Below are 55,345 nucleotides of genomic sequence, written 5' to 3' on the forward strand. Positions count from 1 at the left end.
GCACCTGTTCCTTGCTTACATCCGTCATGACATCCTCTTCAGACCCCGCCGTGCGATCGCCGGCCCTGTCCGTAGATAGTGCACGCGAGGGCCGTCGCCAACGACTTTGTCTGTGACGGGAGGCTCAAGGCCTGCGGCAAAAATGGCGGCGTCAGGTAATGAGACCGCGGCGGATCGCCTTCACGACCGCCTGGGTGCGGTTGACCGCTTCCAGCTTGCGGGTGACCTGGTTGAGGTAGTGATTGACGGTGTGCTCCGACAATCCCAGGATCTCCGCGATCTCCAGGCTCGTCTTGCCGGCAGCGGTCCAGCTGAGGCACTGGACTTCACGCTCGGTCAGCACGATCTGGCCGGTCTTCCAGGCCGAGCCGATTTCCGCAAGCCGATTGAACAGGTGTACGGAGATCATCTGCAGCATCAGACGGTCTTCGCGCTTGAGCGCGAAATCGTCGCCGCCCCAGACGACGGCGCCCCGGTTGCCGAGCGCATCGTGCACCGGGAAAAAGTGGCCGACCAGCATGCCGTGATCGGTCATTATTTCGAGCAGGTCGCCGAATTCCGGATCCGCGCCCGCCTCGCCGAGCCAATCGCGCATGTCGTAGGAGAAGGGCACGGTGGTCAGCCGCAGCTTACGGATGCCGACGCTGTGGCGGACCATGCGCATGGCATCGTATTTGGCGAGAACTTCCTGGGGCCAGTTGCTGACGATGGAATAGGCCGAGAGCTTTTCCGCCTCGAAACCCGGCAGATTGAAGACGATGAAATATTTCAGACCATACTGTTCGCAGCGCCGGCGCATGTAGCGCACGATGTCGAACTGGGTCGCCAGCCCGGCAATCTCAGCAGCGTCGTCGTTTACCTGGTATTCCTCGCTGCTTTTTTCGTCAGCAGTCATTGGTGCCCCGCACTGTTCATTTCTCCCCTTGAGCATTTGGAGCGGGACCACGCGCATTCCAGACAGTCACAAGGTGTCTTCCCATCAGTTCAAAAGCCCGGCCCTGATCGCCTTGACGACGGCCTGGACCCGGTTGACCGCGTCGAGCTTGCGCGTCGCGCGGTTCAGGTAATGGTTCACGGTATATTCCGAGAGACCGAGGATTTCCGACATCTCCACGCTCGTCTTGCCGGCCGAGGCCCAGGACAGGCACTCGATCTCGCGGCGCGACAGCGACACGTTCTCGCGCCGGCGCGCCCGCAGTTCGAGAACCTGGGTGAACACGAGATTGGCGATGGCATTCAGCTCCGCCATCTCGTCGGGCCGCAGAGCCTCACGCGTGCCGCCGAAGGCGAGCGCGCCGCGCAGGCCGGCGGAATTGTGCGCCGGAAAATAGGCGCCGCGCGGCAGGCCATGGCCCTCGAACAGGCGCATGGCGATCTCCGACTTGCCATCCGCACGGCGGCGGTTGGTGCGTTCGGCATCGTAAGAGAAGGGGGTCGTGCTCTGCCGCAGATGCTCGATGACGGGACTGCCGAAAATGAGGCCCGCATTGTCGTAGGCCTGCAGCATGTCCTTCGGCCAGGACGTCATGAGAACATGCGAGGAGAAATTCGTCGGCGCTTCCGACGGCACGTTGATCAGGATGTAGCCGTTGAGGCCATGGCGATGCGCGATGGCCAGCAGAGTGTCGGCAATATCCGATTCCGATCCCATCGCCGACGGGCCAGAATCCCACCGCTGATGAAACTTCGCAGAATCCCTATGAAGTCGATCCGCCATAGTCACCTTCCCTCAGCACGCATGCGAAAGTGCGGCAGGACTGCCAACACGATACACTGCTTGCTTCAGGAACCCCCGTATCCCAATGCAAGTATTTCCGATGGATCGCGCCTCAAGCCGCGATGAGCGACGCAGCCCGTGGGCTTGTCGACAATGAAGCTAATGAGCCCCTCCGCTCACGTCCAGCGCGATTTTCTAATTTACCGTAAAATGCGGTGATAAGATGGGTTTTGTCCGGTTACGTACATCAGCGATCGCGTCAGCGTTGTGGACCAAGGCGCGCATCCAACTCATTCTTGATCCCACCGGCCGCCTGCCGCACCAGGGGTACCCAGGCCTCCAGCTTTTCCTGCTCCACGCGATAAGCCGGTCCCGTGACGGAAATGCCGGCGACCAGGGAGCGGGCGGCATCGCAGACCGGCGCGGCGACGCATCGGATGCCGGGCTCGTGCTCTTCCCGGTCGAAGGCAACGCCGCTGCGGCGCACCGCCTCCAGCTCGCCGAGCAGCGCCGCGCGGTCGACAAGCGTCTGCGGCGTGAAGCGGCGGAATTCGATGCCCGACAGAATCACCTCCAGCGCGGCATCATCAAGGGTGGAGAGCGCGGCCTTGCCGACCCCCGTGCAATAGACCGGCGAGGCATTGCCGATCTGCGAATTCATCCGCACCGCCTGACGGCTTTCCACCTTGTCGAGATAGATGATCTCGCGGCCACGCAGCACGCCGAGATGCACCGTCTCGCCCGTCTGCGCGTGCAGCGCCTCCAGAAAAGGGGCAGCCACGGCGCGGAACTCGTTGCGCGCCCAGCTCGCCGAGGCAAGTTTCAGGAGGCGCAGGCCCGGCAGATAGACGTGGTCGGCCCGAAGCTCCAGCAGGCCCTCCTGTACGAGATGGGTCAGCTGGCGGTGCAAGGTGCCGCGTGGCTGGCCGCTGACCGCGAGGATATCCGTGAACCGCATTGGACGCTCGGCAAGCGCCACGGCCTCCAGCACGGCCATCGTCTTGCCCAGCGTGCCGGTGCCGACCGTCTCGTCTTTCTGCTCCGTCGCCATCTGCGCCGCTCCGCTCAACTCTTGACAGGGCGGCAGCCTAGCGAAATAATTCCGAATAATCAAACTCAGTTCCAAATAATGGAACTAAATGGGAGGAGACGATGGCGAGCCGCTATCCGGACCTGGCGGGACAGGGCATTCTGATCACCGGCGGCGGTTCGGGAATCGGGGCGGCGCTGGTCGCGGCCTTTTGCGCCGAGGGCGCCCGCGTGGCCTTTCTCGACATCGCCGAAACCGAAAGCCGCGCCCTGGTTGCGCAACTGGCCGAAACGGCCGCCCACCGGCCTCATTTCATCAAGGCGGACCTGCGCGACATCGCGGCCCTGCGCGGCGCGATCGATGAGGCGATCTCCGTGCTCGGCGGCATCCGCGTTCTCGTCAACAATGCCGCGCGCGACGACCGGCAGGAACTGGACGCCATCGAGCCCGATGGCTGGGACGAGAGCCAGGCGGTAAACCTGCGCCACCAGTTCTTCGCCGCGCAGGCGGTCGTGCCGGCCATGCGCAGGGCCGGCGGCGGGGCGATCGTCAACTTCTCCTCCATCGCCTACCTGCTCAATATGGGAGAACTGCCCGCCTATGCCACGGCGAAGGCCGGCATCATCGGCCTGACGAAGTCGCTCGCCGGCAAGCTCGGGCCGGACAATATCCGCGTCAACGCCATCCTGCCCGGCATGGTGCTGACCGAACGGCAGAAGCGGCTCTGGGTCGACGAGGCCGATGCCGCCGCCGGCATCGCGCGGCAATGCCTGAAGCGCTCCCTCGTTGCCGAGGATATGGTGGGCCCCTGTCTCTTCCTGGCATCGGACGCATCCGCCGCCATCACCGCACAAACGCTCATTGCCGATGGAGGCATGCTCTGATGACCCAAACCGCTTCCCCCACCGACGCCGCCTATGTGGCCGTGGACTGGGGAACCTCCAGCTTTCGTCTCTGGCTCATCGGCCGTGACGAAACCGTCCTTGCCGAACGCCGCAGCGGCGAAGGCATGACGACCGCAGCCCGCACCGGCTTTGCCGCGGTTCTGCAAAGCCATCTCGCCGCCATTTCCGCGCCCGAGGACCTGCCCGTGCTGATCTGCGGCATGGCCGGCGCGAAGCAGGGATGGGTGGAGGCCGGCTATCTCGACACGCCGGCTGCCCTTTCCGCCATACCCGCCGCCGCCGTGCGGGTGCCCGGTGTCGCGGCGGATATCCGCATCCTGCCCGGCCTCGCCCAGCGCGACGCGACCGCACCCGACGTCATGCGCGGCGAGGAAACCCAGCTTCTCGGTGCCGCCGCCGAACTCGGCAACGGCGACCATCTCGTCTGCATGCCGGGCACCCACAGCAAATGGGTGCGGCTCTCGGCGGGCAAGGTGGAGGGCTTCTCGACCTTCATGACGGGCGAACTGTTCGACGCCATCGCGAAGAACACGATCCTCAGCCACGCGGTTGCCGATGCCGGCGCGATCGCTCCCGACAATGCCGCCTTCCGGGCGGCCGTCACGCGCATGGTCGCCAATCCGGCGCTGGCGACGAGCCAGATGTTTTCCGTGCGGGCGGGCTCGCTGATTGCGGGGCTTTCACCTGATGATGCCAAGGCGCGTCTGTCCGGCACGCTGATCGGCCTCGAGATCGCCGGCGCCCTGTCGCTGGCGGCGAAGGACACGCCCGTGACGCTTGTCGCGTCGGGCTCGCTCGGTATGCTCTACGAACAGGCGCTGGCCGCCGCCGGCCTCACGCCTACCGTCATCGATGCCGATACGGCGGTGCGTCACGGCCTTGCCGCCGGCGCAAAGGCCCTCTGGTCGCTCTAGTCATTAACGTCGCCGACCTCGTCGGCTGGAACGCTCGAAGAAAGTCGCAACAATGAGCCGCATCCCCTTCCCGCCGATGAAGTACCCGTTGATCGCCATCCTGCGCGGCCTGAAGCCGCACGAGACGGAGGATGTCGTCGGCACGCTGATCGAGGCCGGCTTCACGGCCATCGAAATCCCCCTGAACTCGCCGGAGCCGTTCAAGTCCATCGAGATCGCCGTGAAGATGGCGCCGGAGGGCTGCCTCATCGGGGCCGGCACCGTGCTGACCGTCGAGGACGTGAACCGTCTTGCCGATGTCGGCGGGCGCCTGATGGTGAGCCCAAACGTCGAGCCTGATGTCATTTCCACCGCCGCCGCCAAGGGCATGGTCACGATGCCGGGCGTCTTTACGCCCACCGAGGCGCTTGCCGCAGCACGGGCCGGCGCGACGGGCCTGAAATTCTTCCCGGCCAGCGCGCTCGGCCCGTCCGGCATCCAGGCGATCCGCGCCATCCTGCCGCCGGACCTGGAAATCGCCGCCGTGGGTGGTGTGTCGGATCAGAACTTCGGCGATTATGCCGCCATCGGCATCCGCAGCTTCGGCCTCGGCTCCAGTCTCTACAAGGTGGGCATGGACGGCGCCGCGGTGCGCACGCGCGCCAAGGCCACGCTCGACGCCTATGATGCCGTTTATGGAGGAAAACGATGACAGACACCCATGCATTTACCGGCCGCGTCCTGTGCGATGTCGACAGCGCGCTGGGCGAAGGCCCGACCTACGATCCGGCGACCGACACCGCCTTCTGGTTCGACATCATCGGGCAGAAGCTGCATGAGCTGCAGCTCGCCACCATGAAGAAGACCGTGCACGACCTGCCTTTCCTCGGCAGCGTGCTGGCCGTCATCGATGCCGAGCGGCAGCTCATCGCATCCGACAAGGGCCTCTTCATCCGCACGGTGGCCGATGGCAAGCTCAGCCCCTTCGCCAGGCTGGAAGACAAGCCGGGCAACCGCTCCAACGACGGACGCGTGCATCCGTCCGGCGCACTCTGGATCGGCACGATGGGGCGCAAGTCCGAAACGCATGCCGGCGCGATCTACCACGTCGCAGGCGAGCGGGTAACGAAGCTTTACTCCGATATCACCATTCCCAATGCCATCTGCTTTTCGCCGGATGGCAGCGTCGGTTATTTCACCGACACGGATGTGAACCACCTCATGCGCGTCACGCTCGATCCGGCCACCGGCCTGCCGACCGGCGCGCCGCAGGTGCTGAGCGACGAGTCGGCAACGCCCGGCGGCGTGGACGGTGCGGTCTGCGATGCCGACGGGCTGATCTGGAACGCGCGCTGGGGCGCCAATGCGGTGGACGTCTATACGCCCGACGGCACGAAGATCGCCCGCCACCTGGTGCCGGCCTCGCAGTCGAGCTGCCCCGCCTTCATCGGCGCAAAAGCCGACCGCCTGCTGGTGACATCGGCATGGCAGGGCATGGATAAAGCCGCCCGCGACAAGGATCCGCATGCCGGCCAGACCTTCGAGCTGGGCGTTACGGTGAACGGCCGTTTCGAGCCGCATTTCAAACTCTAGGGGCGATCCTGACCGTCGATATGAGGGAGCGGCTGCCCGGGACCTATTCGGGCAAGAGCCGCTCCTTTTGCATGGCGGACATCAAAAATGAGGCAAATTTTATCGGAACCAAACCCCGGGGTCACCGTTGTGTGTGCATCAGCCGGTGCGGAGGATACTTTGAGACCGCCGCGCCTTGATACCAACGAGACGAAAGGCAGGTTTATCATGAGCAAGAAACTTCTTACCTCCGTTGCCGCTGGTGCACTTTTCCTTGGCGCAGCCCTGGCTCCTGCGGCATATGCACAGGACACCAACCAGCCCGCAGCCGGCCAGACGATGGAACAGCAGCCCGGCATGACCAACGATGACGCCACGGGCACGACCCCCGGCGACACCGCTGCGACCCCCGGCGCAACGACTGACCAGAACACGGCCGAAACGCCGGCCACGACCCCGACCGAAGACACGGCCCAAGCTCCCGCCGCTGCCGGTGACGAGTATCTGACCGCCCAGTCGGACGAGCAGATCAGCGCCAACACCTATATCGGTCAGTCGGTCTACAACAGCGCCGATGAAAGCATCGGCAAGATCTCCGACCTGATCATGGAAAAGAGCGGCGGCATTGACGCTGCGGTGATCGGTGTCGGCGGCTTCCTGGGTATCGGCGAGAAGTGGGTTGCCGTGCCGTTCGAGAAGATCTCGATCACGCAGGTTCCGGATTCGGACGACGTCAAGCTGACCACGACCGAAACCGCCGAAAGCCTGCAGGCAGCGCCGGAATTCAAGACCAAGGCGCAGCAGGTCTCCGAGCGTCAGGCCAACCAGCCGGTCGACAATTCGACCACGTCGTCGACGACTTCGGGCACCCTGCCCTCCACGACGCAGCCGGCTGAATAAGCCTCAGGCTGAACGAAAGAAGCCCGGTGGCGAGCGCCACCGGGCTTTTTCGTGCACGGAAATGGCGGGCGTCAGCGGCGCAGGACCGGACGCACCTCTTCGTGGAAGAAACGGAAATAGGACGTGATCTGCGCAAGCGCGTTGGTCGACAGCTTGTACTGGATGCCGAGACGGCCGTTGGAATACCAGCGCACCGTGCCGCTGAGGCGACCAAGCTCCTCGCTCTCGACCGTCACGAGCTGCCCCGGCATGACCTGAAGGGGTTTTTCGATATCGAAGGCCATGCCGCTGGGCGAGAGATCGACGACACGCGCCCGCGTCGACTGGTGCATGATCTTCACCGTCGCGAAAAGCCGCACGCTGGAACGATTGCTTGCCCGGACGGGCATATCCTTGATCGTCGTCATTCAGCACACCCCCATCGTTGCCGACATAACGCAGGGTAGTGAGAAACACTTGCTGCCCCGCTAATGGACAGCGTTGAGATTTGGTAAACGCACCCTCAGGATGCGGCGCGGCCCTCGACGGTGACATAGCGATCGGCAAGGTAGCGCATGGTCGCCACCGCGTCCGCCGGCTTTCCGTAGAAATAGCCCTGCCCCATGCCGCAGCCGAGCGCCTTGAGCTTCAGCGCCTCGGAGAAGTCCTCGATGCCCTCGGCAACGACGGCCAGATCGAGCCCCTCGCACATGGTGACGATGGCCTTGATGATGTGCTCGGATGCCTTGTCGTTGGAAATACGCGAGACGAAGGCGCGGTCGATCTTCACCTTGTCGAAGGTGAAATCGCGCAGCCGCCCGAGGCTGGACTGGCCCGTGCCGAAATCGTCCAGCGAGATGCGCACGCCCGCCGCACGCAGCTCGCAGACGATCTTCTGGGCCGTGTCGGCATCCGTCATGACGGCGGTTTCGGTGATTTCCAGCTCCAGCCGGCGAGGATCCAGCCCCACGCGGTTGAGGATCGCCAGCGTGTTGAAGGCGGTCTTCGGATCCATCAGCTGGGCGGACGAGAGATTGAAGGAGAGGAAGAGTTCCTTCGGCCAGGAAAGCGCCGCTTCGGCAGCCTTGCGCAGCAGCGTGTCGGAGAGCGCATCGATGAAACCGCGCTCTTCGGCGAGCGGTACGAAGACGGCCGGCGAGACATAGCCGAGATCGGCATCGCACCAGCGCGCCAGGGCCTCGAAGCCGACCACCGTATCATCGCGCAGGCTGACGATCGGCTGGAAATGCACATCCACCTCGTTGGCGATGATGGCATTGCGCAGCGCCTGTTCGAGCTGCGTCGCCCGCTTCATTTCCTGGGCGATTTCCTGGGAATAGACGGTGATCTGGCCGCGGCCGCGTCGCTTGGAGCGATAAAGCGCGGTGTCCGCACTTTTCAGGAGTTCGGTGAAGTCCTCGCCGGCGAAGGGGTAGATCGCAAAGCCGAAGGAGGCCGACAGGCGCACGTTTCGGTCGCCCAGATCGAAGGGCGCCGACAGGACCTCGCGCAGCATCTGCCCGATCTTCTCCGCGCCCTTGCGTTCGAAGACGAGCGGCAGCACGAAGGCGAATTCGTCGCCGCCATGGCGCGTGACGGTGGCGCCATCCGGCACGCAGGCTTTCAGGCGATGGGCGACCTGGCAGAGGATCTCGTCGCCGGCGCGGGGGCCGAACAGATCGTTGATGGGCTTGAAGCCGTCGAGATTGGCGATGCCGATGGCGAAGGGCGCCGGGTCCTCCTCGCGCTCCTTGGCGATCTGGCGAACCTTGTCACGCAGTCGGTACAGATTGCCCAGCCCGGTCAGCGGGTCGGTATAGGCCATGGCATGGAGGTCAGTCTGGGAAACATCCAGCGCCGCGTGATCAGCAGACTTCATTAATGATTACCCGTACTTGCACTCGACCTCCGGAGACTGCTTCACGATGCGCCATGAGCGTTAACAAATGCATAGCGCGGCATCGTCAGTCCTGCCCACCAACCTCCCTAAATATGGGGGGTTGACCCTTCCTCTCCCGATCTAAGCGACGGATTTCTCCGCCCTTCGGTTCACATAGCGCCGGTAGATGGCCTCGATCATGTCGGGGCTTACCGGCTTGGTGATGTAATCGTCCATGCCGGCATCCATGCAGTTCTGCATGTCCACGTTCAGCGCCTGGGCGGTGACGGCAACGATGGGCGTACGCGTGCCCGTCAGCTTCTCCGCGTCGCGGATCTCCTTGGCGGCATCGATGCCGTTCATCAGCGGCATGGAAATATCCATCAGCACGAGGCGCGGCTGGTGCTTGCGCCACAGCATGACCGCCTCCTCCCCGTTCTCGGCGATGCGGTGCGAGACGCCCATGCCCTCGAGGATCTGCGAGAAGACGAACTGGTTGATCTGGTTGTCTTCCGCCACCAGCACCTCGACGTCACCCACCGCGCCGGGCAGCATCGTCGTGATGTCGGTTGCGATGTACCAGTCGTCGGCAAAGGTTGCCGGCGTGACGACGATCTCGCCGAGCGGCGAGGCGTCCTCCGACAGGAGTTCGTGGCTGTCGACAAGCGTCCGCATGAAATCCGGCCCGATATCGTCGGGCGTGATCAGGCGCGTTTCAATTCCGTAGTCATTGTCGGCGATGGCCTCGCGCGCCGGCAGGTTCCTGTCGATGACAATATAATCGAGGCTCAATCCGCCGGCAGCGGCGGCGGCGAGGAAGGCGTGGTGTTCCGCGACGCTACGGACGGCACAGCATTCCGCGCCACGCGCCTTGAGTGCTGCAACCAGAATATCCTCGATATGCGGATTGTCCGTGACGACAAGCACGCGCTTTCCGGCGATCGTCCGCAGTTCATCGGGGTCCAGCTGATCGAGCAGCAGCCGGTGTTCGGCCTCGCGAACGGGATCGAAGCAGTTCTGCGCCTCGATGAAGCCGCCGGCCACGCGCAGCACCGCGTCGGCCGACGCAAGATCGGCAACCTGATCGCGCGCATAGGCGGTGACGTCCTGCATGACGGTGACGATGACGTAATGTTCGGGTGCGCCGATGCGGTACTTGTGGGTGATGGTGTAGAGATCGGAACCGTCGGCGCGAATGATGTGCTCGGCCAGGCTGGTCGGTTCGCCGGTCTTCAGGACCGAGCGATCGCCCTGCTCGATCCGCTCGGCGGTTTCCGCATCGGCAAAGGCCCAGGAAGAGCGCCCGACGATGGTTTCGGCGCTCGCCCCATAGATCGCGCAGAAAGCCTTGTTCGCCGCGATGTAGGTCAGGTTGCGATCCTTGATCACGACCGGAGACGGCAGGGTTTCCAGGATATCCTCGGTCAGCGCGATGCGCTCGAGGTCAAGGCGCCATTGCTCATCCTGCTTCTTCTGCTCGGACACATCGACGAAGGTGCTGACATTGTAGCCGCTCGGCAGGCGGCGCTTGCGGAAATGAATCCATCGGTCGCGGCCGACGCGCTCGACGGCGTCGTGCTGCTCGCGCCAATGGGCGGAAATGCGGCTGGAGATCCATTCCTCGCGGTTGATCGCCTTGTGTCGTTGATCCGGCGTGATGCCATAGCGCATGCCGCTGTCGAAGATCGCGCCCAGCACATCGCGCAGGCGGGTTCCGGGGGTCAGCATTTCGACGGGAATGGGAAAGTAGCGAAGGGCCTGGCGGCTGGCGAAGACGAGGCAGTCGTTCTTGTCGTACACCATCACGGCCGCAGCGAGGATATCGCACGCGGCCTCGAACATTCCCAGCCGGATGTGCGCGTCTGACGGCGCTACATCATTCATATTGGCCACCCCTGCCTGTCTGGCATTCCCGCTAACATGCTGATCGGCGCTTCACGCGCTCTTGGACATGGGAATGACAGCGGCCAGCCGCGCTGAAATCGTCCGCCGGGCGACCGGCACGCTTGTGCTCATACAAGCCAAACAGCACGTTCGCAGCATTTTATTAAAGCCTGATTAAATCTCTTGGCCGCATCAGGCACGCACGAGCCGGGATAAGCCGCCGAGACCACTGGCGGGGGCCGCGCGAATCCGTGAAAATGGCGCCATGACCATCAGGCAGCTTTCCGAAACCCTCATCAACCAGATCGCGGCCGGCGAAGTGATCGAGCGCCCGGCCAGCGCCGCCAAGGAGCTGATCGAAAACGCGCTGGACGCGGGCGCGACGCGCATCGAGATCGCCACCGCGGGCGGCGGAAAGACGCTGCTGCGCGTCACCGACAATGGATGCGGCATGGCGCCCGGCGAGCTGGAACTGGCGATCCGCCGGCACTGCACCTCCAAGCTCGACACCGATCTGCTGGATATCCGCACCCTCGGCTTTCGAGGCGAGGCGCTGCCGTCCATCGGCTCGGTCGCGCGCCTTTCGCTGCTCAGCCGCACGGCGGAAGCCAGCGAAGGCGCCGAGATCAGCGTGACAGGCGGCAAGGTCGAGCCGGTGCGCCCGGCGGCGGCCAACCGCGGCACGGTGGTGGAGGTGCGCGACCTCTTCTTCGCCACGCCGGCGCGGCTGAAGTTCATGAAGAGCGAGAAGGCCGAAGCGTCAGCGATTTCCGACGTCGTGCGGCGCATGGCCATTGCCTTTCCGCATGTGCGCTTCGTGCTGTCCGGCTCCGACCGGACGACGCTCGAATTTCCCGCGACCGGGACCGATCGCCTTGCGCGCATCGCACAGGTGCTCGGCCGGGATTTCCGCGACAATGCCATCGAGATCGATGCGGAGCGGGAGAGCGTGCGGCTGACGGGCTTCGCCGGCCTGCCGACCTTCAATCGCGGCAATAGCCTCCATCAGTTCGCTTTCGTAAACGGCCGGCCCGTGCAGGACAAGCTTCTCTGGTCGGCGCTGCGGGCGGCCTATGCCGAAACCATTCCGCACGGGCGCTACCCGGTCGCGGTGCTGTCCATCGAGATCGATCCGGCGCTGGTGGACGTCAACGTGCATCCGGCCAAATCCGACGTGCGCTTCCGCGATCCGGGGCTGGTTCGCGGCCTCGTCATCGGCGCGATCCGCGAGGCGCTCGGACGCGAGGGCGACCGGGCGGCCACGACGGGCGCCAGCGGTCTGATGCGCGCCTTCCGGCCGGAAGCACGGCGCCCCGCTACGCCCTGGACGCCCGCCGCCTCGCCCTATCGCCCGTTCGAGCCGGCGGCATCGATGCCGCTTCGCGCCGCGCAGACCGGCTTTGCCGAATTCGCAACGCCATCGGCGCGCAGCGAGCCGGTTTTCACGGCGCAGCAGCCGGTGCCGGACGATGCACCGCCGCAGCATCACCCGCTCGGGGCGGCGCGCGCGCAGCTGCACGAGAACTATATCGTCGCGCAGACGCAGGACGGGCTTGTTATCGTCGACCAGCACGCGGCGCATGAACGGCTCGTCTTCGAGGCCATGCGCAACGCGCTGCATTCCCGCGCGGTGCCCGCGCAGGCGCTGCTCATCCCTGAAATCGTCGACCTGCCGGAAGACGATTGCGACCGGCTGGTCGCCCATGCCGGCGAGTTCGCCAAACTCGGGCTCGGCATCGAGCGCTTCGGGCCGGGCGCGATCGCGGTGCGCGAAACGCCTGCCATGCTCGGCGAGATGGACGCGACCGGCCTCATCCGCCAGCTGGCGGACGAGCTTGCCGAGTGGGACACGGCGAACGGCCTCAAGGCAAAGCTCGAATACCTCGCAGCGACCATGGCCTGCCACGGCTCGGTGCGCTCCGGGCGGCGCATGCGGCCCGAAGAGATGAACGCGCTGCTGCGGCAGATGGAAGCCACACCCGGCTCCGGCCAGTGCAATCACGGCCGCCCGACCTATATCGAACTGAAGCTGTCGGATATCGAGCGTCTGTTCGGGCGCAGCTGAACGGCGAAAGCGCTGGAAATTTGGCCCCCGCCGCGATATGCACCATGAAGCTTTCTTGACGTAATTCCGGATACGGACCGTTTGCCGAAGCGGAATTGCCAGCAGTGATACGGATACTGAAATCGATGATGAACCGTTTTGAAGGCCGCAACGGCAGTCGGGAAGCGAAGATCCGCTACCTCGACGGCGATTTCCAGATCCTGATGCCGGGTTCGCACGTCATCTGCGCGATGACCGGCGAAACGATCCCGCTCGAGGAACTGCGCTACTGGAGCGTCGCGCGGCAGGAGGCCTATATCAGCTGCGCGGCCTCGCTCGATGCCGAGAAGCGCGCGGGCGCGCTGCCGACGCAGAAGCGGTAGAGCATTTCCAGCAAAAGTGTGCCCGGTTTTGCGTCCGGACATGCGTAAAAACAAAGAATTAGAGCAGTGGAGGTGAACCTACGTTCACCGGAATTGCTCTAGGGTTTCACCCCGCCGGGGGTTGCAGCTTGCGCTGCCGCGCATTGGCGATCGCCGCGTCGATGATCGCGTCCGGGCCCTTCGGGTCATCGAACCGGATTTCCACCTCGATCACCCGGCTCTTTTCCTGCAATTCCTCAGACCGCCCGTGCCCGCCGCCGAGCCGCACGCTGTCCTTGGCCGTGGTGACGAGCCCGCAGCCCAGGTCTTCGGCCTGCTGTAGCAGCTCGGCCACCTCGTCCTCGCCGAGGAAATGGTGATCCGGGAAGGACCGCGTCATCTGGAGCTGCGCGCCGGTTTCCCGCACGGTCCGGAAGAACTTCTCGTTGTCGGCGATGCCGGACCAGGCCATGACGGCCTGCCCTGCGAGATCGCCGGCACCGACCGTCACCAGCGTCGCTGGATGGATGGCCTTGCCGGCGCGCGCGGCCTGGCGGATCAGCCTGTCGGCCGCCGCGCCGTCGCCGATCGCAAGCAGGGCGCTTGCCTGCCGCATCTGTTCACCGAGCGGCGCGCGCACCGGACCGCCCGGAACGAGATGACCGTTTCCGATGCCGCGACGGGTGTCGATGACGACAAGCGCGTAGTCGAAGACGAGCCGCGCGCTCTGGAAACCGTCATCCATGATGATGAGGTCGGCGCCCTCTTCCACGAGCTTCAACGCGCCCTTGATGCGCTTGCGGGAAATGACCGTCAGCGCCTCGCGGGCAAGCAGCAGCGGCTCGTCGCCGACGGCACGGGCGCGGTGGTGATGCGGATCGACCACGGTGGTGACATCGAGCGAACCGCCATAGCCGCGCGACAGGAAACCGGGTTTCAGGCCCCGCGCGCTGGCGGCGCGGGCAATGGCGATGGCCGTCGGCGTCTTGCCGGCACCGCCCACCGTGAAATTGCCGACGCAGATAACGGGGACGGGCACCTGCGCGCGGCGGCGGCTGCGCATGCGTCGCCCCGCAATCCACCCGTAGAGGTGCGAGATCGGCCAGAGCGCCCGGGCTCGCCAGTCGGGCTTCGTCCACCAGAACGGCGGCGCTTCACTTACCATTTCATCCCCCGCAGGCACCCCTGCCCGTTCGACGGCACAAGAAACGCGAGAACGGTGCGGAAATCAACCATCGTGCCAATGAGCGGGTGCGTCGCCGAGGCGGCGTTCACGCCACCGGACGCGCGGCGGCAGCGCCCGAGAAGAGCGGCACCAGTTCGGTGATGTCGTTGAGGCAATAGTCCGATGCCTCCGACAGGGATTGCCGCGAGCCCGTGCCGGTCAGCACCGCGACGGTGATACCGGCACCGGCGCTGCGCCCCATGTGGAGATCGTGGTTGTTGTCGCCGACCACGGCGACCTGATGCGGTTCCAGCCCCGTGGCGGCGCAGAAGCCCAGCACCATGCCCGGTTCCGGCTTGACGCCGTAGCCGCTGTCATAGCCCGCGACATAATGCAGGTAGCCGTCGAAGCCGAAGCGCTTGGCCGTCGCGCGGATGGAGGCCTCGTTGTCGGACGAGGCGACGCCCAGCCGATAGCCGCGCGCATGCATGGTGGCGAAGAAGGCGGCAAGATCGGTGACGGCAACGGCCAGCTGCGCCGAATTGGCGAAAAGCCCGTCGAAATGGGTGGTGAGCGTTTCCACCGTGAACGGCGCGCCGGCCGCCACGAAGCCCTCGGCGATTTCCACCGTATTGCCGGCCGCCAGCAGGCTGTCGGGCGTGACATAGCCGGTATCCGGGTCCATGCCGCCGGCGACGAGCAGCTTGCGGGCAAGGTCCTCATCGCCCTTGGCGGCGATGCGGCCAAGCTCGTAGTTCACGGGCACCCAGCTCTTGGCATAGTCGAGCAGCGTGCCGTCCTTGTCGAACAGGATACCGGAGATCGCGTCGGCCTTCGTCATGTCGCGTCCTTTCAGGAGGACTGGCGCGGGTGGAGCCGCGCCTTCACGGTGAGGGGATTGATATAGGGTTCGAGCCCCTTGACGGTGGCGCGCAGCGCGCCGCGCATTTCCTGCACCGTCTCCTGGCCCGCATCGATCATCTGCCGGCGCATCTCCTCGTTGTTGAGGAGATAATGCACGCCCTTGGCCAGCATCTCGACGTCGCGCACCATCTTGGCGCTGCCGTTTCGGGCGAGCTTCTGATAGGTCTCGCGGAAATTCTGGACGTTGCCGCCCGACAGGATCGCGCAGCCGAGCATGGCCGGCTCCAGCGGGTTCTGCCCGCCTTCGGCAAAGAGCGAACGCCCGACGAAGGCCACCTCCGTCATGCGCAGGTAGAGCCCCATCTCGCCGATCGTGTCGCCGAGGAAGATATCCGTCTCCGGCGTCAGCGGTTCGCCGGAGGTGCGCCTGACGACCTTGAGGCCACGCGCCGCCAGCATATCCGCGACGGCGTCGCTGCGCTCGGGATGGCGCGGCACGACGATGGTGAGCAGGCCGGGCGTGCGCTCCTTCAGGGCGCGGTGCACGTTGCCGGCGGCGGCCTCCTCGCCCTCGAAGGTCGAGATCGCCGCCCAGGTCCGGCGGCCGGTGATCTGGCCGAGATAGGTCGAAAGCGCCTCTGCATCGGCCGGCGGCGCATCGGTATCGACCTTGAGATTGCCGGAAACCGTCACCGGCAATGCGCCGAGTGCACTGAAGCGCTCCGCGTCCACATCCGACTGGGCGATGACCAGCGCGAAATTCTCGAACAGCGCCTCGGCGAAGGCCTGGCGGCGCTGCCAGCGCGGGAAGGAGCGATCGGAGATGCGGCCGTTCACCAGAACCTGCGGGATATGGCGCCGGCTCAGTTCCAGGATGGTCATCGGCCAGATTTCCGATTCCGCCATGATGGCGAGGTCGGGATGCCAATATTCGAGGAAGCGACTGACCGCCGGCTTCAGGTCGAGCGGCACATACTGGTGGATGACGTCAGATCCCAGCCGGTCGTGAACGACCTTCGCGGAGGTGACGGTGCCCGTGGTCAGCACCACCGCGATGCCGCGGCGGCGCACTTCCTTGATGAGCGGAATGATCGAATTGGTCTCGCCGACGCTTGCGGCGTGGAACCAGACCAGCGGGCCGGCCGGGCGCGGCACGCCCGCCACGCCGTAGCGCTCGCGGCGACGCGCGCGCTCTTCCTTGCCCTTGGCGGCGCGCACCGCCAGATACGGACCGATGACGGGGTAGAGCGCGACGCCTCCCCAGCGGTAGATCGAAAGCGTGAGGCGGGCGAGCCGGCTGCTCATCGGCAAGACACCTTCGTTCGGGCTTTCGGGCTATGGAGGATCATGAAGGGTCCGGTCTTTCTGTCCGGCGCGGTCAGGCCGCGCGGGACGGGGTCGGTGACGTCGGCTCAGCCTTTGCGCGGGTCCAGGAGACGGTGCATGTGCACGATGAAGTAGCGCATATGCGCATTGTCCACGGTCTGCTGGGCCTTGGATTTCCAGGCGACGAGCGCGCTCGCATAATCGGGGTAGATCCCGACGATATCGAGGCTGTCGAGGTCGCGGAACTGCAGGTCGTCGAGGGTCTTCAGTTCGCCGCCAAAAACGAGATGAAGGAGCTGTTTGGGTTCGGTCGTATCGGTCATGTCTTCTCTCTTTATTGTGCCGAATTCGGCTCACGGTTTGCGGTATTCCGCATGAAAGGTCAATGGTCGGAGAGGTCGCGTGCGGCCTCGACAAGCCCGGAAAGCCGGGACAACCCGGCGGCACACAGCGTCTCGTGGCTGACGGCCGGCCGGTTGTAGACCAGCGGCGCGCCGTCCAGCGACACGAGCGCCCCGCCGGCCTGCGCAAGGATGAGATCGGCGGCCGCCAGATCCCAGTCGTGCGCGTTGCGTTTGACCAGCGTCGCGTCGATGCGGCCATCCGCCACCATCGCGAGACGATAGGCAAGCGACGGCACATGGGCGATACGGCTCATGTCGCCGATCCGCCTCCGGTCTATGTCGCGCACCATGTCCTCGGGCGCCGCCACGCGCATCGCACGCGTGTCGTCCGGCCCGGTCACGGCAATGGGCGCGCCGTTCTTCAGCACGGGTCCGCCGGCCGATGCCGTGAACAGTTCATCGAGCGCGGGCGCGAAGAGAACGCCGGCAACCGGTCGTCCCTCATGCACGACGGCAGCGCTGACGCACCAGATGTCCTTGCCGCCGATAAAGGCGCGCGTGCCGTCGATGGGATCGATGACGAAGACGGTTTCGCAGCCGAGGCGCGCGGCATCGTCGTCGGTCTCCTCCGACAGCCAGCCGTAGTTGGGCCGGGCGCCGAGCAGCTCCGTCTTGAGGATATCGTTTGCCGCGAAATCGGCAACGCTCACCGGTGAGCGGCCGCCGTTCTTCCACCAGACTTCCGGCCCCTTGCGGAAGAATTCCAGCGCCTTGGCGCCGGCCAGCCGCGCGGCCCCCACGAGGAGGTCGAGATCGGCGGCCCAATCTCCGGCGGGAGGCATGGGGTCACGTTCCCGCAAGCGTCATGCCCTCTATGGCAAGCGTCGGCGCCGCCACGCCGAACGAGCGGTCGATGTCGTTTGCCGGCGTGATGCGCAAGAACATGTCGACGAGGTTGGAGGCGATCGTCACCTCGGAGACGGCAAAGGTCAGTTCGCCGTTTTCGATCCAGTAGCCGGAGGCGCCGCGGCTGTATTCGCCCGTCACCATGTTGACGCCCTGGCCGATGAGCTCGGTGATGTAGAAACCGTTGCCCACCGAGCGGATGAGGTCTTCCGGAGACATATCCCCCGGCTCCAGCGCGAGGTTGGTGGAGGCCGGGCTGACCGATGTGCCGCCGCGCACGCCGCGACCGTTCGTCTTCAGGCCGAGTTCGTTGGCCGTGGAAGTGGAGAGGAACCAGTGCTGCAGCACGCCGTCCTCGATCATCGCAAGGCGCTTGCCGGTGACGCCCTCGCCATCGAAGGGACGCGACGAGGGACCGCGCACGATGAGCGGGTCGTCGGTAACGGAAAGGCCCGCCCTCAGCACCTGCTTGCCCATGCGGTCGCGCAGGAAGCTCGTCTTGCGGGCGACGGAGGCGCCGTTGATCGCGCCGGCGATATGGCCGGCAATGCCGCGCGCCACGCGCGGATCGTAGACCACCGTCACGTTTTTCGCTGTCGGCACCTGTCGCGGGTTGAGGCGGCGCACGGCGCGGGCGGCGGCCTCGCGGCCGATCGCCTCGGCATCGCGCAGTTCTGCAAAATACAGCGCGGAATCGAAATCGTAGTCACGCTCCATCTTCGTGCCCTCGCCCGCGATGACGCTGACGGAACGGCCGAAGCGGCTGGCGCTGTAGGCGCCGGAAAAGCCATGGGAGGTGGCAAGCACCAGCCCGCCCATGCCGGCGGATGCGCCGCCGCCGCCGGAATTGGTGATGCCGGAAACGGCGAGCGCCGCGGCCTCGGCCGCAAGGGCGGCTTCGGTGAGCTGGTCGGCGGAGACCTCGGTCGGGTCGAAGAGATCGAGGTCCGGCCATTCCTTTGCAAGGTCACCTTCGGCGGCGAGCGACGCGAAGGGATCTTCCGGCGAGGCCTTGGCCATCGCCACGGCGCGCTCGGCGAGCACCTTCAGGTCGAAGCCCGGATTGGCCGAGACGCTGGCGACGCGTTTTCCGACGAAGACGCGCAGGGAGAAATCGTCGCTTTCGGAGGCCTCGGTGCCCTCGACCTTGCCGAGGCGCACGCTCACCGACGAGGACCGGCCACGGACGACGACGGCATCAGCCGCATCCGCCCCCGCTTGAATGGCGCGGTCGATAAGTTCACCGGCGCGCTCGAGAAGGCTTGCGGAATCGATTGTCTGTGACATGACTTGGCCTTTCTTTGATGCCCCATTTATTGTGCGCCGACACAGGCATCAAGGGAGGTCGTTCCTTTTTTGCCGTGCAGCCGCCACCCCGCAGAGAAAGCCTTCCGCATGCAATATACCCACAGCTCGTACAACGAGGTCCTGATGATGCTCGGCGGGGCGCTTCTTGCCGCGCCGATCTTCAAGCGGCTGGGGCTCGGCACCATTCTCGGCTATCTCGCGGCCGGCGTGGTGATCGGCCCGATCCTGCACCAGATCCGCGATGGCGAAGAGCTGCTGGGCGTCGCCGAACTCGGCGTGGTGTTCCTGCTTTTCCTGATCGGGCTGGAGCTGAAGCCCTCGCGCCTGTGGTCGATGCGCCACGACATATTCGGGCTCGGCATCGCGCAGGTGGTGGTGACCGGGCTCATTCTGGCGGGGCTCGTGCTGCTCTTCGGACTGGAGGAGTGGGACGGTGCGCTGATCATCGGTTTCGGCCTCGCGCTGTCCTCCACCGCGTTTGCCATGCAGATCCTCGATGAGCGGGGCGACACCAATACGCGCTACGGCCAGCGCGCCTTTTCGCTGCTTCTTTTGCAGGACCTTGCCATCGTGCCGCTCCTGGCGCTGATACCGCTGCTGGCCGAACAGGCGCCGGAGGACACGACAAGCGCCTTCCACGATTTCATGGTCGCGGTCGGGGCAATCGCCGCCCTGCTGGTCGCCGGCCGCTACCTGCTCAACCCGCTGTTCCAGATCATCGCGCGCACGGGCGCCCGAGAGGCCATGATCGCGGCGGCGCTGTTCGTGGTTCTCGCTGCCGCTATGCTGTTGCAGATGGCCGGGCTTTCCATGGCCATGGGCGCCTTCCTCGCCGGCGTGCTGCTTGCCGAGTCTTCCTATCGCCACGAGTTGCAAGCGGACGTGGAGCCCTTCCGCGGAATTCTGCTCGGCCTCTTCTTCATGGCGGTCGGCCTGTCCCTGCATCTCGACGTGATCTTCGCGAGCTGGCTGACGATCCTCATCGCGACACCCGCCGTCATGCTGGTGAAGGGCCTCGTCATCTACTGCCTCTGCCGCTTTACCGGCTCCGCGCACAACGATGCGGTGCGGATCGCGCTGGTGCTGCCGCAGGGCGGTGAATTCGGTTTCGTGCTCTTCACGGCGGCAGCCGCGGCCGGCATCTTCTCCGGCGGGCTCGCCTCGCTGCTGATCGCCGTCGTGACCATGTCTATGGCGCTGACGCCGATTGCCGCCGCCCTCTCCCGTTTCCTGCTGGTGGAGGATCCCGAAGAGGAGATGGAAGAGGATTTCGAGGGTGCCGGCGCCGACGTGCTGATGATCGGCTTTTCGCGCTTCGGCCAGATCGCCGCCCAGATCCTGCTGGCCGGCGGCCGCGAGGTGACGGTCATCGACCATTCGACGGACCGCGTGCGCCAGGCCGCGAATTTCGGGTTCCGCATCTATTTCGGCGACGGCACGCGCAAGGACGTGCTGCGTGCGGCCGGCATCGAACGGGCGAAGATCGTCGCCGTCTGCACGCACGGCAAGGCCACCACGGACCGCATCGTCGATCTCGTCCAGTCGGAGTACCCCAACGCGACCGTCTTCGTGCGCTCCTACGACCGCATTCACACGCTCTCGCTGCGTGCCCGCGGCGTGCAGCACGACGTGCGCGAAACATTCGAATCCGCGCTCGTCTTCGGCCGCGAGACGCTGGAGGAACTCGGCGTCGAGCCCGATGACGCGGTGGCCATCAGCGACGATATCCGCCGCCGCGACGAGGCGCGGCTGGAACTCCAGGCGGTGGAAGGACTGGCGGCGGGGCGGCATATGCTGCATTCCGCGCCGGTGAAGCCGGAACCGCTCGTCAGGCCGAAGAACCAGATGGCCGACGCCGACGAGGATGTCTGAGCCCTGCCGGCTCGCCGGCTTCAGCCCGTACGGGAGAGTTTTTCGTCGAGCGCGCGTCTGAGGACATCGCGGATACCCTCGGATGCCTTCAGCACCTCCGCCGCCTTGGCGAAATCCAGCACCCGGAAGCGGCCGACCTCCGGCTGGAGGAAGATGTCGGGCGCGCCCTTTTCAAGCTTCAGCGTGACGATGGACCGCATGGTCAGCTGCGTGGCGCCGTAGAGGCTGTCGATACTGTTGGGCAATTCGGCCGTGCCGGCCGGCGGCTGGCCGATGACGTCGACGCCGATGGTGATATCGGCCCGGCCGGCCAGATGATCGAACGGGATCGGGTTACACAGGCCGCCATCCATCATCACGCGGCCGTCGATGACGACAGGACGGAAGACGGCGGGCAAGGCGGCCGATGCGGCAAGGGCCGGGAACAGCGGGCCGCGCTCGCAGACGCATTCGCGCTGCGCGTAATAGTCCGACACGATGATCTTCATCGGGATATCGAGCGCTTCGAAGGTTTCCGGCACACGGTCGGGCAGGAAGGCCTTCAGCATGCGTTCCAGATTGAACTGCCCGAACTTGAAACCGCCGGAGACCATCTGCGAAAGCCCTGATGGCCGCAGGCTCCAGAGGCGGTTCATGATCTGGCCGGGTCTGCCGATGGTGGCCAGCGTATGCTCGCGGATCTCACGGCCCGTCATGCCCGAGGCCATGGCCGCTCCCATGATGGCGCCGATGGACGCGCCCGAGATCAGCACCGGGCGGATGCCGAACTCGTCGAGCACTTCGATGACGTGGATATGGGCGAGGCCGCGCGCGCCACCACCGCCAAGCGCGAGGGCGACGGTCGGGCCGGCGGGGCGTGGCGCGATCGGGGAAACGAGGGCATCGGTCATCGCTCAGGTCTCCACGGCCGGCACCGTTCAGCCGGGCCGGTAACGATAGAAGTGCATGCGCGTTTCGCCGAACGTCCTGACTTCGAGAAGCTCGAAGCCGTCGACGGCGGCGGGTTGAATATCGGCACGCTCCTCGAGGATCGCAAGGGCGCCCTCGACGAGCCAGCCGCCGCGGGCGGCGGCGTCGAGCGCGCGCTCGCCGAGACCCTTCGCATAGGGCGGGTCGGCAAAGAGGAAATCGAACGGTTCCATCGTGCCGATGCCGCCGAGCGACGTGGCGTCGCGGCGGAAGATCTTGGCGCGGCCGATCACGCCGAGCGATTCCGTGTTGGCGTGCAGCAGCCCCCTGCCCTCCACGCCCTGCTCGACAAAGAGCACGGCGCGCGCGCCGCGCGACAGCGCCTCGAAGCCGACGGCACCGGTGCCCGCGAAGAGATCGAGCACGCGCGTTCCGTCAAGGGCCTCGGGATAGGCGTGGGAGAGGATGTTGAACAGGCTTTCGCGCGTGCGGTCCGTCGTCGGACGGATATCGTCCGACGACGGCGTTGCAAGCGAACGGCCGCGAAATTCTCCGCCGACGATCCGCACGGCGGATTACTTGCCCTTGCCGCGCGGACGGCCGCCGCCGGCAGGACGGCCACCGCCGGGCTTGCCGCCACCGGGCTTTCCGCCAAAGGACTTGCCGCCGGGTTTGCCGCCGAACGACTTGCCGCCGTCGCGGCGCGGCGGACGGTCGGAGAACGCGCGTTCGCCCTCTGCCCGTGGCTTGCGGTCGCCAAAGGATCGTTCACCCCGGGCCGGACGGTCGCCGAAGGAACGCTCGCCCTGCGCACGCGGCTTGCGGTCGCCGAAATCGCGGGGTGCGCGGTCATCGCCGGCGCCGGAGCGCTTGCGTCCGAAACCGCCACGGCCGCCATCGTCGCGGCCACCGGCTTCCGGCTCGGAGGCGCGGATCCACTCGCCGTCCTCGTCGCGCGTCTTCAGGATGCGGGGCTTTTCCACACGATCGTCACCGGGACGGCCGCGGGCCGGACCCCTGCTATCGAAACCCTTGCGGTCCGGATCGAACTTCTTGGCCGAACGGGTCGGCGCGCCATCGGCCGTGCGGCCATAACGCTTGGTCTTGGGTGCACCTTCGGGACGCACGCGCGGCTCGCGCTTCACGCCTTCTGCCGACGCATCGGCCGTTTTCTCGGCGACGGGACGGGCGCCGGGCGCCATCCAGACATTGGACTTGCGGGCACGGTTCGCAGGCTCGCGCTTCGGCTTGCTTTCGAAGCGGTCGCCGTCGCGATCCCGGTCGCGATCACGGTCGCGCGAACCACCACGCGGCTTGTCACTGAACCGGTCGTCGCGCCTGGTGTCCAGCCGCGCGCGGGCCTGCTCGCGGCGATCGCCATCACGGCGGCCGGCGGGCTTCTCGCGACGCTCTGCCGGACGCTCGCTCCAGGCGGACGCCTCCTCGCGGGGCTTCACCGGCTTGGCGGCGGCATCCTCATCCGCCTTGTGGTCGAAGAGCGGCGCGTCGAAATTCGCTCCGGATTCCTCGATCAGGCGCGGGCCGAGCTGGTCGCGCAGCGTGCGGCCGCGGATTTCCTGGGCGTGGCCTTCCGGCAGTTCGCCGAGCTGGAAGGGGCCGTAGGAAATGCGGATGAGCCGGTTGACGTCGAGGCCGAGCGCGCCGAGCACATTCTTGACTTCGCGGTTCTTGCCTTCGCGCAGGCCGAGCGTCAGCCAGACATTGGAGCCCTGCGCCTTGTCGAGCGTCGCGTCGATCGAGCCGTAGAGCACGCCGTCGACGGCAATGCCTTCCTTCAGCTTGTCGAGATCGGCCTGCTCGATCTTGCCGTGGGCGCGCACGCGGTAGCGGCGCAGCCAGCCGGTCGTCGGCAGCTCCAGCATGCGGGCGAGGCCACCGTCATTGGTCAGCAGCAGCAGGCCTTCGGTGTTGATGTCGAGGCGGCCGATGGACATGACCCGCGGCAATTCTTCGGGCAGGTTGTCGAAGACGGTCGGGCGGCCTTCCGGGTCGGCATTGGTCGTCACGAGGCCGGCAGGCTTGTGGTAGAGCCACAGGCGCGTGCGCTCGATGCCGCGCACCGGCACGCCATCCACCTCGATGCGGTCGGCGAAACTGGCATTGAGCACCGGGGTCTCCAGCACCTTGCCGTTCACGCTGACGCGGCCTTCCATGATCATGCGCTCGATATCGCGGCGCGAGGCCACGCCCGCGCGGGCGAGCAGCTTGGAAATGCGTTCGGGCGCGAGTTCGGCCCCGGCCGGCGCGGCAGGTGCCGGCTTGGCGGCGCGGGCAGGCTTGCCGTCGCGCGGCGCCGCCTTGCCGTCAAAAGGCTTCTTGCCCGCCGGCTTGCCGCCGAAGGATTTCTTGCCCGCGGCCGCCGATGCGGCGCCACGCGGCTTGGTATCGCGGCCCGCGGGCTTTGCGCCCGGCCGTTTTGGCTTGTCTTTGGATGTCATTTGTGTTGCCTGCGTTTTCGCGTGTCCTATCAGGTCAGACGCCCCGGGTTAAGAGGAATTCGTTCCGCTATGACAAATCGCTTCATGGAGATCGCGCTGGCCGAGGCCCGCGCCGCCGGCAAACGCGGTGAAGTGCCCGTCGGCGCCGTGCTCGTCATGGACGGCGCGGTCGTGGCGCAGGCGGGCAATCGCACGCGCGCCGACAATGATGTGACGGCCCATGCCGAAGTCGCCGTCATCCGCGAGGCCGCCCGCACGCTCGGCCAGGAGCGGCTGACGGGCGCGGACCTCTACGTGACGCTCGAACCCTGCACGCTGTGCGCGGCCGCCATCTCGTTTGCCCGCATCCGCCGGCTTTATTACGGCGCGGAAGACCCGAAGGGCGGCGGCGTCGACAACGGCGTGCGCTTCTTCGCCCAGCCCACCTGCCATCATGCCCCGGAGGTCTATTCCGGCATCAGCGGCGTGGAAGCGGCGGAGATCTTGAAGGATTTCTTCATGGAAAGGCGCTGAGAACGATGTCACTTGCCACCGCTATCATTGTCATCACCTTGGGCCTGATGGTCGCCATGTCCGTTCTCGCCGCACGTCGCATCGCGCCGCGTGCAGAACGGCTGACCATGCAATGGAACCGTGAGGGGAAGCCGAACTGGTCGCTGCCACGCAACGCCGCACTCGCGTTCACGCCAGCACTAGCCGCCGTCGTGCTCATCGTCATCGCCATGAATGGCGGGATGATCGTGGCGATCCTGCCGGTCTGCGTCGCCTTTCTCGGCGCGCATGCGCTTCATCTCATCCTGCTTGCCCGGCGCGGCGGCTGAGTCCGAGTCAGCCCTCGGCAAACTGTTTCAGGCGGTCGCCCGTCAGGCGATAGCGCAGCCACTCCGTCTGCGGCTCGGCGCCGATGGCGTCGTAGACGCGGATGGCGGGCTCGTTCCAGTCGAGCACGCTCCATTCGAAACGGCTGCAATCCTGTTCGATGGCAAGGCGCGCCAGGTAGCGCAGCAGCATCTTGCCGACGCCGCCGCCGCGATGGGCCGGCGTCACATAGAGGTCCTCGAGATAGAGGCCGTTCTTCGAGAGCCAGGTGGAATAGGTCTTAAACCAGACGGCGGAGCCGGCCGGTTCGCCGTCTTCCGTCTCGCAGATGGCCGCGTAGCTCACCGAGCCCTCGCCGAACAGGGAGGCCACGACGCTTTCCTCGGTCGCGGCCACTTCGGACAGGGCATTTTCATAGTCCGCAAGCTCGCGGATGAAGCGCAGGATGACGGCGGCATCATCGACCGTCGCCGGCCGGATTCGATAGCCCGTCATGATGTCAGAACGGCCACCAGCTGGAACCGCCCTGCTTGGCGGCCCTGGCTTCCTTCTTGCGGCGGCGTTCCTTCTGCTTCTCAGGCTCGCCGAGATCGGCCTGGGCCTCCTCGGGGATCCTGCGATATTCGGTCGGCGGGTCGCTCAGGTAGCGGCGCTGATCGGAATAGGCGCCCATCTGCAGGCGGCGCGCCTCGCGATAGGCCTGCGTCTGCTCTGCCGTGCTCATCTGGCGGGCCGTCGTATTCTGGCTGGCGAGCGGCGAGCGGTAGCGGGGATCGTTGGCGTTCTCGTCCGCCTCGGCGCGCAGGCGCTCGCGCATGTCTTCCGGATTCTCAAGCCACTCGGGATTGTCCTTGGACGCGACGGACTGCTGCGGGTTGGCCAGCGCCGTCTTGTCCCTCGGCACGACGAGACCGCCGCGCGGCTGGTAGCGGACCTTCTTGGCGTCCTTGTTTTCCGGCTGGATCATCACGGCGTTGCCGAGGTCGTCGATCAGCTGCTCGCCGGCGGTCTTGTCGGTGCCGTAGGTCGGGCCCATGCAGCCGGTCAGAAGGAGGCTGCCGCCGAGAAGGCCGAACAGGCCGGTCCGTACCCGAATATTTCGCGTCATTCCCATGAATACCCTTCCAGCAGAGCCGGTACGCAGAAAACTCATTCCACGGCAAAAGTCCGCCGTGCCATGGCGGAACAATCCGACCATTTTCAGGCAGCATTACCGGATGAAGCCTCCAAGTGCAATTCATGCCGGCAAATCGACGGCCGGAAAGAACCGGCCGTCAACAGAGCGGGCGCTTATGCCGCGCGGCGGAAACCGATTTCGCGCAGCGCAGCCGCATCGCGGGCCGAGACGTCAGGATATTCGGGGTCGGAACCGACATCCGTCGTGATACGCCAGGAGCGGGCGCATTTCAGCCCCTCCGCCAGCTTCGGCTCGACCGAGACCTTGGGGACTTCCGCAAGGCGGAAGGCATCCGCGGGGCCCTCACCCGCAACCAGCGTGATGGCCGAGGTGATGCAGATTTCCGCGAAATCCTGGCCTTCGAGGGCAGCCAGAAGCTCGGGATCGGCGATGTGAACGACGGGAGCCGCCTCCAGCGAAGCGCCGATGCGTTTCTCGCGGCGCTCGATTTCCAGCGCGCCGGTGACGACCGAGCGCACCGCGCGGATCTTCTCCCACTTGGCCTCGAGCGCGTCGTTGCGCCATTCGGCCGGCACGTCGGGGAACTGCTCCAGATGCACCGAGACGGCATCCGGCTTGCGCGAGAGCCAGGCCTCTTCCATCGTGAAGGGCAGCATCGGGGCGAGCCAGGTGACGAGGCAATCGAAGAGCTTGCGGATGACGGCAAGGGCTGCGCGGCGCTTCAGCGAGGACGGGGCATCGCAGTAGAGCGCATCCTTGCGCACGTCGAAATAGAAGGCCGAGAGCTCGACATTCGAGAAGTCGATGAGCGCGCGGGTGATCTTCTTGAAGTCGAAGGCATCGTAGCCCGACCGCACAAGCGCATCCAGTTCCGCCAGCCGGTGCAGCATGAGCTTTTCCAGCTCCGGCATGTCGGCATAGGCGATCTCCTCGCCCGTGTCGTGCGCCAGCGTGCCCAGCATCCAGCGCACCGTGTTGCGCAGCTTGCGGTAGGCATCGATATTGGTCTGGATGATCGTCTTGCCGAGGCGCTGGTCTTCCCAGTAGTCGGTCGTCATGACCCAGAGGCGAAGGATATCGGCGCCCGATTCCTTCATGACGTCCTGCGGCGAGACGACGTTGCCCTTGGACTTCGACATCTTCTCGCCCTTCTCGTCCATGGTGAAGCCATGGGTGACGACGGCATTGTAGGGCGCACGGCCGCGCGTCGCGCAGCTTTCGAGCAGCGACGAATGGAACCAGCCGCGATGCTGGTCGGAGCCTTCGAGATAGACGTCTGCGGGCCATTTCAGGTCCGGGCGGTCCTCCAGCGTGAAGGTGTGGGTCGAGCCCGAGTCGAACCAGACATCGAGGATGTCCATGACCTGCGTCCAGGCTTCTCCCGCACGATTGCCCAGAAAGCGCTCACGCGCACCTTCGGCGAACCAGGCATCGGCGCCTTCCTTCTCGAACGCCTCGAGGATGCGGGCGTTGACGTCCTCGTCGACGAGCACGTCACCCTTTTCATCGGCGAAGACGGCGATCGGTACGCCCCATGCCCTTTGGCGGGAAAGAACCCAGTCCGGGCGGCCTTCGATCATGCCGCGCAGACGGTTCTGGCCGGAGGCCGGCACGAAGCGGGTCTGGTCGATCGCGGCAAGCGAACGCGAGCGCAGCGTGGTGCCGTCGCCGAGTTCCTTGTCCATGTAGACGAACCACTGCGGCGTGTTGCGGAAGATGACCGGCTTCTTCGAACGCCAGGAATGCGGATAGGAATGCTTGAGGCGGCCGCGGGCAAAGAGGTTGTTTTCGGCGATCAGCGCCTTGATGACGCGGTCGTTGGCGTCGCCCTTCTTGCCGTTGTCGTCCATGACGCGCGCGCCTTCGAAGCCGGGGGCTTCGGCGGTGTAGAAGCCGGCGTCGTCCACGGTGAAGGGGATCTTCGCGGAGATGCCGCGCGCCTCGAGGTTGCGGGCCTCGGCCATCCAGGCATCAAAGTCCTCGCGGCCGTGGCCGGGGGCGGTGTGCACGAAGCCCGTGCCGGCATCGTCGGTGACATGATCGCCATCGAGCAGCGGCACCTGGAAGGTATAGCCGAGCGGTGCGAGCGGATGGGCGGTCACGAGTGCCGACAGCTCTTCCGGCGCGACATCGCGCAGGAACTTCAGCGTCACCTTGGCCTTGGCCGCGCAGTCATCGGCCAGGCGGGTGGCGAAGATCAGCTTTTCGCCCGGCTGCGGGCCGAAATCGTTCGTGGCGCTTTCCACCTCGTAGAGGCCGTAGGGGAAGCGCGACGAGAAGGAGATGGCGCGGTTGCCGGGGATCGTCCAGGGCGTGGTCGTCCAGATGACGACGAAGTTGCCCTTGAGGTCGGCAGGCCCCTCGGTCACGGGGAACTTTACCCAGATCGTGTCGCTCTCGACATCGGCATATTCGACTTCGGCTTCGGCCAGCGCCGTGCGCTCGACGACCGACCACATGACGGGCTTGGAGCCGCGATAGAGCTGGCCGGACTTGGCGATCTTCAGCAGCTCGCCGGCGATACGGGCTTCGGCGTGGAAGGCCATGGTCGTGTAGGGATTTTCGAAGTCGCCCTCGATGCCGAGACGCTTGAACTCCTCCGACTGGACCTTGATCCAGCCGCTCGCGAAGTCACGGCATTCCTGGCGGAACTCGTTGACCGGAACCTCGTCCTTGTTCTTGCCCTTCTCGCGGTACTTCTCCTCGATCTTCCACTCGATGGGAAGGCCGTGGCAGTCCCAGCCGGGCACGTAGTTGGCGTCATAGCCGCGCATCTGGAACGAGCGGGTGATGACGTCCTTGAGGATCTTGTTCAGCGCGTGGCCGATATGGATGTTGCCGTTGGCATAGGGCGGACCGTCGTGCAGCACGAATTTTTCGCGGCCGGCGGCGGAGGCGCGCAGCTTCTTGTAGAGGTTCATCTGCTGCCAGCGGGCCACCGTTTCCGGCTCCTTCTGCGGCAGGCCCGCACGCATCGGGAAATCCGTCTGCGGCAGGTTGAGGGTGGACGAATAATCGACTTTTTCAGGCGTATCGGTCATGGATATGGCTATCGTCTTTGTTCGCGCGCTTTGTGCGCATGCGGGGAATATCGGTCAGTGCACCGGCAATGACAGCGGGGGCGCTTCAGGAACGCCCGAAATCCCGGACCTTCCGGCCTCGCTCAGAGCGCGCGGAAGGCCGGGCCACTAATTCGCAGATCGATGGTCAGCCGGTGGAGCATCATGCGCGCGGTCTTACGGGGTTTTCGGCGGTTTGAAAAGACTGCGGGAGGATATTTGGAGGGCGGTGCTAGATCGCCACCTCAGAAACAGAGACGCTGGTCGATGTCCCCGAGCGGGCGCACGCCGGAGAGAAGCGCGCGCGCTTCTTCCTCGTCGCGCTTCATCTGCACGACGAGCGCGTCGAGACCGTCGAATTTCAGTTCGTCGCGCAGGTGGCCGAAGAAGGAGACGGCGGAGATTTCGCCGTAGAGATCGCCGGAGAAGTCGAAGAGGAAGGTTTCGAGCAGCGGCGCGCCGTTCGATGTGACGGTCGGGCGGCGGCCGTAGCTTGCGACGCCGTCATGCAGGCTGCCGTCGGGACGGCGGAAGCGCACGGCGTAGATGCCGTTGCGCAGTTCCACTTCCGGCGGAAGCGCCATGTTGGCAGTGGGGTAGCCGAGGGTGCGGCCGAGTTTCTTGCCGTCGATGACCTCGGCCTCGACGGTGTAGCGGTAGCCGAGCAGGCCGGCGGCTTCAGAAACGGCGCCCTCGCCGAGCAGGGAGCGGATGACGCTGGAGGAGATGACCGAGGCGTTCTCATCGCGGAAGGCATCGACCAGCGTCACGCCGAAACCGTTGTCCTGTCCGGCGGCCATCAGGAAGGCGGGGCCGCCTTCCCTGCCCTTGCCGAAATGGAAATCGAAGCCGGTGACGACCTCCGAGGCGTGCAGCCATTCGAGCAGGACGGCGCCGATGAAATCGTGCGCCGACATTTCCGAGAAGGTGCGGTCGAACGGATATTCGATGACGGCGGAAAAGCCCATGCCCTCCAGGATACGGGCCTTGAGGGGGGCGGGCGTCAAGCGGAAAACGGGCGTGTCCGGCCGGAAGATCGTGCGCGGATGCGGCTCGAAGGTGAGCACCAGAGCCGGGATGCCGCGGCTTTTGGCAATGTCCAGCGCCCGTTGCAGCACGGCCTGGTGGCCGCGGTGCACGCCGTCGAAATTGCCGATGGCGATGACCCCGCCGCGCAGATGCTCCGGCAGCGGCTGTTTCGTCTCGTTCCTGTGAAATACCGTCATGACGACCGTCTCCGTCCCGTCACTGTAGCCGGGGCATCCACCATTTCGGGTGGGCCCGTTCCTGATCCAGGAAGGCAGCGAGCTTCGCCTCGTCGGTGCGGCCGCCTTCGACATAATGCTGGGCGTGGATGCCGCCGGATATGTAGAGCACATCCAGGCCATAGGCCTCGGCGCCGCGCACATCCGTCGGCATGCCGTCGCCCACGGCAATGACCCGCGACAGGTCGACGTCGCCGCGCACGTCGCGCGCCTCGGCGATCGCCTTGTCGTAGATCGGGCGGTGCGGCTTTCCGGCAATCTCCGTCGTGCAGCCGAGCTCCTCATAGGCTTTGGCGAGTGCGCCGGCGCAGACGATGAGCCTGTGGCCGCGCTCGACGACGAGATCCGGGTTGGCGCAGATGAAAGGCAGCTTGCGGGCGGCCAGTGCCGCGAGTTCCTCGCGGTAATCCTCGACGGTTTCCGTGTCGTCCTCGCGCAGGCCCGCGCAGACGACGATACCGGCCTCGTCCATGCCGACAGGCTCGACGTCAAGACCATCGAGCAACGGCAGGTCCTTCTCGGCGCCGATGAAATAGACCTTCCTGGGCCCCTTGGCGATCAGCGCGCGGGTCACGTCACCGGAGGTGACGATGCGGTCATAGGCATCGTCACGCACGCCCAGTCCGCGGATCTGCACCTTCACGCCGGGATGGGGGCGCGGCGAATTGGTGATGAGAACGACGGTCATGCCGGCGGCACGGGCTTCGGCAAGCGCTTCGGACGCGTAGGAAAAGGCCTCCACCCCGTTGTGCAGCACGCCCCAGACGTCGCAGAGCATCACGTCGTAGCGGTCGGCGATGTCGCGGATGGATTGGATGCGCTGGGCCATGAGGGGAGTTCCGTATCGAAATCAGGCCCGCGTGACATCGCAAAGCGACGCCAAGAAAACAAGTCTCTCCCTGCAATTTTGGCGCATCCACAGACAAAGTTGCGAAAATTCACACGCGTGCCTTGATGGCGTGGCAGGAGGTTCCCATCTGCCGGCCGCGGCGACCGCCCATGGCAAAGAATTTTGCAAGCGCGGTTCTTGACTCGAGAGAAAGCCCCCCTTATCTCGGAGCCGCTAGCACTCTCCAACGATGAGTGCTAACAATAATCCATCGGACCCGTTCGGGTCCGCAATGTCATTTGATCGAGGGATTAGACAATGGCAAGCACCACCTTCCGCCCGCTTCACGACCGCGTCGTCGTTCGTCGCGTCGAATCCGAAGCCAAGACCAAGGGCGGCATCATCATTCCGGATACCGCCAAGGAAAAGCCGCAGGAAGGCGAAATCGTCGCTGTCGGCACCGGCGCTCGTGACGAGTCCGGCAAGGTTATCCCGCTGGATGTCAAGGCTGGCGACCGCGTCCTGTTCGGCAAGTGGTCGGGCACCGAAGTCAAGCTCGACGGCGAAGACCTTCTGATCATGAAGGAAGCCGACATCATGGGCATCATCGGCTGATCAGCCGGTAACCCGTTCCGCAATTCGCTGATATCAATTCAGGAGTCCTCACAATGGCAGCCAAAGAAGTCAAATTCGGCCGCACCGCGCGCGAAAAGATGCTGCGTGGCGTCGACGTTCTCGCAGACGCAGTCAAGGTGACGCTCGGCCCGAAGGGTCGCAACGTCGTCATCGACAAGTCCTTCGGCGCACCGCGCATCACCAAGGACGGCGTTTCCGTCGCCAAGGAAATCGAACTGGACGACAAGTTCGAGAACATGGGCGCCCAGCTCGTTCGCGAAGTCGCTTCCAAGACCAACGACATCGCCGGCGACGGCACGACGACTGCAACCGTTCTTGCCCAGGCTATCGTTCGCGAAGGCCACAAGGCCGTTGCCGCCGGCATGAACCCGATGGACCTGAAGCGCGGCATCGATCTCGCCGTCGCCGAAGTCGTCAAGGATCTCCAGGCCAAGGCCAAGAAGATCAACACCTCGGAAGAAGTTGCCCAGGTCGGCACGATCTCCGCGAACGGCGACAAGCAGGTCGGTCTCGACATTGCCGAAGCCATGCAGAAGGTCGGCAACGAAGGCGTCATCACGGTTGAAGAAGCCAAGACCGCCGAAACCGAACTCGAAGTCGTCGAAGGCATGCAGTTCGACCGCGGCTACCTGTCGCCCTACTTCGTGACCAACCCGGAAAAGATGGTCGCCGACCTCGAAGACGCTTACATTCTCCTCCACGAGAAGAAGCTCTCGAACCTCCAGGCCATGCTCCCGGTTCTCGAAGCCGTCGTCCAGACCGGCAAGCCGCTGGTCATCATCGCTGAAGACGTCGAAGGCGAAGCCCTTGCTACGCTCGTCGTCAACAAGCTGCGTGGCGGCCTCAAGATCGCTGCCGTCAAGGCTCCGGGCTTCGGCGACCGCCGCAAGGCCATGCTGGAAGACATCGCCATCCTGACGGGCGGCACGGTCATCTCCGAAGACCTCGGCATCAAGCTCGAAAACGTAACGCTCGACATGCTCGGCCGTTCGAAGAAGGTTTCGATCTCCAAGGAAAACACGACGATCGTCGACGGTGCCGGCCAGAAGGCTGAAATCGAAGGCCGCGTCGCGCAGATCAAGGCCCAGATCGAAGAAACCACCTCCGACTACGACCGCGAGAAGCTGCAGGAACGCCTTGCCAAGCTCGCCGGCGGCGTTGCTGTCATCCGCGTTGGCGGTTCGACGGAAGTCGAAGTGAAGGAAAAGAAGGACCGCATCGACGACGCCCTCAACGCGACGCGCGCTGCCGTTCAGGAAGGCATCGTACCGGGCGGCGGCGTAGCCCTGCTCCGCTCTTCCACGAAGATCTCCGCCAAGGGCGAGAACGCAGACCAGGAAGCCGGCATCAACATCATCCGCCGCGCCCTCCAGGCCCTCGTTCGCCAGATCGCTGACAACGCAGGTGACGAAGCCTCCATCGTCGTCGGCAAGATCCTCGAAAAGAACGAAGACAACTACGGCTACAACGCCCAGACCGGCGAATACGGCGACCTGATTGCGCTCGGCATCGTCGACCCGGTCAAGGTTGTCCGCACCGCTCTGCAGAACGCCGCTTCGGTTGCCTCGCTGCTGATCACGACGGAAGCCATGATCGCCGAACTGCCGAAGAAGGATGCTCCGGCCGGCATGCCTGGCGGCATGGGCGGCATGGGCGGCATGGACATGATGTGATAGGCGAAAGCCTATTGCAGCGTGACCATCAAGCTTCGCCCATGCACTAAAGTCGGTTCAGCGCGTCAAGCGCGCTGAACTGGCGGCATGGACATGATGTGATAGGCGAAAGCCTTCACATCTGAGCCAACCGGTTCAGTTACGAAAGGGCGGTCTTCGGGCCGCCCTTTTTGTTTTGCCGCGCCCGGACCTGCATCGTTTCCGGAAGAAGAATTTTTCCGTCCGTACAATAATTTTCAAAAAGCCGTTGATGGCTCTAAAAAACCAACTATAAAGGCGCCCCAAGTGAGCTTTAAAGATTCACAGGGGGGCCTAAGGCGCTGAAAACCCGGTATCATTGCTTCCGGTAATCCGCCTGCGACTATCCCCACGGCATTACGAAACCGCCATGGCCTTGACGGAGAGGCAGCGACGGTCTTCTCCGCATACGTCCGACCCGATATGCACAGCGGCGCCGGATGCAGTTCAGTTCATAGAGAAGTGTGGCGGCCAGCTTCGGGGAGCTCGTCGATGCACGCTTTTAGCATGTCGTGCGGCGCAATCGCCCATGGCATCTCGGTCAAATTCGAGCAACTGCCTGAGGTCGTAGGTGTTCAAGATAATCAAGACTGATCTCTCGTCGCCCTTTCTGCCGGGTTCGATGGAATTCGACGAGACGGACAATGAGCTCCTCACCCAATATTGCGTGACGGAGCGCTGGACGGGCGATCTCTCCAACGGTCTCTTCACGCTCGGCGAGAAGGCGACGCTGGCGCACGGCATGACGGAGCGGACCTGCGGGCTGCTCAACCTCATCCGGTGCTACGAACCGCTGGATCGCACCCGCGTGCTGGAGCTGTTCGAGCAGGCAGCCGCCTCCTCGTCTTCCTTCTGCTTTTCCACGACCATTCATCTGGATGGCACGCCGCGCCAGCCGGTGTTCTGCGTCGGCGAATCGACGGGGCTGGAAGAGAAATACGCCGGCACGATCATCGGCGTCTTCATCTTCCCCCGCTTCCAGATCGACCTTGCCGGCCGACGCTTCAAGCGGCAGTAGGCGAAACGGCTACGCCGCTTGGCTCGCCTTGCGGGCCGCGCGGATGCGCTCCATCGGCATCGGGCGCCCGAGGAAATAACCCTGCGCCTCGTCGCAGCCCTCGTCGAGCAGGATATCGAGCTGGTTGCGCGTCTCCACGCCTTCCGCCAGCACCGGGACGCGCAGCGTGTGGCCAAGCGCCAGGATGGCGCGGATGATGGCCTTGGCTTCGGGGCTCGACTCCACCTCGCTCATGAAACTGCGGTCGAGCTTGATCTTGTCGAAGGGGAAGGAACGCAGCGTTTCCAGGGACGAATAGCCGGTTCCAAAGTCGTCGATGGCGATGGTAACGCCGAAAGCCTTGATCCGGCGCAGCGTTTCGAGCGCCCGTTCCTTGTCGCCGATGATGGTCGATTCCGTGATTTCCAGCTCCAGGCGGCGTGGATCGAGGCCGGTTTCCTGCAGCACGCGCTGCACGAGGTCGGCGACATCGGCATTGCCGAGCTGGACCGGCGAGAGATTGACAGCGATCTTGTGCGCATTTTCCCAGCTGGCCGCCTCGCGGCAGGCTTCGCGCAACACCCATTCGCCGATCGGCAGGATGGCGCCGCATTCCTCGGCGATCGGAATGAAATCCGACGGCGGGATGGTGCCGCGGACCGGATGGTGCCAGCGCAGCAGAACCTCGTAACCGAGCGTCTCACCGGTATGGACGGCCTTCTGGACCTGATAGTGCAGTTCCAGCTCATCGCGCCTGACAGCCTGCCACAGGTCGTTTGCGATCAGGCGACGGCGCCGGGCTGCCTCGTCCATCGATACCTCGTAGAAGCAGACGGTCTGGGTCAGCGCCTCCTTCGCCCTGTACATGGCGAGGTCGGCGTTGTTGAGCAATACGCCGATATTGTCGGCGTCCTGGGGATAGATGGCGACGCCTAGGCTGGCGCCCGGCCGGATATCGTAGCCATCGATGCGGATCTGTTCGCTGAGGCACGTTTCCAGGCGCTGGATGAAGCCGGTCAGTTCCGTCATGTCCTCGAAGCGCTTGGAGGCGGCGAATTCATCCCCACCCAACCGCGCGATGGTCTCGTTGGCGCCAAGGCTCGCCTGCATGCGGCGCGAGAGCGTCGCCAGCACTTCGTCGCCCGCGGCATGGCCGCGCGTATCGTTGATCTCCTTGAACTTGTCGAGGTCGATGGCGATGACCGCCACCTTGCCACCGGACCGGCGGGCGGACAGCAGATCGGCCTCGAGCCGGTCGTTGAAGCTCGCGCGATTGGGCAGGCCCGTCAGGCTGTCATGACGCGCCAGGAAGGAGATCTGCTCTTCGGAACGCAGGCGCTCGGACACGTCCTCATAGGTCGCGACCCACGAACCGTCGGGCAGGATGCGATGATAGAGCTGCACGGAGACGCCTCTGGAGAATTTCTCGACGATGGCATCGACCTCGCGCGTCTGGAGCGCAGCGCGGCGGCGCGCATAGATATCCCGCGCCCTTGCCTGCCGCGCTTCCGGATCGGAGAGGAAGCCCGCAACGCCGAGGTCGATGATTTCCCGAAGGGTCATGCCGGGCTTGATACCGCCTTCGGGAAAGCCGAAGATTTCGCTGTAGCGCCGGTTGGCGAGCAGCAGACGCTCGTCCTTGTCGAACAGGCAGAGCCCCTGCGACATGTTCTCCAGCGCCAGGTCGAGGTTTTTCGTCACCTCCGCCAGACGGTCGGCATCGGCCTTGTCCTGCGTGATGTCCTTGGTGATGTTGGCATAGCCGACAAGATCGCCGCTCGTGTCATGGATCGGGTCCATCACCGTGTTGGCCCAGAAACGGGATCCGTCCTTGCGGTAGCACCAGCCCTCGGTCTCGAACTTTCCCTGCTCGCGCGCGATGCGCAGGGCGCGCTCGGGCTCGCCCGCCGCACGATCTTCGGCGCTGTAGAAGCGTGAAAAGTGCTGGCCGACGATCTCGCCGGCCGTAAAGCCCATCTTGCGTTCGGCGCCGTCGTTCCAGTTCGCCACCCGCCCGTCTGCGTCCAGCATGTAGATGGCGTAATCCTTCACGCCCTGCAGAAGCATGGAGAAGCGGCGCGTGTTCTCGCTCGCGGTCATCTCGGCCTGGCGGGCGAAAACGGCAGCCGTCAGTCCCGCGACGAGCAGCGAGAAAGCAACGATCGCAATAAGGGGCACCATGATGCCCGTCGACAGCATTGTCTGGCCGTTCACCGGCATGAGGCCGGGTTCGATGCGCACGGCGGCCATGGCCGTGAAATGCAGCGAAACGACGCCGAGCGCGATCAGGCTGGTGGCCAGCGCGCGGTCGCGCGCACGCGGTGCCGGCCGCAAGCAGCAGATCAGTCCCAGTGTGCTGAAGAGCGCGGCGCTGACGACCGAAGCGGCGACATAGGTCTTGTCGAAGAAAAGCGTGCCCGGCAGTTCCACCGCCGACATGCCGATATAGTGCATGGAGGTGACGCCCGCGGCAAGCAGCAGGCCGCCGGCGAGCACCGCGCTCAGGCCCGAGACATAGGTCGCGACGCCAAGCCCCGCGGCCGTCACCACGATGGCGACGCCCAGGGAAACAAGCGTCGGCTCCATGAGAAAGCCCATCTCCATGCCGGGATCGTAGGCCAGCATGGCGATGAAGTGGGTAGCCCAGATGCCGAAGCCGCTGGAAGCGCCCGCCGCACCGAGCCAGAGCATCCGCGCCGCGCCGCCGGAGGCGAGTGCGCGCTGTGTGAGCACCACCGCGACGTAGCAGGACAGGAAGCAGATGAGAGCGGCGAGCAGGACGAGACGAAGGTCGTGCTCAACGGTCAGGCAGGTCAGGATATACAGCATGAAGACGGTTACCGGGTGGGGCTATGTGACCGCTAAAAACGCCGTCAATCCTGAAGAATCGATAAACCCTTCACGTTACGGAAGCCGGCTATCGGGTTCCATCTTCCGTCATACTTAATAGATTTCGAAAATATGCAACCGCGTGCGAGGGCGCCCTGCGCGCAGCACAACCATCGGGGCTAAAGCCTTAGAGAGTCAAGGCCTTGAGGTCGGTCGCCGGGTCTTCCAGCGTTGCGCGCTCGGGGGTGCGCCCCATCTCGATCAGCTTCTTGCCGACGACATAGGCCTTGGCATCGTTGACCGCATCGACCGCGATCAGCCGCCCCTGCCGGAAGTACCAGACGGAAACGCTGCCTTCTCGCTGGCCGGGGCGCACGAACGTGTCGTCGAAGCCGGCGCAGAAGCCGGCGATCTGGAGCTTCACATCATACTGGTCGGACCAGAACCAGGGCTTGGGCTCATAGGGCGCATCGCCGCCGGCGATGACGGCAGCTGCCGCCTCGGCCTGGTCGACCGCGTTCTGCACCGATTCGAGCCGGACGCGGTTTCCTTCGAAGGGCAGGACCGCGCAGTCGCCCATGGCGAAGATGGCGGGGTCGGAGGTGCGGGCGTGTTCATCCACCACGATGCCGTTGGCCACCTCCAGCCCGGCGGCGCGCGCGAGCTGGTCGTTTGCCGTAACACCGATGCCGGCGATCACCACATCGGCCGGCAGCACGAAACCGTCGGTCAGTTCCGCGCCGGTGACACGGCCGTTCTCGCCAAGCAGGCGTACCAGGCCGGTCTTCTCGCGCACATCGACACCACGGGCGTGATGGATGGCCTTGAGGATCGTCGCCGTCGCGGGCGACGCGACGCGGGCAAGGACGCGCTCGGCCATTTCGATGACAGTGACATGCAGCCCCCTGCCCCGCGCGACGGCGGCCGCTTCCAGGCCGATGTAACCGCCGCCAATGACAAGCGCCCGGCGGCCTTCCTGCATTTCCAGACCGAGACGGTCGGCATCGCGATAGTCGCGTACGGTAAACACGCCTTCCAGGTCGCCGCCGATCTCGGCGGGCAGGCGGCGCGGCGTGGCGCCCGTGGCGAGCGCGAGGAAGGCGTAATGCAGCGTCGAGCCATCGCTGAGCGCGACGGTCTTGGCCGCCCGATCGATCGCCGTCACCTCCGTCGACAGGCGGATTTCGACATTGTTTTCGGGATACCAGTTCTCCGGGCGGAACATGAGGCGGGAAAGGTCCGCCTCGCCGAGCAGATACTTCTTGGAGAGCGGAGGCCGCTGGTAGGGATGGCTTGCCTCAGCCGCGACGATGGTGATCGGCCGCTCGTCCTTCAGCGCACGCAGTTTGGCAACGAGCGCAAAGGCGGCCTGACCGCCGCCCACAACAACCAGTCTTCCCGTCACGATGTTTCCGTCCCGCTCTTGTTTTCCGAGAGGTAGCCCGTCGTACCCGGTGGCGTCAACAGGCGCCGCGCCACCGGTTTTTGCGTTCGCGTCAGGCGCTTGCCGGGATTTCAAGACCCTTGGCGGAGGCCGGGCGGGCGACGCAACGCTCGATCCATGCACGGACGGAGGGGAAGCCCGCATAGTCGAGCGCCTCGCTGCCGCCGTAGAAGATGTCGGCGCCGCGCACCCAGGGGAAGGTGGTGATATCGGCGATGGTGTATTCGTCGCCCATGATCCACTGGCGGTCCTTGAGACGGGCTTCCAGCACGGCGATCAGGCGCTTGGACTCGTCGCGGTAGCGTTCCATCGGATAGGCGTTGTTCGCGACCTTGTCGGCGGCATATTTGAAGAAATGGCCGAACTGGCCCAGCATCGGGCCCACACCCGCCATCTGGAACATCACCCAGCACAGCGTTTCATAGCGTCCGGCGGCATCGGCCGGGATGAGCTTTCCGGTCTTCTCGGCGAGATAGACGAGGATGGCGCCGGATTCGAAGAGGCCGATCGGCTTGCCGTCCGGGCCGTTCGGGTCGATGATCGCGGGAATGCGGCCGTTCGGGTTCAGCGAAATGAACTCCGGCGATTTCACGCCATCCGGGCCGAACTCGATGCGATGGGCCTCATAGGGAAGGCCGAGCTCTTCAAGCGCGATCGAGACCTTCACACCATTTGGCGTGGGCAGCGAATAGAGCTGGATGATATCGGGGTTCTTGGCGGGCCACTTCTTGGTGATCGGGAAGGCGGAAAGGTCGGACATGAACGGCTCCTTGGACACGGGAGCTCATAGATAGGACAGGTGGACGGGCGATGTCAGGGTGGCCTCGACAAAATTCCGGTGGAAGCCGAAAGGCCCCTGCCCGTCAGAGCGCCCCACGCACCGCGTCGATGATCTCAGCCACAACCGGATTGCCCTCATGCTCGGGCTTGCGGGCGCGCACGAGGCAGGCTTCCGATTTCAGGATCACGCCATCGGACAGGATCTTGAGGTGGTTGGCGACCAGCGTCGACCCGGTCGAGGTGATATCGACGATGATATCAGCCGAGCCGGAGGCCGGTGCGCCCTCCGTGGCGCCGAGGCTTTCGACGATGCGGTAGAGCTGGATGCCGTGATTGCCGGAGAAGAACTGCTGCGTGAGACGCCAGTACTTGGTGGCGATCGTCAGGCGGCGGCCGTGGCGGGCGCGGAAATCGGCCGCGACATCGCCGAGATCGGCCATGGTATCGACATCGAGCCAGATTTCCGGCACGGCGACGACCACATCGGCATGGCCGAAGCCAAGGCGGGCGCAGAATTCGACGCGGGCATCGGCCTCCGCCAGCCCTTCGCGGACCAGATCCTCACCGGTCACGCCGAAGTCGACGGTGCCGTTGGCGATCTCGCGCGAGATTTCCGAGGCGGAGAGAAAGGCGATCTCGATATCGTCGCGCCCTTCGACGCGGCCGCGATAGGACCGATCGTTGCCGACGGCGACAACGGAGAACCCCGCGCGGGCGAGAATGGCGGACGAATCCTCCTTCATGCGCCCCTTGGAGGGAAGGCCGATGGTGATGGTCATGCCGCAGCTTCCTTCACGCTTGCGATGCGGTCGAGCCAAAGCGAGAAGCCGACGGCGGGAATACGCTCCCTGGCGCCGAGCAGCGTCAGCAGCCGGTCGAAGCGCCCGCCACCGGCAAGAACCAGCGGATCGCGCTCAGGCGTGATCTCGAAGACGAGGCCGGTATAGTAGTCGAGCGGGCGGCCGAAGGCGGCGCGATAGATCACGGCGGACGGGTCCACCCCGGCCTCGCGCAAGGCGGCAACGCGGCTTTCGAAGCGGGCGAGCGCCTCCCCGAGTGACAGGCCGGCCTTCTCGGCGAAAGCGGCGAGTGCCCGCGGAGCGTCCGCAAGGCTCAATTCCAGCGCCAGGAATTCCCGAAGCAGCGCCAGCGTGCGCGCATCAAGACGCGTGCTCGCCAGTTCCATCTTCTCGCGCAGGCGGCGCGCGATATCGGCGGGGCTGCGGCTGGCATTGGTGGAATAGCCGGTCGCTTCCATCGTCGCGTCGATATGGGCGATCAGCGTCGCCTCGTCGTCGAGCTTGCCGAGAATGGCGAGGCGTTCGACTTCGGGACCGAAAATGCCCGACGGGGCGGGATTGGAGAGCGTATCCATCAACCGTTGCAGCTGCGTCTGGTTGCCGAAGGCGTGGACCAGCCGCTTCTGCCAGCCGGCCGGCAGGCCGCAGGCGGCGACCACCGCTTCGAACACCGACTGGTCCCCGAGCACCACGGACAGGGAGACGCCCGGCAGGCGGTTGGTCAGCACGGCAATGGCGTCGCCGACGGCACGGGCATCGGCGCGCGCCACATCCGGCTCGCCAAGATCCTCGATGCCGGCCTGGTAGAATTCGTTCGATCCCTCGCGGCGCTGGCGGAAGACCTCGCCGAGATAGGCATAGCGCCTCGGTGTGCCGGTCGCCGTCTCGATATGGCGCAGGCACACGGGAATGGTGAATTCGGGGCGCAGGCACAGGCTCTTGCCCGTCTCGCTCTCCGTCATGAAGATGCGCCGGCGCAGGTCCTCGCCGGCCATGTCGAGGAAAGGCTCCGCCGGCTGGATGACCGGCGTATCGACACGCTCGGTACCGCGTGCTTCCAGATCGGCGACGAGGTCGGGGGCGAAGGCGGGCAGGTTGATCAAAGGCATGGGAAAAGCTCCGGCCGCGGGGAAGTATACCCCCCTCCGGCCTGCCGGCGGCACGCACCCCTCATCCGGCCCTTCGGGCCACCTTCTCCCCGAGGGGAGAAGGGGAAACGCGAGACCGCAACACCTCCCTTCTCCCCTCGGGGAGAAGGTGCCGGCAGGCGGATGAGGGGGGCATGCAGCACGACGTTCATCGTTCAGCCGGCCCGCGCCCGGTCTTCGGCCTGCGCCTCGAGGATTTCCCGGACCTTGGCGACCAGTTCGGCCTCCGGCACGGACACCTGGGCCACGCGTGCCTCGCGCCACGACGTGTTGTCCTCGATTTCGCCGGAGAGGCGCTTGCCCTCGATCAGGTCCTTGATCTGCACCACGCCTTCGGCGCGCTCGTCGCCGCCCTGGATGATGGCGACGGGGGCGTTGCGGCGGTCGGCATATTTCAGCTGGTTGCCGAACTTCTTCCAGTTGCCCTGGTACATTTCGGCGCGAATGCCGGCATTGCGCAGGTCCTGGGTGAAGCGCTGGTAACGGCCCATGCTCTCGACATCGCCGTCCATGACGGTGACGAGAACGGGGGCCACGACGTCATCCTGCCCGAGCTTGCCGAGGTTCTTCAGCGCCGTCATCAGGCGCGAGACGCCGATGGAGAAGCCCGTGGCCGGGACCGGCTGGCCCATGAAGCGCGACACGAGGCCATCATAACGGCCCCCGCCACCGACGGACCCGAAGACGACCTTCTCGCCCTTCTCGTTGGTGACGGCAAACTGCAGCTCGGCCTCGAAGACGGGGCCGGTATAGTATTCGAGGCCGCGAACGACGGAGGGGTCGATCTTGATGCGCTCCGGGCCGTAACCCGCAGAGGTGACGAGATGGCCGATCTGGTTCAGCTCGTCGACGCCCTCGCCGCCCTTCGCCGTGCCTTCGACCAGCTTGGCCAGATCGCCGGCACTTGCCACGTAATCCTGGATACCGACGAAGAACAGCACCTTTTCGATCTGCTCTTCGCTCAGCCCGGCGCCCTTGGTGAAGTCGCCGGACTCGTCCTTGCGGCCGGGGCCGAGCAGAAGCTTCACGCCTTCCGGTCCGAACTTGTCGAGCTTGTCGATGGCGCGCAGCACGGTCAGGCGTGCGCCTGCCTTATCATCGCCGCCGAGGCCGATGGCTTCCAGCACGCCGTCCAGAACCTTGCGGTTGTTGACGCGAATGACATAGTCGCCGCGCTTGATGCCGAGGGCTTCCATCGTGTCGGCCATCATCATGCACATCTCGGCATCCGCCTGGACGCCGGCGGCACCGACCGTGTCGGCATCGAACTGCATGAACTGGCGGAAGCGGCCCGGGCCCGGCTTCTCGTTGCGGAAGACATAGCCCGCGCGGTAGGTGCGGTAGGGCAGCTGGATCTCGTTGAAATTCTCCGCGACATGGCGGGCAAGCGGCGCCGTCAGGTCGTAGCGCAGGCTCATCCACTGCTCGTCATCGTCCTGCAACGAGAAGACGCCCTCGTTGGGGCGGTCGCTGTCGGGCAGGAACTTTCCGAGCGCATCGGTATATTCGAAGAGCGGCGTTTCAACGGGATCGAAGCCGTAGCGCTCGTAGACCTCGCTAATCTTTGCGGTCATCTCGTTGACGGCGCGGATATCCGCAGCCTCGCGGTCGACAAAGCCGCGCGGCAGGCGGGCTCTCAGCTTCTGCGGTTTCTTCTGCTTTTCGCTCATCGGGACGGCCGAAATTCCTGTATTTCCGTTGCGGTTTCCCTAGCGGATTGGGCCGGAAGCGGCAAGGGCGCAAAGACACGCCCTTTTTGATGGAGCCGAACCGGCCGCTCTCCTTTTAGTGGATTTCGGCTGCGGCTCGGCGTATGAAAGCGAACGCTCACTCGCGCAGTCGTTGCTGCCGGTGAACGTGTATATGAAAAGACGGCGACCATACGCAGGGCTGGGTGTGGTTTGCCGCCGCCCGCTTGTCCTCCCGGACAGCGACGACAGCAGCCCGGACCGACCGAATGGCATCGAAATCGACAATCTCCCGCGCGCAACGCTCGTCCGTCGCAGACTTCATCGGCATCAAGGCGGATCAACTGGACGACATGTTCGTCTGCGAATCCTGGAGCGCGGACCTCGCGACGGGCATTGTCTGGATCGGACCGCAGACCGCCGCCTTCCATGGCGTGGCCGGCCAGACCTGCGGCATCCTCGACATCATCCAGCCCTATGACCCCGCCGACTGGCACAAGATCCTGCTGGCGCTGGAGGAAGCCGCCACCGTGGCGACCGATATCAGCTTCGGAACCTCGATCCGCCCCATGGCGGGCCTCTACCGCCCGGTATTCTGCTTCGGCCATTCGGAAATCACCGCGACGGGCGGCGCAATCGTCGGCACCTTCGCCACCGCGCGGCGCTGTCTCGAAACGACTTCGACCATGCCGGCCCTGCTGAACTGAGGCCTTTCCTTTTGCGCCGCACGCGCCTATCTCTGATGCATGCGGAAGCTCTTCCTCATATTCGCCATTCTGGGCGCCGTGCTCGCCGGCTGGGTGCCGGCGATGGCGGGGACGCTGCATGCGGCCCAGATACCGGCGGCGCAGACCGTGCAGATGCATGACCACGGCTCCGGCGACCATGGCAAATCCAAGCCGGCCGCCCATCCCGTCGCATGTGCCGCGTGTTTTGCGATAGAAGCGGAAACGCTTTTCCCAGAAAGCCGGCGGCTCGACATTTGCGCGCGCATGTCCAGCGCCGAGCCGCGCCTTGCCGGCCGTGCGCTCTCGCCGCTCGATCCCCCTCCCCGATCCTGAACGCGATTGCATGACATGCGGACGCGCCTTGCGTCCGATCATCAACCGTTTTCAGAACTGGAAAAGACAATGAACGCAAAGACCCTGTTTCTTGGCGCAGCCCTCACGCTCGCCTTCTCCCTGCCTGCCATGGCGCAGGAGGCCGATCACTCCGGCCATCAGATGGCGGCGGAGCCTTCGGCCAGCGCATCCACGCAGGCCTTCATGGACGCCAATGCGAAGATGCATGAGGGTATGGATATCCCGTTCTCCGGCGATGCCGACGTGGATTTCGTGCGCGGCATGATCGCCCATCACCAGGGCGCCATCGACATGGCGAAGGTCGAGCTGGAACACGGCAAGGACCCGGCCATCCGCAAGCTCGCCGAGGAGATCATCAGCGCCCAGGAGGGCGAGATCAGGATGATGGAAGCGTGGCTGGCGAAGAACGCCAAGTGACCACATCAGAGAAGACCGGGAGGCTCGCCGCAAGGCGGGCCTCTCTCGTTTCGCCACACGGGCGATGACCATATGACCGAATGAAAAACCCGCCGGAACCGGCGGGTCTTCAATCGCTCACTCGCCCGCCGGCGGCCGGCTCGTCGCCGAGGCCTCGACAAGCGAGGCGGCGATCGCGCGGGCCATCATCAGGCTCGTTTCGCGCAGTTCGGTGTTGGAGCCGCTTCGTGCGGACCGGATGAGACGAAAGCCCTCGCGCAACATGATCTCCTGCGCCTTGTCACAGGCCCAGAGCTCCAGCCGGGTATCGTCGATTGCAGATCGGTTTGGCGCCATGAATCCCCCATGCCAAATCATTCAGCATAAAGCGGCACCGCGCGACCATACGTGTACACGTCGCCCCAGACTTGTCGATGTATGAATTCGCCGCTCAACCATAAGCTACATGATTCGTCGTAAATTCAAATAGCGCTTTGCCAGATCAAGTCCGGATTTATGGCCGTATGAGCGCTTTTCTCTTCAATTCTACTTCGGCACGGCAGAAGCAACCTTCGATGTGGTCGTTCACGAGCCCCATGGCCTGCATGAAGGCATAGACGGTCGTGGGGCCGACGAAGGTCCAGCCGCGCTTCTTGAGGTCCTTCGAAAGGCGCACGGATGTCGGCGTCGTCGGGTTGGCGGAAATCGTCACCCAGTCCACCCGTGCCGGACGTTCCTCGGGGCCCGGCTCGAAGCTCCAGAAATAGCGGGCGAGCGTGCCGAACTCGTCGCGCAGGGCCTGCGCGCGGCGCGCGTTGTTGATGGTCGAGACGATCTTGCCGCGATGGCGCACGATGCCGGGGTCGGCCAGGCAGCGCGCGATATCGTCCTCGCCGAACGCCGCGACGCGGTCGAAATCGAAGCCGGCGAAGGCGGCACGGAACCCATCCCGCTTGCGCAGGATGGTGAGCCAGGACAGCCCCGACTGGAACCCTTCCAGGCAGATCTTCTCGAAAAGACGGATATCGCTGGTGACGGGCTGGCCCCATTCCTCGTCATGGTAACGGCGGTAGTCGTCGAGGTTGCCGTGCCAGGCGCACCGCGTCTTGCCGTCCTCGCCCACCGTCAATCCGCGTTCCGTCATCGCCGTCTCCGTTTCCTGTTTGTTCGCGTTTACCACTCATCAACCACCTTTGGAAAGCCGGCAATAACCCTACTCAACGCTTTATCGGCATCGTGCATGTTTAATGAACGGCCGTTTACCATTCGCTTCATCTGACGGTGCAAGCATTTTCCCGAACCGGCGCCGCATTGGGGCGGCGCAGACCGGCGACGATCAGTAGCGAGTACGTCCGATGTTGATACGAACCCTTCTAGCAGCAGTCCTGCTGAGCACCACGACGGTTGCCCACGCCAACGACCGGTACGGCAGCCGCCCGCCCGTCATCGTCAGCCCCGACCTCACCGCGCCGTGGCTGATGCAGCTGACCGGCGAAGGCGCGCAGCCCGCCGCCAATACGCGCCGCATCATCCAGCGCCAGCGGGTGGAGCAGCGCCGCGTCATCCGCCGCGACGGCGTCGCCCGCGTGGAGCAGGTATCGGCGACCGGCCAGGCGCAGAGGCCCGTGCGCTCCAAGCTCGATCCGATGTATCTGCCGCAGATCGTTTCCTACGACAGCAAGCACAAGGCCGGCACGATCGTCATCGATACCAACAACCGATTCCTCTATCTCGTGATGGGCGACGGCAAGGCGCGCCGCTACGGCGTGGGCGTCGGCAAGCCCGGCTTCGAATGGGCCGGCACGCATACCGTAACCCGCAAGGCCGAGTGGCCGCGCTGGACCCCGCCCAAGGAAATGGTCGCGCGCGAGGCCGCAAAGGGCCATTACCTGCCGGCCTCCATGGAAGGCGGACCGGAAAACCCGCTCGGCTCGCGCGCCATGTATCTCGGCTCGACACTTTACCGCATCCACGGCACGAATGCGCCCTGGACGATCGGCTATGCGGTCTCCTCCGGCTGCATCCGCATGCGCAACGAAGATGTCGTCGATCTCTACGAACGCGTGAAGGTCGGTACCAAGGTCATCGTGATCTGACGCCGCACGACACCAAGCAATTCGAACATCTCCGGCCGCCCCGCTGCCGGAGATGTTTTCGTTTTACGCAGGCACCGTCGAAAGAATTCGAAGAAATCCGCCCCCGCAACCGTTCCGCTTCCGGCAGGCCGACTTGAATTTGATCAGGACTCGGCTAGCCTTGCGGAATTGAGGATTGAGAGGGAATTCAACATGCGGACATACGCATCGATCTTGCTGGCGGCCGCCGTCGCCGTCACGGCGATCATGCCGGCGACAGCGGCCAGCGCCTTTCCCGGCGCGCGGCAGGAGAACCAGGCCGGCCCCGCGCGCGACGTCGTGCTCGTGCAGCAGAGCAAGAAGCAGGTCGCCCAGAAGTACAAGCGCACCAAGGTCCGCTTCGTCACCGACCAGGCGCCGGGCACCGTTATCGTCGATACGAACAACAAGTTCCTCTACTATGTCGAGGGCAAGAACCGGGCGACGCGCTACGGCATCGGCGTCGGGCGTGACGGCTTCGGCTGGTCGGGCGTGGTGAAGGTGGGGCGCAAGGCCGAATGGCCGAGCTGGACGCCGCCGGCCGAGATGCGCCGCCGCGAGGCCAAGAAGGGCCGCATCCTGCCCGTCGTGCAGGCCGGCGGCGAGGACAACCCGCTCGGCGCGCGCGCCCTCTATCTCTACCAGGGCGGCCGCGACACCATCTTCCGCATCCACGGCACGAACCAGCCCTGGACGATCGGCCAGAACATGTCGTCGGGCTGTATCCGCATGATGAACAAGGATGTGGAGCATCTCTACGCCCGCGCTGATGTCGGCACCAAGGTCGTCGTCGTCGGTCCCGGCAACCGGCAGGGCGCCGTCAACTACAACGACCGCGGCGTGGATTTCTTCGGCACGCTCTTCGGCTTCGGCGGATAACGGCCAGGACTTGCTTGGATCAGAGAATGCCGGCTTCAGGCCGGCATTTTCGTTGCAAGGTTTGAGATCGCCACGGGTTTCTCACCACCATAGGCCCAATCGAGCAATTCCACCGTATGCAGAATCGGCACGGCGGTTCCGGTCGCGATCTGTGTGATGCAGCCGATATTGCCGGTGGCGATGAGGTCGGGCTTCGTCGCCTCGATGTTCTTGACCTTGCGCGCCTTCAGCTTGGCCGAGATTTCCGGCTGGAGGATATTGTAGGTGCCGGCCGAGCCGCAGCAGAGATGGCCTTCCGCAGGATCGCGCACCGTAAAGCCCGCCTTCTTCAACAACGTCTTCGGCGCCATGGTGATCTTCTGGCCATGCTGCATGGAGCAGGCCGAGTGATAGGCGACCGTCAGCCCCTTCGCCTCCTGTTGCGGCAGGTCGAGGGTCGCGAGATATTCCGTCACGTCCTTGGCGAGGGCCGAGACGCGCGCCGCCTTGCCCGCATAAACGGGGTCGAGCCGCAGCATGAAACCGTAATCCTTGATCGTCGTGCCGCAGCCGGAGGCCGTGATGATGATGGCGTCGAGCCCGCCCTTCTCCACTTCCGCGAGCCAGACATCGACATTGCGCCGCGCGGCCTCCAGCGCCTGCGCTTCGCGGCCCATATGGTGGACGAGCGAACCGCAGCAGACCTCGCCGGCCGGCGCCACGACCTCGACGCCGAGCCGGGTCAGAAGCCGGATCGTCGCTTCATTGATGCCGGGCTTGAGCACAGGCTGGGCGCAGCCGGACAGGATCGCGACCCGCCCGCGACGCTCGCCGGCAGCGTCATATGTGCCCGGTTTCGAGCTGGCGGAGGCCTTCGGCAATGTCTTCGGCGCCAGATCCAGCATCGCGCCGATGGGCTCGAAGGCCTTGAAGCGCTTGAAAAATCCGGCAAACGGCCGACCAAGCGCCGCAGCCTTCAGCGCGAGGCGAAAGCGCGACGGATAGGGCAGCGTCGCCGCCAGGATGTTGCGCGTCAGGCGGTTCCAGAACGGCCGCCTGTAGGTCTCCTCGATATGCATGCGCGCGTGATCGACCAGATGCATGTAGTCCACGCCGGAGGGACAGGTGGTCGTGCAGGCGAGGCAGGAGAGGCAGCGATCGATATGGGTGACCACCTCGGCATCCGCCGGGCGGCCGTTTTCCAGCATGTCCTTGATGAGATAGATGCGCCCGCGCGGGCTATCCAGCTCATTGCCGAGCGTCACATAGGTCGGACAGGTCGCCGTGCAGAATCCGCAATGCACGCATTTGCGCAGGATCTTCTCCGACGTCGCGACATGCGGATCGGCAAGCTGTTCGGCGGTGAAATTGGTTTGCATCAGCAGGTGTCCTGTCAGCCGGTCATGCGGGATCTGAAAAGCCCGCCCGGATCGAAACTTGCCTTCACGGCGGTCTGGAGGGCTGCAACCGCGTCGGCCTGCGGCTGGAAGATGTCCGTTGCGGCGAGGACATCCGGCCGGGCGCGCAGCAGCGTTGCATGGCCGCCGCCGACCGCCTTGATATAGCGGCGCAGCAGGGCCGCCTCCGGATCGCTTTCCATGCGCAGCCAGACGAGGCCGCCCTGCCAGTCGTAGAAGGCATCGACGCCCGTTTCGAGACGCAGGGCCGCGACTAGCTGCTGGCCGGCTGTGGGCGCAACGGAAACCCGCCAGAGCGGGCGCGACGTGCCATCCGCATAGGGCGCGGCATCGCGGATTTCGCGCCAGAGGCGCTGTGTCAGACCGGCATCGCATTGCGAGACCGCACCGAAGCCGGCCATGGCATCGGCGAGCTTCTGCGCCCGGACCGAAACGGAGGCGGCAAGGCCTTCGAGCCGAAGCACGGTCGCCGCTCCGTCCGGCAGCGCGCCGCCGGCAAACCGGCCCCGCACGCTTTCAGGCAGATGCGCGGCACCGGAAACCTCGACCGGCAGGCCCATGGCGGTGGCCATGGCCGCCGTGGCCTCGGCATCGTTGAGACCCGAGATGACGATGGTGACGGCAGTTTCCGGCATCGGCAGGACCCGGAAGGTGACTTCCGTCAGGAGCGCGAGCGAACCGTGCGATCCGGCAAGCAGCTTTGCGAGATCGAGGCCCGTGACGTTCTTCATCACGCGGCCGCCGGCCTTCACGATCTCGCCCTTGCCGTTGACGAAGCGCACGCCGAGCAGGCTGTCGCGCGCAGCACCCGCCACGAAGCGCCGCGGGCCGGAGGCGTTAGTCGCAAAGACGCCGCCGATGGTGGGAATGCCGGATGAGCCGAGCACGCCGCGCAGGTCCACCGGCTCGAAGGCCAGCATCTGGCGGTTTTCGGCAAGGGCTGCCTCGACCTTTTCAAGCGGCGTTCCCGCCCGCGCCGTCATGGTCATCTCGGCGGGATTGTAGGCGACGATGCCGTTGAGGCCGCGCGTCGACAGTTGCTCGGCGCCATCGGCGGCCGGCAGCAGGCTGCGCGTGCCGCCACCGGAAATGGAGAACGGCGTCGCAGACAGGCCGGCGATCATGACGAGGCGCGCTGCGGCCTCTTCGGAGAGCGGTTCATGGATCGGTGTCATGCGGCGGGGCGCCCTTCGAGCGGGAAGACCTTGGAGGGATTGAGCAGCCATTGCGGATCGAAGGCGGCGCGGACGGCCATCTGCTGGGCGAGATCGGCCTCGCTGTACTGGTGGCGCATCAGGTCGCGCTTCTCGATGCCGACGCCGTGCTCGCCGGTCAGGCAGCCGCCGGCATCCACGCACAGCTTCAGGATCTCGTTGCCGGCGGCTTCCGCCCGGGCGGCATCGTCGGGATCATTGGCGTTGAAGAGGATGAGCGGGTGCATGTTGCCGTCGCCGGCATGGAAGACATTGGCGACGCGCAGGCCGTGTTTCGCGACGATCTCGGCCGTGCCGCGCAGGACATGCGGCAGCTGGCTGAGCGGCACGGTGCCGTCCATGCAGATATAGTCGGCGATGCGGCCCGTTGCGCCGAAGGCCGACTTGCGGCCCTTCCAGATCAGCGCCGCCTCGGTCGCGGACTGGCATTCCTTCACGACCTTGACGCCATGGCGGCCGGCGATCTCGATGATGCTGGCGAGCATGGCGTCCATTTCCGCCTCGGAGCCCTCGACCTCCACGATAAGCAGCGCCTCGACATCCATGGGATAGCCGGCCTGCGCGAAGGCTTCGCAGATTTCGATGGCCGGCTTGTCCATGAATTCGATGGCGACGGGAATGATGCCGGCGCCGATGACATCGGCCACACAGGCGCCGGCCTCTTCCGATGAGTCAAAGCCGAAGAGGACGGGACGCGCGCCTTCCGGCCGGGCGACGAGGCGCACGGTCGCCTCGGTGACGATGCCAAGCTGCCCCTCGCCACCGCAGACGACGCCGAGAAGATCGAGGCCGCCCGCATCGAGCGCCTTGCCGCCGAGATCGACGATCGTGCCGTCGATCAGCACGAGCTTGACGCCGAGCAGGTTGTTGGTCGTCACGCCGTATTTCAGGCAATGCGCGCCGCCGGAATTCATGCCGATATTGCCGCCGATGGTGCAGGCAAGCTGCGAGCTCGGATCGGGCGCGTAGAAATAGCCGTCGGCGGAGACGGCATCGGATATCGCAAGATTGGTGACGCCGGCCTGGACGGTTGCGGTGCGGTTGGCGAAATCGACCTCCAGGATCTGCGCCATCTTGGAAAGGCCGATGACCACGGCATCCTCCTGCGGGATCGCACCGCCGGCAAGCGAGGTTCCCGCCCCGCGCGGCACGACCGGCACGCCGTAACGATGACAGTATTTCAGCACCGCGGCGACCTGCTGCGTGGTCTCGGGAAGGGCGACGGCGAGCGGCAGGCGGCGATAGGACACGAAGGCGTCCGTCTCGAAGGGAACGAGTTCGCGCGGCTCATGCACGAGACAGCCTTCGGGCAGGAGATCGAGGAGATCGGCGACGATTTCACGCCGGCGCGAAAGAACCGCCGGGCGCGGCTCCAGAAACGCGATCTGATCCATATTTTGCCTCCCCAATCCACAAGTGGTCTGTTTTCTTTACCACTTTCTCTCAGCCGGTGCAAATGATAAGCATTTTATCCGCTACGGAAACAATGGGCGCGACGGAATGACCAATCTCGGCGATCTCGAAATCTTCTCTCGCGTCATCTCCATGGGAAGTATGTCGGCAGCGGGGCGGGCATTGGGTCTATCCCCAGCCGTCGTATCCAAGCGCGTGAAAAGACTGGAGGAGCGCCTCGGCACCCGCCTCTTCCAGCGCACCACGCGGCAGATCTCGCTGACGGAGGCCGGACAGGGCTTCTACGAGCGTATCGTCGGCATTCTCGCCGGTATCGAGGAGGCGGAAGCCTTCGTGTCCGGCCGGTCGGGCGCGGTGCGCGGGACGTTGCGCCTTTCCGCCCCGACATCCTTCGGCCGCCTGCATATCGCGCCGCATCTGAAAGGCTTCATGGATGCCTATCCGGAACTGATCGTCAATCTCGTGCTGACGGACGACTTCTCCGACATCGTCGGCGACGGCTTCGACCTGGCGATCCGCATCGGGGAACTTTCCGATTCCTCGCTGGTCGCGCGGCGGCTTGCCCCGGTCCGGCGCGTGCTCTGCGCCTCGCCCGATTACATCGCCCGGCACGGCATGCCCGCGACACTTGCCGACCTCGCCGCGCATGTCTGCCTGCCGCCGCACACGCAGGACCTCTGGCGCCTCGAAGGCCCCGAGGGCAGCGTGAGCTTCCGGCCGCAGGGGCCGCTCTATACGAACTCCAGCGAGGTGGTGCGCGAGGCGGTGTTTTCCGGCATGGGAATTGCGCTGCGTTCGAGCTGGGATGTGGGGCCGGCGCTGAAGGATGGCGGGCTCGTGCAGGTGCTGCCGCAATACGAAGGCTCGCGCAACGTGGTCCTGTCCGCCGTCTATCCCAGCCGGCAATTCCTGCCGATCAAGGTGCGGCTGTTCATCGACTATCTCGCCGAACTCTATGGTTCCACGCCCTATTGGGAACATTGACCGCAGGAGGAAGACATGACTGGCAGATTGAGCATGCTCGCACTTGCCTTCGGGCTCATGGCCTCCCCGACGCTCGCCGCGCCGCTCGATCCGCTGCTCGAAGGCTTCGATGACGCCTGCGACTACAGCGACGGGCTCGCGACGCTGCTTCAATCGAGCTACGCCTTCGCCCGCAAGGAAGGCGACATCGTCATTCCGGCCGGCTACGAGACGGTCTTCGGCCCGCCGACCGTCGCGCCCGTCGACGAGTACCTGCACATCACCCTGCCGGTGAGCGGCGGCACCTGGCGCGGCGTGCCCGTGCAGGAAATCGAGGTCTTCATCACGGCGCTCGAAAGCGGCTTCAGCTCCCACGCCGTGATTTTCCCGGCAGGCGCGGTGAAGCAGGCGGAAGAGACCTTCAAGGCGCGGGGCGAGGCCGCGCAGACGAAACTGACCGCGCAGGACGAGCCGGGCCTCGGATGGCAGACCGGCTTTTCCGTCATCGATGGTGTGCCGCGCTATATGTGCGACCTCTCCACCTGAGCCGGCACGATCGTCTCAGTGCCTGTCTTCCTCGGCATGCCGGTTGCGGATCGTGCGGACGAGAAGCCACATGCCGATGATGACGAAAGGCACCGCGATGCCGGTCGCCGTTTCCGGCTTCACCGGCACGCCAAGCCCGTGCGCCGCCTTGGCGACATAGCCGAAGAGACCGACGACGTAATAGGAGATCGCCGCCACCGAAAGGCCCTCGACGGTCTGCTGCAGGCGAAGCTGCAACCGTGCGCGGCGATCCATGGAATTCAGCAGCGACGTGTTGAGCTGTTCCAGCTCCACGTCGATCCAGCTGCGCAAAAGCGCGGTGGCGCGGGCAAGCTTGCGCGACAGGTTGGCCTGCCGCTCCTCGACGGACTGGCAGGTGCGCATGGCGGGCGCCAGGCGCCGCTCCAGGAAGAAGCCGAGCGTCTCATAGCCGGGCACGGCGGTTTCCGCGAGTGTGCGGATGCGCTCCTGCACGATGCCGTAATAGGCGCGGCTGGCGCCGAACCGGTAGAGGCTGAGCGCGGCATTCGCCTCCAGTTCCGCGGCAAGGCGCGTGATCTCGGAGAGAAGCGCGTCGGCCTTGTCGCGGGCGTGCTGCTTCATCGCATTGGTGATGCCCGTCAGCCCGTCCTCGATGCGGCGGATTTCGGGTGACAGCGACTGGGCGAGCGGCAGGCCCATCATGGCGAGCGTGCGGTAGGTCTCGATATCGAGCAGGCGCTGGACGAGCGCGCCGCGCCCGGCTTCCGTCATGCCCTTGTCGATGACGAGGATGGGGGTCAGCCCGTCGCCGTTCTGGCGGAAATCCGTGACGATGACGCCCTGGCCGTTCTTGATCTCGCTGTAACAGAGGCTGGTGGGATCGAAGGTGGCGATCGCCGCCCGCGTTTCCGGCGAATCCGGGCGGATCTCCAGGCGAATGCCCGATATCAGCGTGCCGGGCGGCGAAAAGCTGTCGCCGAACGGGTGGACGGGCACCTCGCCGCCGAAGGTCTCCGGCGCCGGCGCATCCCAGAAATAGGTCGAGAACTCGGTGTGCCGCTCCCAGCGCAGCGTGCCCTGCCCCCAGCTCAGCGCGTGGTGGTTGGAATCGCGGCCGGGCGGCGAGACCCCGCGCGAACGCGACAACTCGCCCATCACGGCGTGATCGACGGCCGAGCCGCCCTCGGTCAGGAATGCAAGCTGGAAAATGACGCGCGGCGACGGCACGAGCGCATACGGCCGTGCATGGATCTCGCCAAGAGCCTGCGCACGCATTGTCGCCTGCGGAAAGGCGAAGCTGCCCTTTGCCATGTCTGCACCTTCCCCTCATGTGCAACAGATCTTTCTTAACAAATGTCAGGGCGCCGGTGATGAGGCGCATTGACGCAGGCCAACGATGAGGATTGGACAAGTTTGTTGACCAGTTTCCGTGTCGGTTGGTACTATCGCGCCGTGACCGAAACCGCGTTCGACCTCTTTGCCCCCATCAGCCATGACCGCACCGCCGACGAGGTCGTGCGGCAGATCGAGCTTTTGCTGCTGGAAGGCGTGCTGCGCGATGGCGACAGGCTGCCGGGCGAGCGCGAACTTTCCAAGCGCCTCGACGTCTCCCGGCCGATCCTGCGCGAGGCGCTGAAGGCGCTGGAAACCCGAGGCCTGCTCATCAGCCAGCACGGCGGCGGCACCTATGTCGCCGATATCATCGGCCAGGTTTTCTCGCCGGCTGTCGTGGACCTCATCGCCCGTCACCAGCGCGCGACCGGCGACTATATCGAATACCGGCGCGAGCTGGAGGGCATCACCGCCGAACTCGCCGCCCGCCGGGCGACGGACTATGACCGCCAGATGCTGACCCGCATCATGGATGCGATGCGGGACGCCCACGCCGGCGGCTCCTTCGACGACGAACTGGAGACGG

At 65.2% G+C, this 55,345-nt stretch carries 54 protein-coding genes (2 of these 54 cut by a window edge); 21 read left to right on the forward strand and 33 right to left on the reverse strand.

Features of this window, described 5'->3' with window-relative positions:
- From B5M41_RS16190 to B5M41_RS16205, 4 genes are all read right to left on the reverse strand, one after another.
- On the reverse strand, positions 1–28 hold the 5' portion of the coding sequence (locus tag B5M41_RS16190; protein ID WP_134648933.1) for an Mrp/NBP35 family ATP-binding protein. The gene continues 1,154 nt to the left of window position 1, outside the view; 28 of the gene's 1,182 nt are visible here — the first part of the coding sequence; the start codon lies at positions 26–28; the stop codon falls past the left edge of the window.
- A gap of 123 nt (positions 29–151) precedes the next feature.
- Positions 152–895, reverse strand: a complete 744-nt coding sequence (locus tag B5M41_RS16195; protein ID WP_167719018.1) for a LuxR family transcriptional regulator — start codon at positions 893–895, stop codon at positions 152–154.
- An 84-nt stretch (positions 896–979) separates the two neighbouring features.
- Positions 980–1,651, reverse strand: coding sequence for a helix-turn-helix transcriptional regulator (locus B5M41_RS16200; RefSeq protein WP_230640137.1), 672 nt, complete (start codon positions 1,649–1,651; stop codon positions 980–982).
- Positions 1,652–1,976: 325 nt separating this feature from the next.
- Complete coding sequence (locus B5M41_RS16205) at positions 1,977–2,768, reverse strand: IclR family transcriptional regulator (protein ID WP_209020867.1); 792 nt, start codon at positions 2,766–2,768, stop codon at positions 1,977–1,979.
- Positions 2,769–2,869: 101 nt separating this feature from the next.
- Between B5M41_RS16205 and B5M41_RS16210 the strand changes: the two genes are divergently transcribed.
- From B5M41_RS16210 to B5M41_RS16230, 5 genes are all read left to right on the forward strand, one after another.
- On the forward strand, positions 2,870–3,631 hold the full coding sequence (locus tag B5M41_RS16210) for an SDR family NAD(P)-dependent oxidoreductase (protein WP_134648936.1): 762 nt from the start codon (positions 2,870–2,872) through the stop codon (positions 3,629–3,631).
- Positions 3,631–4,566: a 2-dehydro-3-deoxygalactonokinase gene (locus B5M41_RS16215; protein WP_134648937.1), complete on the forward strand. Its 936-nt coding sequence runs from the start codon at positions 3,631–3,633 to the stop codon at positions 4,564–4,566. The genes B5M41_RS16210 and B5M41_RS16215 overlap by 1 nt, the downstream gene beginning before the upstream one ends.
- 52 nt (positions 4,567–4,618) lie before the next feature.
- Complete coding sequence (locus B5M41_RS16220; RefSeq protein ID WP_134648938.1) at positions 4,619–5,257, forward strand: 2-dehydro-3-deoxy-6-phosphogalactonate aldolase; 639 nt, start codon at positions 4,619–4,621, stop codon at positions 5,255–5,257.
- Positions 5,254–6,138, forward strand: coding sequence for an SMP-30/gluconolactonase/LRE family protein (locus B5M41_RS16225; RefSeq protein ID WP_134648939.1), 885 nt, complete (start codon positions 5,254–5,256; stop codon positions 6,136–6,138). Before B5M41_RS16220 ends, B5M41_RS16225 begins: the two co-directional genes overlap by 4 nt.
- A 207-nt stretch (positions 6,139–6,345) precedes the next feature.
- Positions 6,346–7,017: a PRC-barrel domain-containing protein gene (locus B5M41_RS16230; protein ID WP_134648940.1), complete on the forward strand. Its 672-nt coding sequence runs from the start codon at positions 6,346–6,348 to the stop codon at positions 7,015–7,017.
- 71 nt (positions 7,018–7,088) lie between these two features.
- Here B5M41_RS16230 and B5M41_RS16235 read toward each other — a convergent pair whose 3' ends face one another.
- The 3 genes from B5M41_RS16235 to B5M41_RS16245 all read right to left on the reverse strand — a co-directional run bounded on the left by B5M41_RS16235 (position 7,089) and on the right by B5M41_RS16245 (position 10,759).
- Positions 7,089–7,424, reverse strand: a complete 336-nt coding sequence (locus B5M41_RS16235) for a PilZ domain-containing protein (protein WP_134648941.1) — start codon at positions 7,422–7,424, stop codon at positions 7,089–7,091.
- Between the two features lie 95 nt (positions 7,425–7,519).
- The gene (locus tag B5M41_RS16240) at positions 7,520–8,875 is read right to left on the reverse strand and encodes a putative bifunctional diguanylate cyclase/phosphodiesterase (RefSeq protein WP_134648942.1); all 1,356 of its coding nucleotides are present in this window, start codon (positions 8,873–8,875) and stop codon (positions 7,520–7,522) included.
- Between the two features lie 141 nt (positions 8,876–9,016).
- A complete protein-coding gene (locus B5M41_RS16245; RefSeq protein WP_134648943.1) occupies positions 9,017–10,759 on the reverse strand; it encodes a response regulator in 1,743 nt (580 codons plus the stop codon).
- 265 nt (positions 10,760–11,024) lie between these two features.
- Between B5M41_RS16245 and mutL the strand changes: the two genes are divergently transcribed.
- Complete coding sequence (gene mutL / locus B5M41_RS16250; RefSeq protein ID WP_134648944.1) at positions 11,025–12,824, forward strand: DNA mismatch repair endonuclease MutL; 1,800 nt, start codon at positions 11,025–11,027, stop codon at positions 12,822–12,824.
- A gap of 125 nt (positions 12,825–12,949) precedes the next feature.
- Positions 12,950–13,186 (forward strand): DUF2093 domain-containing protein, encoded by a 237-nt coding sequence (locus B5M41_RS16255; protein ID WP_134648945.1) that lies wholly within the window; start codon positions 12,950–12,952, stop codon positions 13,184–13,186.
- Between the two features lie 106 nt (positions 13,187–13,292).
- Here the strand turns inward: B5M41_RS16255 and lpxK are convergent, their stop codons facing one another.
- From lpxK to B5M41_RS16285, 6 genes are all read right to left on the reverse strand, one after another.
- Positions 13,293–14,330 carry a tetraacyldisaccharide 4'-kinase gene (gene lpxK, locus B5M41_RS16260; protein WP_134648946.1) on the reverse strand — a complete coding sequence of 346 codons (1,038 nt, stop codon included), beginning with the start codon at positions 14,328–14,330 and terminating at the stop codon, positions 13,293–13,295.
- 106 nt (positions 14,331–14,436) lie between these two features.
- The gene (locus B5M41_RS16265; protein ID WP_134648947.1) at positions 14,437–15,171 is read right to left on the reverse strand and encodes an HAD family hydrolase; all 735 of its coding nucleotides are present in this window, start codon (positions 15,169–15,171) and stop codon (positions 14,437–14,439) included.
- Between the two features lie 11 nt (positions 15,172–15,182).
- Positions 15,183–16,499, reverse strand: coding sequence for a lipid IV(A) 3-deoxy-D-manno-octulosonic acid transferase (gene waaA, locus B5M41_RS16270; RefSeq protein ID WP_134648948.1), 1,317 nt, complete (start codon positions 16,497–16,499; stop codon positions 15,183–15,185).
- Between the two features lie 107 nt (positions 16,500–16,606).
- Positions 16,607–16,843, reverse strand: a complete 237-nt coding sequence (locus B5M41_RS16275) for a DUF4170 domain-containing protein (RefSeq protein ID WP_134648949.1) — start codon at positions 16,841–16,843, stop codon at positions 16,607–16,609.
- Positions 16,844–16,902: 59 nt separating this feature from the next.
- Complete coding sequence (locus B5M41_RS16280; protein ID WP_134648950.1) at positions 16,903–17,706, reverse strand: 3'(2'),5'-bisphosphate nucleotidase CysQ; 804 nt, start codon at positions 17,704–17,706, stop codon at positions 16,903–16,905.
- Positions 17,707–17,710: 4 nt separating this feature from the next.
- Positions 17,711–19,057 carry a TldD/PmbA family protein gene (locus tag B5M41_RS16285; protein WP_134648951.1) on the reverse strand — a complete coding sequence of 449 codons (1,347 nt, stop codon included), beginning with the start codon at positions 19,055–19,057 and terminating at the stop codon, positions 17,711–17,713.
- Between the two features lie 108 nt (positions 19,058–19,165).
- On the opposite strand from B5M41_RS16285, the gene B5M41_RS16290 reads away from it, so the two are divergent.
- Complete coding sequence (locus B5M41_RS16290; protein WP_134648952.1) at positions 19,166–20,950, forward strand: monovalent cation:proton antiporter-2 (CPA2) family protein; 1,785 nt, start codon at positions 19,166–19,168, stop codon at positions 20,948–20,950.
- A 20-nt stretch (positions 20,951–20,970) separates the two neighbouring features.
- On the opposite strand, the gene B5M41_RS16295 is transcribed toward B5M41_RS16290, so the two are convergent.
- The 3 genes from B5M41_RS16295 to B5M41_RS16305 are packed head-to-tail and all read right to left on the reverse strand — an operon-like array spanning position 20,971 to position 24,318.
- The gene (locus tag B5M41_RS16295; protein WP_134648953.1) at positions 20,971–21,840 is read right to left on the reverse strand and encodes a patatin-like phospholipase family protein; all 870 of its coding nucleotides are present in this window, start codon (positions 21,838–21,840) and stop codon (positions 20,971–20,973) included.
- A 27-nt stretch (positions 21,841–21,867) separates the two neighbouring features.
- Complete coding sequence (gene rsmD, locus B5M41_RS16300; protein WP_134648954.1) at positions 21,868–22,428, reverse strand: 16S rRNA (guanine(966)-N(2))-methyltransferase RsmD; 561 nt, start codon at positions 22,426–22,428, stop codon at positions 21,868–21,870.
- Positions 22,429–22,434: 6 nt separating this feature from the next.
- Positions 22,435–24,318 (reverse strand): pseudouridine synthase, encoded by a 1,884-nt coding sequence (locus tag B5M41_RS16305; protein WP_134648955.1) that lies wholly within the window; start codon positions 24,316–24,318, stop codon positions 22,435–22,437.
- Between the two features lie 69 nt (positions 24,319–24,387).
- Between B5M41_RS16305 and B5M41_RS16310 the strand changes: the two genes are divergently transcribed.
- Together B5M41_RS16310 and B5M41_RS16315 are read left to right on the forward strand one after the other, a co-directional pair.
- Entirely contained in the window at positions 24,388–24,831 is a 444-nt protein-coding gene (locus B5M41_RS16310; RefSeq protein ID WP_134648956.1) for a nucleoside deaminase, read from the forward strand.
- Between the two features lie 5 nt (positions 24,832–24,836).
- Positions 24,837–25,139 (forward strand): hypothetical protein, encoded by a 303-nt coding sequence (locus B5M41_RS16315; RefSeq protein ID WP_134648957.1) that lies wholly within the window; start codon positions 24,837–24,839, stop codon positions 25,137–25,139.
- Positions 25,140–25,146: 7 nt separating this feature from the next.
- Here the strand turns inward: B5M41_RS16315 and B5M41_RS16320 are convergent, their stop codons facing one another.
- The 5 genes from B5M41_RS16320 to B5M41_RS16340 all read right to left on the reverse strand — a co-directional run bounded on the left by B5M41_RS16320 (position 25,147) and on the right by B5M41_RS16340 (position 31,428).
- Positions 25,147–25,632 carry a GNAT family N-acetyltransferase gene (locus tag B5M41_RS16320; RefSeq protein WP_134648958.1) on the reverse strand — a complete coding sequence of 162 codons (486 nt, stop codon included), beginning with the start codon at positions 25,630–25,632 and terminating at the stop codon, positions 25,147–25,149.
- 4 nt (positions 25,633–25,636) lie between these two features.
- Positions 25,637–26,251 carry a hypothetical protein gene (locus B5M41_RS16325; protein ID WP_134648959.1) on the reverse strand — a complete coding sequence of 205 codons (615 nt, stop codon included), beginning with the start codon at positions 26,249–26,251 and terminating at the stop codon, positions 25,637–25,639.
- Positions 26,252–26,427: 176 nt separating this feature from the next.
- Complete coding sequence (gene ileS, locus B5M41_RS16330; protein WP_134648960.1) at positions 26,428–29,316, reverse strand: isoleucine--tRNA ligase; 2,889 nt, start codon at positions 29,314–29,316, stop codon at positions 26,428–26,430.
- A gap of 263 nt (positions 29,317–29,579) precedes the next feature.
- Positions 29,580–30,560 (reverse strand): bifunctional riboflavin kinase/FAD synthetase, encoded by a 981-nt coding sequence (locus B5M41_RS16335; protein ID WP_134648961.1) that lies wholly within the window; start codon positions 30,558–30,560, stop codon positions 29,580–29,582.
- Between the two features lie 19 nt (positions 30,561–30,579).
- Positions 30,580–31,428: a TIGR01459 family HAD-type hydrolase gene (locus B5M41_RS16340; protein ID WP_134648962.1), complete on the reverse strand. Its 849-nt coding sequence runs from the start codon at positions 31,426–31,428 to the stop codon at positions 30,580–30,582.
- Positions 31,429–31,746: 318 nt separating this feature from the next.
- On the opposite strand from B5M41_RS16340, the gene groES reads away from it, so the two are divergent.
- From groES to B5M41_RS16355, 3 genes are all read left to right on the forward strand, one after another.
- Positions 31,747–32,043, forward strand: coding sequence for a co-chaperone GroES (gene groES, locus B5M41_RS16345; RefSeq protein WP_134648963.1), 297 nt, complete (start codon positions 31,747–31,749; stop codon positions 32,041–32,043).
- Positions 32,044–32,096: 53 nt separating this feature from the next.
- Entirely contained in the window at positions 32,097–33,737 is a 1,641-nt protein-coding gene (gene groL / locus B5M41_RS16350) for a chaperonin GroEL (protein WP_134648964.1), read from the forward strand.
- Between the two features lie 589 nt (positions 33,738–34,326).
- Positions 34,327–34,773 carry a hypothetical protein gene (locus B5M41_RS16355; RefSeq protein ID WP_134648965.1) on the forward strand — a complete coding sequence of 149 codons (447 nt, stop codon included), beginning with the start codon at positions 34,327–34,329 and terminating at the stop codon, positions 34,771–34,773.
- Positions 34,774–34,782: 9 nt separating this feature from the next.
- On the opposite strand, the gene B5M41_RS16360 is transcribed toward B5M41_RS16355, so the two are convergent.
- From B5M41_RS16360 to hisS, 6 genes are all read right to left on the reverse strand, one after another.
- Positions 34,783–37,581 (reverse strand): bifunctional diguanylate cyclase/phosphodiesterase, encoded by a 2,799-nt coding sequence (locus B5M41_RS16360; RefSeq protein WP_134648966.1) that lies wholly within the window; start codon positions 37,579–37,581, stop codon positions 34,783–34,785.
- Positions 37,582–37,768: 187 nt separating this feature from the next.
- On the reverse strand, positions 37,769–38,986 hold the full coding sequence (locus B5M41_RS16365) for an NAD(P)/FAD-dependent oxidoreductase (protein ID WP_134648967.1): 1,218 nt from the start codon (positions 38,984–38,986) through the stop codon (positions 37,769–37,771).
- A gap of 91 nt (positions 38,987–39,077) precedes the next feature.
- On the reverse strand, positions 39,078–39,785 hold the full coding sequence (locus B5M41_RS16370) for a glutathione binding-like protein (protein ID WP_134648968.1): 708 nt from the start codon (positions 39,783–39,785) through the stop codon (positions 39,078–39,080).
- 103 nt (positions 39,786–39,888) lie between these two features.
- Positions 39,889–40,584, reverse strand: a complete 696-nt coding sequence (gene hisG / locus B5M41_RS16375) for an ATP phosphoribosyltransferase (protein WP_134648969.1) — start codon at positions 40,582–40,584, stop codon at positions 39,889–39,891.
- Complete coding sequence (locus tag B5M41_RS16380) at positions 40,581–41,714, reverse strand: ATP phosphoribosyltransferase regulatory subunit (protein WP_134648970.1); 1,134 nt, start codon at positions 41,712–41,714, stop codon at positions 40,581–40,583. Before B5M41_RS16380 ends, hisG begins: the two co-directional genes overlap by 4 nt.
- A 194-nt stretch (positions 41,715–41,908) precedes the next feature.
- Positions 41,909–43,423, reverse strand: a complete 1,515-nt coding sequence (gene hisS, locus B5M41_RS16385; RefSeq protein WP_134648971.1) for a histidine--tRNA ligase — start codon at positions 43,421–43,423, stop codon at positions 41,909–41,911.
- Positions 43,424–43,710: 287 nt separating this feature from the next.
- Here hisS and B5M41_RS16390 point away from each other — a divergent pair, with 287 nt between their 5' ends.
- From B5M41_RS16390 to copM, 3 genes are all read left to right on the forward strand, one after another.
- The gene (locus B5M41_RS16390) at positions 43,711–44,148 is read left to right on the forward strand and encodes a hypothetical protein (RefSeq protein WP_134648972.1); all 438 of its coding nucleotides are present in this window, start codon (positions 43,711–43,713) and stop codon (positions 44,146–44,148) included.
- A 39-nt stretch (positions 44,149–44,187) separates the two neighbouring features.
- Entirely contained in the window at positions 44,188–44,502 is a 315-nt protein-coding gene (locus B5M41_RS16395) for a hypothetical protein (RefSeq protein ID WP_134648973.1), read from the forward strand.
- Between the two features lie 69 nt (positions 44,503–44,571).
- A complete protein-coding gene (gene copM / locus B5M41_RS16400) occupies positions 44,572–44,940 on the forward strand; it encodes a CopM family metallochaperone (protein ID WP_134648974.1) in 369 nt (122 codons plus the stop codon).
- Positions 44,941–45,057: 117 nt separating this feature from the next.
- Here the strand turns inward: copM and B5M41_RS16405 are convergent, their stop codons facing one another.
- Entirely contained in the window at positions 45,058–45,276 is a 219-nt protein-coding gene (locus B5M41_RS16405) for a hypothetical protein (protein WP_134648975.1), read from the reverse strand.
- Between the two features lie 157 nt (positions 45,277–45,433).
- A complete protein-coding gene (locus tag B5M41_RS16410) occupies positions 45,434–46,063 on the reverse strand; it encodes a DNA-3-methyladenine glycosylase I (RefSeq protein WP_134648976.1) in 630 nt (209 codons plus the stop codon).
- Positions 46,064–46,274: 211 nt separating this feature from the next.
- On the opposite strand from B5M41_RS16410, the gene B5M41_RS16415 reads away from it, so the two are divergent.
- Together B5M41_RS16415 and B5M41_RS16420 are read left to right on the forward strand one after the other, a co-directional pair.
- Complete coding sequence (locus tag B5M41_RS16415; RefSeq protein WP_134648977.1) at positions 46,275–47,015, forward strand: L,D-transpeptidase; 741 nt, start codon at positions 46,275–46,277, stop codon at positions 47,013–47,015.
- Positions 47,016–47,207: 192 nt separating this feature from the next.
- Positions 47,208–47,912, forward strand: coding sequence for a L,D-transpeptidase (locus tag B5M41_RS16420; protein WP_160870682.1), 705 nt, complete (start codon positions 47,208–47,210; stop codon positions 47,910–47,912).
- Between the two features lie 35 nt (positions 47,913–47,947).
- Here the strand turns inward: B5M41_RS16420 and glcF are convergent, their stop codons facing one another.
- The 3 genes from glcF to B5M41_RS16435 are packed head-to-tail and all read right to left on the reverse strand — an operon-like array spanning position 47,948 to position 51,917.
- On the reverse strand, positions 47,948–49,270 hold the full coding sequence (gene glcF / locus B5M41_RS16425; RefSeq protein WP_134648978.1) for a glycolate oxidase subunit GlcF: 1,323 nt from the start codon (positions 49,268–49,270) through the stop codon (positions 47,948–47,950).
- 14 nt (positions 49,271–49,284) lie between these two features.
- The gene (locus tag B5M41_RS16430) at positions 49,285–50,484 is read right to left on the reverse strand and encodes an FAD-binding protein (RefSeq protein WP_134648979.1); all 1,200 of its coding nucleotides are present in this window, start codon (positions 50,482–50,484) and stop codon (positions 49,285–49,287) included.
- Positions 50,481–51,917 carry an FAD-linked oxidase C-terminal domain-containing protein gene (locus B5M41_RS16435; RefSeq protein ID WP_134648980.1) on the reverse strand — a complete coding sequence of 479 codons (1,437 nt, stop codon included), beginning with the start codon at positions 51,915–51,917 and terminating at the stop codon, positions 50,481–50,483. The genes B5M41_RS16430 and B5M41_RS16435 overlap by 4 nt, the downstream gene beginning before the upstream one ends.
- Positions 51,918–52,023: 106 nt before the next feature.
- On the opposite strand from B5M41_RS16435, the gene B5M41_RS16440 reads away from it, so the two are divergent.
- On the forward strand, positions 52,024–52,920 hold the full coding sequence (locus tag B5M41_RS16440) for a LysR family transcriptional regulator (RefSeq protein ID WP_134648981.1): 897 nt from the start codon (positions 52,024–52,026) through the stop codon (positions 52,918–52,920).
- Between the two features lie 15 nt (positions 52,921–52,935).
- Complete coding sequence (locus B5M41_RS16445; protein WP_134648982.1) at positions 52,936–53,445, forward strand: hypothetical protein; 510 nt, start codon at positions 52,936–52,938, stop codon at positions 53,443–53,445.
- Positions 53,446–53,460: 15 nt separating this feature from the next.
- Here B5M41_RS16445 and B5M41_RS16450 read toward each other — a convergent pair whose 3' ends face one another.
- Positions 53,461–54,738 carry a DUF3422 family protein gene (locus B5M41_RS16450; RefSeq protein ID WP_134648983.1) on the reverse strand — a complete coding sequence of 426 codons (1,278 nt, stop codon included), beginning with the start codon at positions 54,736–54,738 and terminating at the stop codon, positions 53,461–53,463.
- A 141-nt stretch (positions 54,739–54,879) separates the two neighbouring features.
- Here B5M41_RS16450 and B5M41_RS16455 point away from each other — a divergent pair, with 141 nt between their 5' ends.
- Positions 54,880–55,345, forward strand: partial view of a FadR/GntR family transcriptional regulator gene (locus B5M41_RS16455; protein WP_134649041.1) — the 5' portion only. 329 nt of this gene lie beyond the right edge of the window; the window shows 466 of its 795 coding nt (coding positions 1–466); it begins with the start codon at positions 54,880–54,882; the stop codon falls past the right edge of the window.

The sequence above is a fragment of the Shinella sumterensis genome (assembly GCF_004514425.2).
GTDB lineage: Bacteria > Pseudomonadota > Alphaproteobacteria > Rhizobiales > Rhizobiaceae > Shinella > Shinella sumterensis.

What these genes read in the sequence shown, in the direction of transcription:
- B5M41_RS16295 (WP_134648953.1), bottom strand. Translation starts at nt 21,840, where the DNA reads ATGACCGATGCCCTCGTTTCCCCGATCGCGCCACGCCCCGCCGGCCCG.
- B5M41_RS16235 (WP_134648941.1), bottom strand. Translation starts at nt 7,424, where the DNA reads ATGACGACGATCAAGGATATGCCCGTCCGGGCAAGCAATCGTTCCAGC.
- mutL (WP_134648944.1), top strand. Translation starts at nt 11,025, where the DNA reads ATGACCATCAGGCAGCTTTCCGAAACCCTCATCAACCAGATCGCGGCC.
- B5M41_RS16445 (WP_134648982.1), top strand. Translation starts at nt 52,936, where the DNA reads ATGACTGGCAGATTGAGCATGCTCGCACTTGCCTTCGGGCTCATGGCC.
- groL (WP_134648964.1), top strand. Translation starts at nt 32,097, where the DNA reads ATGGCAGCCAAAGAAGTCAAATTCGGCCGCACCGCGCGCGAAAAGATG.
- B5M41_RS16415 (WP_134648977.1), top strand. Translation starts at nt 46,275, where the DNA reads ATGTTGATACGAACCCTTCTAGCAGCAGTCCTGCTGAGCACCACGACG.
- B5M41_RS16410 (WP_134648976.1), bottom strand. Translation starts at nt 46,063, where the DNA reads ATGACGGAACGCGGATTGACGGTGGGCGAGGACGGCAAGACGCGGTGC.
- ileS (WP_134648960.1), bottom strand. Translation starts at nt 29,316, where the DNA reads ATGACCGATACGCCTGAAAAAGTCGATTATTCGTCCACCCTCAACCTG.
- lpxK (WP_134648946.1), bottom strand. Translation starts at nt 14,330, where the DNA reads ATGGTAAGTGAAGCGCCGCCGTTCTGGTGGACGAAGCCCGACTGGCGA.
- B5M41_RS16335 (WP_134648961.1), bottom strand. Translation starts at nt 30,560, where the DNA reads ATGACGGTATTTCACAGGAACGAGACGAAACAGCCGCTGCCGGAGCAT.
- copM (WP_134648974.1), top strand. Translation starts at nt 44,572, where the DNA reads ATGAACGCAAAGACCCTGTTTCTTGGCGCAGCCCTCACGCTCGCCTTC.
- B5M41_RS16395 (WP_134648973.1), top strand. Translation starts at nt 44,188, where the DNA reads ATGCGGAAGCTCTTCCTCATATTCGCCATTCTGGGCGCCGTGCTCGCC.
- B5M41_RS16340 (WP_134648962.1), bottom strand. Translation starts at nt 31,428, where the DNA reads ATGGCCCAGCGCATCCAATCCATCCGCGACATCGCCGACCGCTACGAC.
- B5M41_RS16220 (WP_134648938.1), top strand. Translation starts at nt 4,619, where the DNA reads ATGAGCCGCATCCCCTTCCCGCCGATGAAGTACCCGTTGATCGCCATC.
- B5M41_RS16315 (WP_134648957.1), top strand. Translation starts at nt 24,837, where the DNA reads ATGTCACTTGCCACCGCTATCATTGTCATCACCTTGGGCCTGATGGTC.
- groES (WP_134648963.1), top strand. Translation starts at nt 31,747, where the DNA reads ATGGCAAGCACCACCTTCCGCCCGCTTCACGACCGCGTCGTCGTTCGT.
- B5M41_RS16405 (WP_134648975.1), bottom strand. Translation starts at nt 45,276, where the DNA reads ATGGCGCCAAACCGATCTGCAATCGACGATACCCGGCTGGAGCTCTGG.
- B5M41_RS16245 (WP_134648943.1), bottom strand. Translation starts at nt 10,759, where the DNA reads ATGAATGATGTAGCGCCGTCAGACGCGCACATCCGGCTGGGAATGTTC.
- B5M41_RS16210 (WP_134648936.1), top strand. Translation starts at nt 2,870, where the DNA reads ATGGCGAGCCGCTATCCGGACCTGGCGGGACAGGGCATTCTGATCACC.
- waaA (WP_134648948.1), bottom strand. Translation starts at nt 16,499, where the DNA reads ATGAGCAGCCGGCTCGCCCGCCTCACGCTTTCGATCTACCGCTGGGGA.
- B5M41_RS16200 (WP_230640137.1), bottom strand. Translation starts at nt 1,651, where the DNA reads ATGGGATCGGAATCGGATATTGCCGACACTCTGCTGGCCATCGCGCAT.
- hisG (WP_134648969.1), bottom strand. Translation starts at nt 40,584, where the DNA reads ATGACCATCACCATCGGCCTTCCCTCCAAGGGGCGCATGAAGGAGGAT.
- B5M41_RS16290 (WP_134648952.1), top strand. Translation starts at nt 19,166, where the DNA reads ATGCAATATACCCACAGCTCGTACAACGAGGTCCTGATGATGCTCGGC.
- B5M41_RS16285 (WP_134648951.1), bottom strand. Translation starts at nt 19,057, where the DNA reads ATGTCACAGACAATCGATTCCGCAAGCCTTCTCGAGCGCGCCGGTGAA.
- B5M41_RS16225 (WP_134648939.1), top strand. Translation starts at nt 5,254, where the DNA reads ATGACAGACACCCATGCATTTACCGGCCGCGTCCTGTGCGATGTCGAC.
- B5M41_RS16370 (WP_134648968.1), bottom strand. Translation starts at nt 39,785, where the DNA reads ATGTCCGACCTTTCCGCCTTCCCGATCACCAAGAAGTGGCCCGCCAAG.
- B5M41_RS16240 (WP_134648942.1), bottom strand. Translation starts at nt 8,875, where the DNA reads ATGAAGTCTGCTGATCACGCGGCGCTGGATGTTTCCCAGACTGACCTC.
- B5M41_RS16230 (WP_134648940.1), top strand. Translation starts at nt 6,346, where the DNA reads ATGAGCAAGAAACTTCTTACCTCCGTTGCCGCTGGTGCACTTTTCCTT.
- B5M41_RS16195 (WP_167719018.1), bottom strand. Translation starts at nt 895, where the DNA reads ATGACTGCTGACGAAAAAAGCAGCGAGGAATACCAGGTAAACGACGAC.
- B5M41_RS16325 (WP_134648959.1), bottom strand. Translation starts at nt 26,251, where the DNA reads ATGGGAATGACGCGAAATATTCGGGTACGGACCGGCCTGTTCGGCCTT.
- B5M41_RS16435 (WP_134648980.1), bottom strand. Translation starts at nt 51,917, where the DNA reads ATGGATCAGATCGCGTTTCTGGAGCCGCGCCCGGCGGTTCTTTCGCGC.
- B5M41_RS16430 (WP_134648979.1), bottom strand. Translation starts at nt 50,484, where the DNA reads ATGACACCGATCCATGAACCGCTCTCCGAAGAGGCCGCAGCGCGCCTC.
- glcF (WP_134648978.1), bottom strand. Translation starts at nt 49,270, where the DNA reads ATGCAAACCAATTTCACCGCCGAACAGCTTGCCGATCCGCATGTCGCG.
- B5M41_RS16255 (WP_134648945.1), top strand. Translation starts at nt 12,950, where the DNA reads ATGATGAACCGTTTTGAAGGCCGCAACGGCAGTCGGGAAGCGAAGATC.
- B5M41_RS16360 (WP_134648966.1), bottom strand. Translation starts at nt 37,581, where the DNA reads ATGCTGTATATCCTGACCTGCCTGACCGTTGAGCACGACCTTCGTCTC.
- B5M41_RS16305 (WP_134648955.1), bottom strand. Translation starts at nt 24,318, where the DNA reads ATGACATCCAAAGACAAGCCAAAACGGCCGGGCGCAAAGCCCGCGGGC.
- B5M41_RS16320 (WP_134648958.1), bottom strand. Translation starts at nt 25,632, where the DNA reads ATGACGGGCTATCGAATCCGGCCGGCGACGGTCGATGATGCCGCCGTC.
- B5M41_RS16215 (WP_134648937.1), top strand. Translation starts at nt 3,631, where the DNA reads ATGACCCAAACCGCTTCCCCCACCGACGCCGCCTATGTGGCCGTGGAC.
- B5M41_RS16420 (WP_160870682.1), top strand. Translation starts at nt 47,208, where the DNA reads ATGCGGACATACGCATCGATCTTGCTGGCGGCCGCCGTCGCCGTCACG.
- B5M41_RS16390 (WP_134648972.1), top strand. Translation starts at nt 43,711, where the DNA reads ATGGCATCGAAATCGACAATCTCCCGCGCGCAACGCTCGTCCGTCGCA.
- hisS (WP_134648971.1), bottom strand. Translation starts at nt 43,423, where the DNA reads ATGAGCGAAAAGCAGAAGAAACCGCAGAAGCTGAGAGCCCGCCTGCCG.
- B5M41_RS16265 (WP_134648947.1), bottom strand. Translation starts at nt 15,171, where the DNA reads ATGACGAAGGCCGACGCGATCTCCGGTATCCTGTTCGACAAGGACGGC.
- B5M41_RS16275 (WP_134648949.1), bottom strand. Translation starts at nt 16,843, where the DNA reads ATGACCGATACGACCGAACCCAAACAGCTCCTTCATCTCGTTTTTGGC.
- B5M41_RS16380 (WP_134648970.1), bottom strand. Translation starts at nt 41,714, where the DNA reads ATGCCTTTGATCAACCTGCCCGCCTTCGCCCCCGACCTCGTCGCCGAT.
- B5M41_RS16310 (WP_134648956.1), top strand. Translation starts at nt 24,388, where the DNA reads ATGACAAATCGCTTCATGGAGATCGCGCTGGCCGAGGCCCGCGCCGCC.
- B5M41_RS16440 (WP_134648981.1), top strand. Translation starts at nt 52,024, where the DNA reads ATGACCAATCTCGGCGATCTCGAAATCTTCTCTCGCGTCATCTCCATG.
- B5M41_RS16450 (WP_134648983.1), bottom strand. Translation starts at nt 54,738, where the DNA reads ATGGCAAAGGGCAGCTTCGCCTTTCCGCAGGCGACAATGCGTGCGCAG.
- B5M41_RS16205 (WP_209020867.1), bottom strand. Translation starts at nt 2,768, where the DNA reads ATGGCGACGGAGCAGAAAGACGAGACGGTCGGCACCGGCACGCTGGGC.
- B5M41_RS16280 (WP_134648950.1), bottom strand. Translation starts at nt 17,706, where the DNA reads ATGCCTCCCGCCGGAGATTGGGCCGCCGATCTCGACCTCCTCGTGGGG.